At 47.5% G+C, this 57,671-nt stretch carries 58 protein-coding genes and 1 rRNA gene (1 of these 59 running past the window's edge); 53 read left to right on the top strand and 6 right to left on the bottom strand.

Annotation, left to right across the window (positions count from 1 at the left end):
- The 12 genes from hemW to M3630_RS04385 all read left to right on the top strand — a co-directional run.
- Positions 1-1,141 carry the 3' portion of a radical SAM family heme chaperone HemW gene (gene hemW, locus M3630_RS04440; RefSeq protein ID WP_251251356.1) on the top strand. 2 nt of this gene lie to the left of the window's left edge, so 1,141 of the gene's 1,143 nt are visible here — the last part of the coding sequence; its start codon straddles the left edge of the window (only 1 of its three bases is visible, at position 1); the stop codon is at positions 1,139-1,141.
- Positions 1,142-1,294: 153 nt separating this feature from the next.
- Positions 1,295-2,320 carry a heat-inducible transcriptional repressor HrcA gene (hrcA, locus tag M3630_RS04435; protein ID WP_088906868.1) on the top strand — a complete coding sequence of 342 codons (1,026 nt, stop codon included), beginning with the start codon at positions 1,295-1,297 and terminating at the stop codon, positions 2,318-2,320.
- Between the two features lie 59 nt (positions 2,321-2,379).
- Positions 2,380-2,922, top strand: a complete 543-nt coding sequence (grpE, locus tag M3630_RS04430) for a nucleotide exchange factor GrpE (RefSeq protein WP_173611481.1) — start codon at positions 2,380-2,382, stop codon at positions 2,920-2,922.
- Positions 2,923-2,973: 51 nt separating this feature from the next.
- Positions 2,974-4,803 carry a molecular chaperone DnaK gene (gene dnaK / locus M3630_RS04425; RefSeq protein ID WP_173611480.1) on the top strand — a complete coding sequence of 610 codons (1,830 nt, stop codon included), beginning with the start codon at positions 2,974-2,976 and terminating at the stop codon, positions 4,801-4,803.
- Positions 4,804-4,953: 150 nt separating this feature from the next.
- Positions 4,954-6,081, top strand: coding sequence for a molecular chaperone DnaJ (gene dnaJ, locus M3630_RS04420; RefSeq protein WP_173611479.1), 1,128 nt, complete (start codon positions 4,954-4,956; stop codon positions 6,079-6,081).
- A 99-nt stretch (positions 6,082-6,180) separates the two neighbouring features.
- A complete protein-coding gene (gene prmA / locus M3630_RS04415; RefSeq protein ID WP_251251355.1) occupies positions 6,181-7,122 on the top strand; it encodes a 50S ribosomal protein L11 methyltransferase in 942 nt (313 codons plus the stop codon).
- Positions 7,123-7,140: 18 nt separating this feature from the next.
- Entirely contained in the window at positions 7,141-7,893 is a 753-nt protein-coding gene (locus tag M3630_RS04410; protein ID WP_221868950.1) for a 16S rRNA (uracil(1498)-N(3))-methyltransferase, read from the top strand.
- A gap of 107 nt (positions 7,894-8,000) precedes the next feature.
- Complete coding sequence (mtaB, locus tag M3630_RS04405) at positions 8,001-9,359, top strand: tRNA (N(6)-L-threonylcarbamoyladenosine(37)-C(2))-methylthiotransferase MtaB (protein ID WP_173611476.1); 1,359 nt, start codon at positions 8,001-8,003, stop codon at positions 9,357-9,359.
- Complete coding sequence (locus M3630_RS04400; protein WP_106782008.1) at positions 9,356-9,784, top strand: NUDIX hydrolase; 429 nt, start codon at positions 9,356-9,358, stop codon at positions 9,782-9,784. The genes mtaB and M3630_RS04400 overlap by 4 nt, the downstream gene beginning before the upstream one ends.
- Before the next feature lie 4 nt (positions 9,785-9,788).
- Positions 9,789-10,454: a deoxyribose-phosphate aldolase gene (deoC, locus tag M3630_RS04395; RefSeq protein WP_251251354.1), complete on the top strand. Its 666-nt coding sequence runs from the start codon at positions 9,789-9,791 to the stop codon at positions 10,452-10,454.
- 100 nt (positions 10,455-10,554) lie between these two features.
- Positions 10,555-10,950: a CidA/LrgA family protein gene (locus tag M3630_RS04390; protein ID WP_047072553.1), complete on the top strand. Its 396-nt coding sequence runs from the start codon at positions 10,555-10,557 to the stop codon at positions 10,948-10,950.
- The gene (locus M3630_RS04385) at positions 10,943-11,608 is read left to right on the top strand and encodes an LrgB family protein (protein WP_251251353.1); all 666 of its coding nucleotides are present in this window, start codon (positions 10,943-10,945) and stop codon (positions 11,606-11,608) included. The genes M3630_RS04390 and M3630_RS04385 overlap by 8 nt, the downstream gene beginning before the upstream one ends.
- On the opposite strand, the gene M3630_RS04380 is transcribed toward M3630_RS04385, so the two are convergent.
- Positions 11,574-12,557: a Na/Pi cotransporter family protein gene (locus M3630_RS04380; protein ID WP_251251352.1), complete on the bottom strand. Its 984-nt coding sequence runs from the start codon at positions 12,555-12,557 to the stop codon at positions 11,574-11,576. The two genes, M3630_RS04385 and M3630_RS04380, sit on opposite strands and share 35 nt — an antisense overlap.
- 89 nt (positions 12,558-12,646) lie before the next feature.
- Between M3630_RS04380 and M3630_RS04375 the strand changes: the two genes are divergently transcribed.
- Positions 12,647-13,942, top strand: a complete 1,296-nt coding sequence (locus tag M3630_RS04375) for a class I SAM-dependent rRNA methyltransferase (protein ID WP_251251351.1) — start codon at positions 12,647-12,649, stop codon at positions 13,940-13,942.
- Between the two features lie 65 nt (positions 13,943-14,007).
- Here M3630_RS04375 and M3630_RS04370 read toward each other — a convergent pair whose 3' ends face one another.
- Both M3630_RS04370 and M3630_RS04365 read right to left on the bottom strand, forming a co-directional pair.
- Complete coding sequence (locus M3630_RS04370; RefSeq protein WP_251251350.1) at positions 14,008-14,196, bottom strand: DUF4177 domain-containing protein; 189 nt, start codon at positions 14,194-14,196, stop codon at positions 14,008-14,010.
- Between the two features lie 100 nt (positions 14,197-14,296).
- Positions 14,297-14,788: a hypothetical protein gene (locus M3630_RS04365; protein WP_221868954.1), complete on the bottom strand. Its 492-nt coding sequence runs from the start codon at positions 14,786-14,788 to the stop codon at positions 14,297-14,299.
- Between the two features lie 234 nt (positions 14,789-15,022).
- Here M3630_RS04365 and M3630_RS04360 point away from each other — a divergent pair, with 234 nt between their 5' ends.
- The 9 genes from M3630_RS04360 (at position 15,023) to M3630_RS04320 (ending at position 24,934) form a co-directional block, all read left to right on the top strand.
- Complete coding sequence (locus M3630_RS04360; RefSeq protein ID WP_251251652.1) at positions 15,023-16,150, top strand: D-alanine--D-alanine ligase; 1,128 nt, start codon at positions 15,023-15,025, stop codon at positions 16,148-16,150.
- A gap of 220 nt (positions 16,151-16,370) precedes the next feature.
- The gene (locus M3630_RS04355) at positions 16,371-18,176 is read left to right on the top strand and encodes an IucA/IucC family protein (protein ID WP_251251349.1); all 1,806 of its coding nucleotides are present in this window, start codon (positions 16,371-16,373) and stop codon (positions 18,174-18,176) included.
- Between the two features lie 40 nt (positions 18,177-18,216).
- Positions 18,217-20,085 carry an IucA/IucC family protein gene (locus M3630_RS04350; RefSeq protein ID WP_251251348.1) on the top strand — a complete coding sequence of 623 codons (1,869 nt, stop codon included), beginning with the start codon at positions 18,217-18,219 and terminating at the stop codon, positions 20,083-20,085.
- Position 20,086: 1 nt separating this feature from the next.
- Entirely contained in the window at positions 20,087-21,331 is a 1,245-nt protein-coding gene (locus M3630_RS04345; protein ID WP_251251347.1) for an AMP-binding protein, read from the top strand.
- Positions 21,328-21,594: a petrobactin biosynthesis protein AsbD gene (gene asbD, locus M3630_RS04340; protein WP_173611467.1), complete on the top strand. Its 267-nt coding sequence runs from the start codon at positions 21,328-21,330 to the stop codon at positions 21,592-21,594. Before M3630_RS04345 ends, asbD begins: the two co-directional genes overlap by 4 nt.
- A gap of 32 nt (positions 21,595-21,626) precedes the next feature.
- Positions 21,627-22,610: a DUF6005 family protein gene (locus tag M3630_RS04335; protein WP_251251346.1), complete on the top strand. Its 984-nt coding sequence runs from the start codon at positions 21,627-21,629 to the stop codon at positions 22,608-22,610.
- Positions 22,611-22,617: 7 nt separating this feature from the next.
- Positions 22,618-23,454: a sugar phosphate isomerase/epimerase family protein gene (locus tag M3630_RS04330; RefSeq protein WP_173611465.1), complete on the top strand. Its 837-nt coding sequence runs from the start codon at positions 22,618-22,620 to the stop codon at positions 23,452-23,454.
- Between the two features lie 111 nt (positions 23,455-23,565).
- Positions 23,566-24,705 (top strand): TolB-like translocation protein, encoded by a 1,140-nt coding sequence (locus M3630_RS04325; RefSeq protein ID WP_251251345.1) that lies wholly within the window; start codon positions 23,566-23,568, stop codon positions 24,703-24,705.
- Positions 24,692-24,934, top strand: coding sequence for a histidine phosphatase family protein (locus M3630_RS04320; RefSeq protein WP_251251344.1), 243 nt, complete (start codon positions 24,692-24,694; stop codon positions 24,932-24,934). Before M3630_RS04325 ends, M3630_RS04320 begins: the two co-directional genes overlap by 14 nt.
- Before the next feature lie 109 nt (positions 24,935-25,043).
- Here M3630_RS04320 and M3630_RS04315 read toward each other — a convergent pair whose 3' ends face one another.
- A complete protein-coding gene (locus tag M3630_RS04315) occupies positions 25,044-26,426 on the bottom strand; it encodes a UDP-N-acetylmuramoyl-tripeptide--D-alanyl-D-alanine ligase (protein ID WP_251251343.1) in 1,383 nt (460 codons plus the stop codon).
- A gap of 145 nt (positions 26,427-26,571) precedes the next feature.
- Between M3630_RS04315 and M3630_RS04310 the strand changes: the two genes are divergently transcribed.
- From M3630_RS04310 to M3630_RS04190, 25 genes are all read left to right on the top strand, one after another.
- A complete protein-coding gene (locus M3630_RS04310) occupies positions 26,572-26,895 on the top strand; it encodes a histidine triad nucleotide-binding protein (protein WP_221868963.1) in 324 nt (107 codons plus the stop codon).
- Positions 26,896-27,008: 113 nt separating this feature from the next.
- Positions 27,009-27,182, top strand: a complete 174-nt coding sequence (gene rpsU, locus M3630_RS04305; protein WP_007727630.1) for a 30S ribosomal protein S21 — start codon at positions 27,009-27,011, stop codon at positions 27,180-27,182.
- A gap of 17 nt (positions 27,183-27,199) precedes the next feature.
- Complete coding sequence (locus M3630_RS04300) at positions 27,200-27,646, top strand: GatB/YqeY domain-containing protein (RefSeq protein ID WP_007727628.1); 447 nt, start codon at positions 27,200-27,202, stop codon at positions 27,644-27,646.
- Between the two features lie 165 nt (positions 27,647-27,811).
- Positions 27,812-29,155 (top strand): NfeD family protein, encoded by a 1,344-nt coding sequence (locus M3630_RS04295; RefSeq protein ID WP_251251342.1) that lies wholly within the window; start codon positions 27,812-27,814, stop codon positions 29,153-29,155.
- A gap of 7 nt (positions 29,156-29,162) precedes the next feature.
- Positions 29,163-30,167, top strand: a complete 1,005-nt coding sequence (gene floA / locus M3630_RS04290; protein WP_173611460.1) for a flotillin-like protein FloA — start codon at positions 29,163-29,165, stop codon at positions 30,165-30,167.
- 11 nt (positions 30,168-30,178) lie between these two features.
- On the top strand, positions 30,179-30,682 hold the full coding sequence (locus tag M3630_RS04285) for a hypothetical protein (protein WP_251251341.1): 504 nt from the start codon (positions 30,179-30,181) through the stop codon (positions 30,680-30,682).
- A 172-nt stretch (positions 30,683-30,854) separates the two neighbouring features.
- On the top strand, positions 30,855-31,025 hold the full coding sequence (locus tag M3630_RS04280) for a sigma-70 family RNA polymerase sigma factor (RefSeq protein WP_173611458.1): 171 nt from the start codon (positions 30,855-30,857) through the stop codon (positions 31,023-31,025).
- 206 nt (positions 31,026-31,231) lie between these two features.
- Positions 31,232-31,528 (top strand): sporulation protein YqfC, encoded by a 297-nt coding sequence (gene yqfC, locus M3630_RS04275; RefSeq protein WP_007727617.1) that lies wholly within the window; start codon positions 31,232-31,234, stop codon positions 31,526-31,528.
- A gap of 27 nt (positions 31,529-31,555) precedes the next feature.
- Positions 31,556-32,740 carry a sporulation protein YqfD gene (yqfD, locus tag M3630_RS04270; protein WP_221868966.1) on the top strand — a complete coding sequence of 395 codons (1,185 nt, stop codon included), beginning with the start codon at positions 31,556-31,558 and terminating at the stop codon, positions 32,738-32,740.
- A gap of 56 nt (positions 32,741-32,796) precedes the next feature.
- A complete protein-coding gene (locus tag M3630_RS04265; protein WP_173611456.1) occupies positions 32,797-33,768 on the top strand; it encodes a PhoH family protein in 972 nt (323 codons plus the stop codon).
- A 48-nt stretch (positions 33,769-33,816) separates the two neighbouring features.
- Positions 33,817-34,281, top strand: coding sequence for an rRNA maturation RNase YbeY (gene ybeY / locus M3630_RS04260; protein WP_483298455.1), 465 nt, complete (start codon positions 33,817-33,819; stop codon positions 34,279-34,281).
- A gap of 9 nt (positions 34,282-34,290) precedes the next feature.
- Positions 34,291-34,662 carry a diacylglycerol kinase family protein gene (locus M3630_RS04255; RefSeq protein WP_173611454.1) on the top strand — a complete coding sequence of 124 codons (372 nt, stop codon included), beginning with the start codon at positions 34,291-34,293 and terminating at the stop codon, positions 34,660-34,662.
- Positions 34,663-34,785: 123 nt separating this feature from the next.
- Complete coding sequence (locus M3630_RS04250) at positions 34,786-35,184, top strand: cytidine deaminase (protein ID WP_221868968.1); 399 nt, start codon at positions 34,786-34,788, stop codon at positions 35,182-35,184.
- Entirely contained in the window at positions 35,177-36,094 is a 918-nt protein-coding gene (era, locus tag M3630_RS04245) for a GTPase Era (protein ID WP_047072508.1), read from the top strand. The genes M3630_RS04250 and era overlap by 8 nt, the downstream gene beginning before the upstream one ends.
- Before the next feature lie 104 nt (positions 36,095-36,198).
- The gene (locus M3630_RS04240) at positions 36,199-36,354 is read left to right on the top strand and encodes a YqzL family protein (RefSeq protein WP_012685773.1); all 156 of its coding nucleotides are present in this window, start codon (positions 36,199-36,201) and stop codon (positions 36,352-36,354) included.
- A complete protein-coding gene (gene recO, locus M3630_RS04235) occupies positions 36,345-37,118 on the top strand; it encodes a DNA repair protein RecO (protein WP_173611452.1) in 774 nt (257 codons plus the stop codon). The genes M3630_RS04240 and recO overlap by 10 nt, the downstream gene beginning before the upstream one ends.
- Before the next feature lie 315 nt (positions 37,119-37,433).
- A complete protein-coding gene (gene glyQ / locus M3630_RS04230; protein ID WP_012685775.1) occupies positions 37,434-38,360 on the top strand; it encodes a glycine--tRNA ligase subunit alpha in 927 nt (308 codons plus the stop codon).
- Positions 38,353-40,422: a glycine--tRNA ligase subunit beta gene (gene glyS / locus M3630_RS04225; RefSeq protein ID WP_251251339.1), complete on the top strand. Its 2,070-nt coding sequence runs from the start codon at positions 38,353-38,355 to the stop codon at positions 40,420-40,422. The genes glyQ and glyS overlap by 8 nt, the downstream gene beginning before the upstream one ends.
- 122 nt (positions 40,423-40,544) lie before the next feature.
- Positions 40,545-41,189, top strand: coding sequence for a transcriptional regulator CcpN (gene ccpN / locus M3630_RS04220; RefSeq protein ID WP_173604593.1), 645 nt, complete (start codon positions 40,545-40,547; stop codon positions 41,187-41,189).
- 11 nt (positions 41,190-41,200) lie between these two features.
- Complete coding sequence (locus tag M3630_RS04215) at positions 41,201-42,037, top strand: pyruvate, water dikinase regulatory protein (protein WP_251251338.1); 837 nt, start codon at positions 41,201-41,203, stop codon at positions 42,035-42,037.
- Between the two features lie 203 nt (positions 42,038-42,240).
- The gene (dnaG, locus tag M3630_RS04210) at positions 42,241-44,115 is read left to right on the top strand and encodes a DNA primase (RefSeq protein ID WP_173611448.1); all 1,875 of its coding nucleotides are present in this window, start codon (positions 42,241-42,243) and stop codon (positions 44,113-44,115) included.
- A gap of 34 nt (positions 44,116-44,149) precedes the next feature.
- Positions 44,150-45,280, top strand: a complete 1,131-nt coding sequence (rpoD, locus tag M3630_RS04205; protein ID WP_047072497.1) for an RNA polymerase sigma factor RpoD — start codon at positions 44,150-44,152, stop codon at positions 45,278-45,280.
- Between the two features lie 93 nt (positions 45,281-45,373).
- Positions 45,374-46,288 carry a hypothetical protein gene (locus M3630_RS04200; protein ID WP_173611447.1) on the top strand — a complete coding sequence of 305 codons (915 nt, stop codon included), beginning with the start codon at positions 45,374-45,376 and terminating at the stop codon, positions 46,286-46,288.
- Positions 46,289-46,351: 63 nt separating this feature from the next.
- A complete protein-coding gene (locus M3630_RS04195) occupies positions 46,352-46,516 on the top strand; it encodes a hypothetical protein (RefSeq protein WP_016742642.1) in 165 nt (54 codons plus the stop codon).
- A 139-nt stretch (positions 46,517-46,655) separates the two neighbouring features.
- Positions 46,656-47,795 carry an acyl-CoA dehydrogenase gene (locus M3630_RS04190; protein WP_251251337.1) on the top strand — a complete coding sequence of 380 codons (1,140 nt, stop codon included), beginning with the start codon at positions 46,656-46,658 and terminating at the stop codon, positions 47,793-47,795.
- 78 nt (positions 47,796-47,873) lie between these two features.
- On the opposite strand, the gene M3630_RS04185 is transcribed toward M3630_RS04190, so the two are convergent.
- On the bottom strand, positions 47,874-49,154 hold the full coding sequence (locus M3630_RS04185; RefSeq protein ID WP_251251336.1) for a S8 family peptidase: 1,281 nt from the start codon (positions 49,152-49,154) through the stop codon (positions 47,874-47,876).
- Positions 49,155-49,536: 382 nt separating this feature from the next.
- Here M3630_RS04185 and M3630_RS04180 point away from each other — a divergent pair, with 382 nt between their 5' ends.
- From M3630_RS04180 to M3630_RS04160, 5 genes are all read left to right on the top strand, one after another.
- On the top strand, positions 49,537-50,271 hold the full coding sequence (locus M3630_RS04180) for a tRNA (adenine(22)-N(1))-methyltransferase (protein WP_251251335.1): 735 nt from the start codon (positions 49,537-49,539) through the stop codon (positions 50,269-50,271).
- Positions 50,247-51,362 carry a Nif3-like dinuclear metal center hexameric protein gene (locus M3630_RS04175; RefSeq protein ID WP_251251334.1) on the top strand — a complete coding sequence of 372 codons (1,116 nt, stop codon included), beginning with the start codon at positions 50,247-50,249 and terminating at the stop codon, positions 51,360-51,362. Before M3630_RS04180 ends, M3630_RS04175 begins: the two co-directional genes overlap by 25 nt.
- A 56-nt stretch (positions 51,363-51,418) precedes the next feature.
- Entirely contained in the window at positions 51,419-53,419 is a 2,001-nt protein-coding gene (locus M3630_RS04170; protein WP_251251333.1) for an S-layer homology domain-containing protein, read from the top strand.
- Positions 53,416-54,912: a S41 family peptidase gene (locus M3630_RS04165; RefSeq protein ID WP_251251332.1), complete on the top strand. Its 1,497-nt coding sequence runs from the start codon at positions 53,416-53,418 to the stop codon at positions 54,910-54,912. The genes M3630_RS04170 and M3630_RS04165 overlap by 4 nt, the downstream gene beginning before the upstream one ends.
- Before the next feature lie 124 nt (positions 54,913-55,036).
- Positions 55,037-56,521, top strand: coding sequence for an alkaline phosphatase family protein (locus M3630_RS04160; RefSeq protein WP_251251331.1), 1,485 nt, complete (start codon positions 55,037-55,039; stop codon positions 56,519-56,521).
- On the opposite strand, the gene M3630_RS04155 is transcribed toward M3630_RS04160, so the two are convergent.
- On the bottom strand, positions 56,475-57,155 hold the full coding sequence (locus M3630_RS04155) for an endonuclease/exonuclease/phosphatase family protein (RefSeq protein ID WP_251251330.1): 681 nt from the start codon (positions 57,153-57,155) through the stop codon (positions 56,475-56,477). The two genes, M3630_RS04160 and M3630_RS04155, sit on opposite strands and share 47 nt — an antisense overlap.
- 203 nt (positions 57,156-57,358) lie before the next feature.
- Between M3630_RS04155 and M3630_RS04150 the strand changes: the two genes are divergently transcribed.
- Positions 57,359-57,671, top strand: a 16S ribosomal RNA gene (locus M3630_RS04150); the annotation flags it as partial.

Below are 57,671 nucleotides of genomic sequence, written 5' to 3'. Positions count from 1 at the left end.
GATGCCACAATCGGTTTACATTCACATTCCCTTTTGTACGAATAAATGTTACTACTGTGACTTCAACTCATTTGTGACGAACAATCCGCAGCTCATTTGGGATTACTTAGACGCATTGAAAAGCGAAATGGAGATCACCTTCAGTCAGCAGCCGATCGAGCAGGTGAAAACGATTTTTGTCGGCGGAGGGACACCTACGTTTCTCGATCATGCCCAAATGCGCGCGTTTTTGGAAATGGTACAAAAGCAATTGGGCAAGTACTTGGCGGATGATATCGAGTTTTCGATGGAAGCGAATCCAGGAACGACAGACGTGGAAAAGCTGCGGATCATGCGTGAACTGGGTGTCAATCGGCTGAGCTTTGGTGTGCAGTCCTTTGACGACGCGCTCTTAAAACGACTAGGACGAATCCATGACCAGGAAGCCGTGTACCGCAGTATCGACAATGCGAAAATAGTAGGCTTCGACAACTTCAGCATCGACCTGATGTTTGGATTGCCGGATCAGACACTCGACATTTTCCGTCAAACATTGGACAAGGCATTTGGGCTAGGCACCACCCATTTCTCCGCGTACAGTCTCAAGGTGGAGGAGAACACGCTGTTCCACACCCTTTACCAAAAGGATCAGCTGCCACTGCCATCTGAAGAGACGGAGCTCGAGATGTACATGATATTAATAGAAGAGATGGAGCGGCATGGGTACAAGCAGTATGAAATCAGCAATTTTGCAAAACCGGGCTTTGAGAGCAAACATAATAAAACCTATTGGCTCAATCGTGAATACTATGGGTTGGGTGCAGGTGCCCACGGCTATGTGTGCGGTCACCGACACGTGAATGCAGGCCCGCTTGCGATTTACTTGCAGAAGTGCAAGGAAGGGCTGCCGCGTGTAGAACAATTCGAGGTACCGCGCGAGGATGCCATGGAGGAACAGATGATTTTGGGACTGCGGTTGAGAGAAGGAGTTGATCTTTCGGCGTTTGCTTCCCGTTTTGGGGCAACTGTTCATGATGTTTTTGGGACAATAATAAAAGAAGAGGTAGCCAAAGGAATGCTGGAAGAACAGGACGGGTTTTTGAAGCTGACGAAGCAGGGGCTTCCGCTCGGAAATGAGGTATTTGCGCGCTTTCTCCGTTGAGGATAAAGCGAAACTCGCGAAAAATGAGATTTTTTGTCTCTGGAACTAGCTCAAGTTCGTTGACAAATCCTTCTACTATTGATACCTTAGTATATAGATTTAGCACTCGATAAGCATGAGTGCTAACAATCCAACAGGAGGCGAGCGACATCCATGTTATCAGACCGTCAACAAATGATTTTAAATGCGATTGTCGATAATTACATTCATTCTGCCGAACCTGTTGGCTCCCGAACCATTTCCAAACGGGACGACATCGGATTCTCTTCGGCAACGATCCGCAACGAGATGTCTGACTTGGAGGAGCTGGGATACTTAGAACAGCCCCACACATCGGCCGGACGTGTTCCTTCTACAAAAGGATATCGCTTCTACGTCGATAACCTGATTCAGCCTCATCTTTTGGAGGAAGCTGAGTTGGGTAAACTAAAACAGTTGTTTGCCGAACGTATTCTCCACGCAGAACAAGTGGTAGAGTACACCGCCCAAATTCTCTCTCAGTTGACAAACTACACGGCGATTGTCTTGGGTCCAGAGATTTTTGAGCATCGGTTAAAACATATTCAAATCGTTCCTCTCAATGCTGAACAGGCTGTCGCGATTGTGGTGACACATACCGGACGAGTGGAGAACAAGCTGATCGATCTTCCAGAAGGCATAGGAGCCGGGGAAATCGAGAGACTCGTCAATCTGTTGAATGCAAAGCTGACCGACGTGCCGCTATGGCAGCTTCGGCAACGTCTTTATCAAGAGATCTCCGGTGAAATGCAACGTCATACCGAGCAGTATGAAGAAATCCTTCAGCTCCTCAACAACTCGCTGACACAAGAAGAAGAACGGGTATACTTACGCGGTGCGACCAAGATCATGAACCAGCCGGAATTCCGAGACGTGGATAAGGTCAAGGATATTCTCGAGCTATTAGAGCAGCACGATCAATTGATGAATGTGATCGGCATGCAAGGTGATGGTCTCACGGTACGCATCGGCCAGGAAAACCAGCTAGACGCGATTAAGCAATGCAGTATTATTACCACTTCTTATTCGCTTGGAGGCAAGCCGGTAGGAATGGTGGGGATACTTGGTCCGACGCGGATGGAATACGGCAAGGTCATTACTGTGCTCAACCATTTGGCGGAAGGACTATCGCGCATGCTGACTTCGCAGTTTGAGAAATAAATGGAGTGAATGGCTAAACAGTCTTTTGACTGGGGAAATGCCGCCAGGAGGTAGTGACGTTGAGCGAGGAAAAAGTAACGCAAGACCCGACTCTCGAGGAAGAACAAGTAGCAAAGGATGCAGACCAAGCGGAAGCAACCGAGATGAACTGGGAGCAAGAGGCTGCTCACTGGAAGGCTCAGGCTGAGGATCACCAAAACCGCATGCTGCGCGCCATGGCTGATATGGATAACCTCCGCCGCCGTGTTCGCAAAGAGCAGGAAGATCTGGCGAAGTACGCTTCACTTAAAATCGTGGAAGAGCTTCTGCCAGTTCTCGATAACTTCGAGCGAGCACTTGCCGCTGACAAGGAATCCATGACAGTAGACTCTCTTTTAGAGGGGGTAAACATGGTATATCGTCAGATGGTCCAAGTTTTCGATAAAGAAGGCTTGGCTGCAATCGAAGCACAAGGAAAACCATTTGACCCACACATCCACCAGGCGGTTATGCAAACACAAAACCCTGAGTTTGAATCAGGCGTTGTGGTAGCCGAGCTGCAAAAAGGATATATGTTCAAAGACCGCGTCGTTCGTCCGGCGATGGTTCAAGTGAACGAGTAATTTCAAAAAACGTAAATTCACTAGACGTAAAGTGTTAGGAGGACATTTTGTATGAGTCGCGTAATCGGAATTGACTTGGGAACAACCAACTCTTGTGTAGCAGTAATGGAAGGCGGCGAGCCAGTCGTTATTGCCAATGCGGAAGGTAACCGCACCACACCATCCGTAGTAGCATTCAAAAACGGCGAGCGCATCGTTGGGGAAGCGGCAAAACGCCAAGCGATCACCAATCCAGACAATACCGTAATCTCCATCAAGCGCCACATGGGTAGCACCTATAAAGAAACGCTGGAAGGCAACCAGTACACACCTGAACAAATCTCTGCTATGATCCTGCAAAAGCTGAAAGCAGACGCTGAAGCCTACCTTGGTCAATCTGTGACGCAGGCAGTGATTACGGTTCCAGCTTACTTCAATGACAGCCAACGCCAAGCAACAAAAGATGCGGGTAAAATTGCTGGCTTGGAAGTACTGCGTATCGTGAACGAACCAACCGCAGCGGCACTTGCATACGGTATGGAGAAAACAGAAGATCAAACCGTTCTCGTATTCGACTTGGGCGGCGGAACCTTTGACGTATCCATTCTCGAATTGTCCGATGGCTTCTTCGAAGTAAAAGCGACTTCCGGAGATAACAAGCTGGGCGGAGACGACTTCGACGATGTCATCATGAACTACCTGGTGAGCGAATTCAAAAAAGAGCATGGCATCGACCTGTCCAAGGATCGCATGGCTCAACAACGTTTGAAAGATGCTGCGGAAAAAGCGAAGAAAGACCTCTCTGGTGTATTGACTACGACCATTTCCCTGCCGTTCATTACAGCAGATGCAACAGGTCCAAAGCACTTGGAGATGAACCTGACTCGTGCGAAATTCGAAGAGTTGTCTGCTGAGCTGGTTGAGCGTACAATGGGCCCAACTCGTCAAGCACTGAAAGACGCTGGTCTGACTCCAAGCGAACTGGATCGCGTTATCCTGGTGGGTGGTTCTACTCGTATCCCAGCGGTACAAGAAGCAATCAAGAAATTTACAGGAAAAGAACCACATAAAGGCGTAAACCCGGACGAAGTAGTAGCACTGGGAGCAGCTGTTCAAGCGGGCGTACTGACTGGTGACGTGAAAGACGTCGTTCTTCTCGACGTAACGCCACTGTCCCTTGGTATCGAGACATTGGGTGGTGTATTCACCAAGCTGATCGATCGTAACACGACGATCCCAACAAGCAAATCCCAAGTGTTCTCTACAGCTGCGGACAACCAAACATCAGTAGAAATTCACGTTCTCCAAGGGGAGCGTCAAATGGCAGCCGACAACAAATCGCTCGGACGCTTCAACTTGTCTGATATCCCGCCAGCGCCACGCGGCATCCCGCAAATCGAAGTATCCTTCGATATTGACGCGAACGGTATCGTAAACGTACGTGCAAAAGACCTGGGTACAGGTAAAGAACAACGTATCACGATCACTTCTAACTCCGGTCTGTCCGACGACGAGATCGATCGCATGGTAAAAGATGCTGAGTTGAATGCAGAAGCGGACAAACAACGCAAAGAGCAAGTAGAAGTTCGCAACGAAGCAGACCAACTCGTGTTCACTACCGAGAAAACATTGAAAGAAGTAGAAGGCAAGATCGACCAGGCTGAAATCGATCGCGCTAACGCTGCGAAAGATAAAGTGAAAGCTGCTCTGGAGGGTGGCAACATCGAAGAGATCAAGACAGCGAAAGATGAACTGTCCGAGATCATCCAACAAATTTCGGTGAAGCTCTATGAGCAGGCTGCTCAAGCGCAAGCAGCACAAGGCGGCGGCGCTGAAGGTCAAGAGCCAAAGAAAGACAATGTCGTTGATGCTGACTACGAAGTGGTAGACGATAAAAAGTAACACGCTGGAATTGTGAGGGGAGAGATTTCTTCCCTCACTTCCCACGATGTGACCCATGAAAGTCAAAGTCACGGAATGCTGACTTTGACTTTTTTTCAAGTCTGTCACATGCTATGATAACAGTTGACTGTCATGGGAGTGATGTAGGAGATGAAACGTGATTTATACGAGGTTCTGGGCGTAGCAAAGGATGCGGACGCTGATGAAATCAAAAAAGCGTATCGCAAACTGGCACGTCAGTACCATCCCGATGTAAATAAAGAGGCTGACGCGGAAGAAAAGTTCAAAGAAGTTAAGGATGCGTACGACATCCTGTCCGAGCCACAAAAACGTGCGCAATATGACCGTTTTGGTCATCAAGATCCGAATCAGGGCTTCGGTGGCGGAGGTTTTGATGGATCAGGCATGGGCGGCTTCGGAGATATTTTTGATATGTTCTTCGGTGGTGGCGGCAGACGTTCGAATCCAAATGCACCTCGCAAAGGATCTGATCTGCAATTTGGCCTCAGCATTGACTTTATCGACGCGATTTTTGGAAAAGAAACGGACGTGGAAATTCCAAAAGAAGCAGAATGTGATACATGCCTTGGTTCCGGTGCAAAGCCTGGTTCCGGTGTCGATACTTGTAAGACTTGTAATGGTACAGGACAACAAGAAGTGGTGGCGAACACGCCATTCGGTCGAATCGTCAATCGCCGTGTTTGCTCGACTTGCGAAGGCAAAGGGAAAGTTGTCAAAGAAAAATGTTCAACTTGCCGTGGAAGTGGACGTGTCAAGGTACGCCGCAAAATTCATCTCAACATCCCAGCAGGTGTGGATGATGGAGCACAATTGCGCGTAACAGGCGAAGGTGAACCGGGCGCAAACGGTGGACCTCCTGGAGATTTGTACGTCGTTTTGCGCGTAAAGAGTCATGAGTTTTTTGAGCGAGAAGGAAATGATATTTACTGTGAGGTTCCGCTTACTTACGCACAGGCAGCACTTGGAGATGAGATCGAAGTGCCGACTGTCGATGGTCGCGTGAAGTTGAAGATCCCGGCGGGTACCCAAACAGAAACATTCTTCCGCTTGCGTGGAAAAGGTGTTCCGCATTTGCGAGGAAACGGCCGCGGTGATCAGCATGTGAAAGTGCGCGTCATTACGCCGACCAAGCTGAGCGATAAACAAAAGGAATTGTTGCGTGAGCTCGCCGAACTGTCTGGAGAAAAGCCAGGACAGCATGGAGGAGAAGACGAAAGCTTTTTCGAAAAAATGAAACGGGCATTCCGCGGCGAGTAATCCGTCGCGGTTTTGTCCGCTTTTTGCCTAAAGTTTCATGTAGCGAAGTCGATTAAATGAAAAGCCCGAATGGGAGCTTATGTGGGGAGTGGTAGATTCGTGAAATGGTCAGAAATCAGTATCCATACTACAGCGGAGGCTACGGAGGCGGTGTCAAGCCTCTTGTATGAATTGGGTGCAAATGGTGTCGTAATTGAAGACCCGGAGGTGCTCTATCGTGAGTGGGATACCCCTTTTGGCGAAATCTACCAGCTTTCTCCTGATGATTTTCCGGCCGAGGGCGTATTCGTTAAAGCATACCTGCCGGTTGACAGCAGCGAACTGCTAGACGTTGTAGAAGAGCTGAAAGAGCAATTGGCGCAGTTGATCGAGTACGGTTTGGACATCGGCAAGGCATCGATTGCTGTAAACGATGTCCATGAAGATGAATGGGCCCACGCCTGGAAAAAATACTACAAACCGGTTCATGTGTCTGAACGCATGACCATCAAACCAGTATGGGAAGAGTACGAGCCAAAGCATCCAGATGAGATCATTATTGAGATGGACCCAGGCATGGCTTTTGGAACAGGTACACATCCGACGACCATTCTTTGTCTGCGTGCACTTGAGAAGTATCTTGCCAAAGGCGATCAGGTGTATGATGTTGGGACAGGCACAGCTATTTTGAGTATTGCTGCCATCAAGCTCGGAGCAAAAGATGTGCTGGCGATGGATTTGGATGAAGTAGCCGTTCGCTCTGCGCAGGCCAATACCGAACTGAATGGTGTGCACGAGCATATTAACGTGAGACAAAACAACTTGCTTGACGGCATCGAGGAGCAGGTAGAAGTGGTCGTGGCCAACATTTTGGCAGAGGTCATCGTGCGTTTCACCGACGATGTATTCCGCGTGTTGAAGCCAGGTGGAACCTTCATCTCGTCGGGTATTATTGCTGCACGCGAAGCGGATGTGAAAGCGGCGTTGGCGGCTTCAGACCTTGAGGTCGTGGAAACCATTTTCATCGATGACTGGGTAGCAATTGTAGCAAAAAAACGATAGAATAGTGGGGTTGGCGAGATGCAACGATATTTTGTCGAGCCACATTCCTTTACTGAGAATGAGCTAACGATTGTCGGAGACGATGTACACCATATCGTAAATGTAATGCGTGCTCGGGAAGGCGAAGAAATCATTGTTTCTGATGGAGCGGGCAGGTCTGCAAGAGCCAAGCTGGTCTATCTTTCTGCCAAGGAAGTACGGGCAGAAGTAGTGGAAATGCTTCAAGAAGAACGAGAATTGCCGATCCGGGTCACAATTGGTCAGGGGCTTCCAAAAGGCGAGAAGCTGGAGTGGATTTTGCAAAAGGGGACGGAACTTGGGGCGTACTCCTTTTTCCCGTTTTCTTCTGAGCGAACCATTGTAAAGCTAGACGCCAAAAAAGAAGCGAAAAAACTGGAGCGTTGGCGCAAAATTGTCAAGGAGGCTGCTGAACAGTCTCATCGTGCTGTTTTGCCAGAACTTTTATCTCCTGTTTCATTTCGTGAGATACTTGAAGCTGGCCAATCGTATACGCATTGCGCAATTGCCTATGAAAAAGAAGGCAGTACCACGATTCATCACGTGCTAGAAGAGATGACTGCGGGAGATTCACTTCTCGTCCTCGTTGGACCGGAGGGAGGCTTCTCTCCAGAGGAAGTGGCTCAGGCAGAGAGCAAAGGGTTCCTGACGGTTTCCCTCGGCCCGCGTATTTTGCGCACGGAAACAGCAAGCCAGTACGTCTTGGCCTGCGCTTCCTATCAATTTGAACGAAAGGCTTCATCACTTCGCTAAGGATGAGCAGGAACGAAACGGTCATGATCGTTTCGTTGACCGCAAGCGGTCGCATCCACTTTTATGAAAAACGTTGAGACGTTTTTCACGGAAAAGGAGGAATGGCAATGTCTACCGTTGCTTTTCATACATTAGGCTGCAAAGTAAACAGCTATGAGACAGAGGCCATCTGGCAATTGTTCAAGGCAGACGGCTATGAGAGAGTCGACTTTGAACAAGATGATGCAGATGTTTATGTGATTAATACTTGTACGGTTACGAACACCGGAGATAAGAAGAGCCGCCAAGTGATTCGTCGTGCGATTCGCCGGAATCCTGAGGCGATCGTAGCCGTAACTGGCTGCTATGCGCAAACCTCTCCAAGTGAGATTGCGCAAATTCCCGGTGTAGATATCGTAGTTGGTACACAAGGACGCGAGAAGCTGATCGAGTACGTGGATCAAATTCGTGCAGAACGCAAGCCGATCAACGCAGTGGGCAACATTATGAAAGCTCGCGAATTCGAAGAGCTGGATGTTCCTAACTTCACGGATCGCACACGTGCTTCCCTCAAGATTCAAGAAGGCTGCAACAACTTTTGTACGTTTTGTATTATTCCGTGGGCACGCGGTCTGATGCGTTCCCGCAAACCGGAAAGCGTCGTCGAACAGGCCCAAAAGCTGGTGGAAGCGGGCTATCTGGAAATCGTTTTGACTGGGATTCATACAGGTGGTTACGGCGAGGATCTGGAAGACTACAATTTGGCCAAGCTGTTGCTTGACCTTCACCAAGTGGAGGGACTCAAGCGCATCCGCATCAGTTCAATCGAAGCGAGCCAAATCACCGATGAAGTGATCGAGGTCATCAACAACTCCGATCGAGTCGTGCGCCATCTGCATGTACCGCTGCAAGCGGGCGATGATGAAGTGTTGAAGCGCATGCGCCGCAAGTATACCACTGCTGAGTTTTACGAAAGAATGGTCAAAGTACGCGAAGCATTGCCAGGAGCAGCGATTACAACAGACGTTATCGTAGGCTTCCCAGGTGAGACCGAAGAGCAATTCTGGAACGGATACGAGTTTATGAAGAAAATCGGTTTTGCCGAGATGCACGTATTCCCGTATTCTATGCGTACAGGTACACCAGCAGCGCGTATGACGGATCAAATTCCGGAAGAGGAAAAGAACGAGCGCGTAGCGAAGCTCCTGGAGCTTAATCAGGAATTGACCTTGGCATACTCCAAAAAATTCGTAGGAGATGTACTGGAAGTCATTCCGGAGCGTCCGTTTAAAGAAGCACCAGATAGCGGTCTTCTGATGGGCTATTCGGACAACTACCTGAACGTCGTCTTCCCTGGCGATGAGAGCATGATCGGCAAGATTTGCAAGGTCAGACTGGATGAACCAGGCTCGGAATACTGCAAAGGAACTTTTGTTCGCGTAGTGGAAACAGAGGCGCTGCCTTACCTGAAGGAGCGTGCTATATGAGGGAGATATCGGCAGGAGGCGTTGTATACCAGAAGCAAGATACAGAGTACATGCTCCTATTGATTGAAGACCGCTATGGCAAAGTAACACTCGCAAAAGGGAAGCAGGAGATAGGCGAGACTATCGAAGAAACGGCTCTGCGCGAGGTTTTGGAAGAAACAGGCGTAGCAGGACGCTTGGGGTCCAAGCTCGATATGATCACCTACGTGTATACGCATCCGGTAACGGGCGAATCCATCGACAAAGAAGTCCATTATTATTTGGTGGAAGCCTACAACACAGAGATCACTGTGCAGCTAGAAGAAATCAATGATGTTCATTGGCATTCTGCAAAGGAAGCATGGGATTTGCAGCTGCAACGAGGATACCGTAACAATGACAGCATTTTTCGCCTTGCATTCGAACAATTAGGGATAGAGGTGTAGTTCTATGAACATGAACAAATATATCGACCACACGCTATTGAAGCCTGATGCTACACAAGAGATGATTGACAAGCTGTGCGCTGAAGCAAGAGAGCACGACTTCATGTCTGTTTGCGTAAACCCTTATTGGGTAAAACGCTCTGCAGAACTCTTGGCAGGCTCCGATGTGAAAGTGTGCACAGTTATCGGATTCCCTCTGGGAGCGAGCACGATTGAGTCCAAAGCAGCCGAAACCCGCGATGCGATTGCAAGCGGAGCGACTGAGGTAGATATGGTACTGAACGTAGGTGCCTTGAAATCCGGCGACTTGGAAACTGTCAAAAAAGACATCGCTGCTGTGAAGCAAGCTGCTGGCGATATTCTCTTGAAAGTGATTCTGGAAACTTGCCTCTTGACCGAAGAAGAAAAAGTAGTTGCGTGCAAGCTCTCCGTAGAGGCTGGTGCTGATTACGTAAAAACCTCCACAGGATTCTCAACAGGTGGAGCAACGGTTGAAGATATCGCCCTGATGCGTAAAACCGTAGGACCAAATGTAGGCGTAAAAGCGTCTGGTGGCGTTCGTGACGGCGAGACAGCAGTTGCGATGATCGAAGCAGGCGCGAGCCGCATCGGTACAAGCTCCGGTGTTTCCATTGTAACTGGAGCAAAAACAACAGGCAGCGGATACTAATACGAAAGAAAGCCTGGCCGAGGTAAGGCCGGGCTTTTTCCGTCCTGCATGCTGATGTTCCTATAGAGAGAGGATAGGGAGCGGGGAGGAGATTAGCAAAATGAAATTTGTTAAAGGAATCGTCATCCTGTTGGCTTTTTATGGGGTAGGCGTAGCTGCGAGCAAATGGCTGCATATTCCCCTGCCCGGTAACCTGGTGGGAATGCTGCTGTTAACACTGGGACTGTGTATGGGATGGATACGAATGGACTGGGTAGAACAAGCGGGTACTTTTTTAATTAGGCATATGTTGCTCTTTTTCGTACCGATCATCGTCGGAGTTGCTTCCTATTTAAATGTATTCACGCAAAACCCATTGCCAATCATACTGTCGATGGTTCTCGGTCCTTTGCTCGTCATGCTTGTAACTGGCGTGGTTGTGCAATGGTATTTGAAGCATCATAAACAAAAATCAGAATCGTCCTTGCCGCAAGAGGGGAGGACTCTGGATGCTTAGTCAATTTTTCGCCATTTTGGTATCGATAGCAGGGTACAAAGGCGCAACCATGATCAACGCTCGATTCCAACGGTTGCAGCCTCTTTTGGTGGCTGTGATCTTGGTCTGGACCATGTGGTGGGCGTTTAGCGGCGATTGGGATGCGTTTGCTGCCGGAGGATCGTGGATTTCCTTTTGGCTCGGTCCTGCTACGGTGGCACTCGCTATTCCGCTGGCTAAACAGATCAAGGAGTTTGCCCATATTTGGCGCGGTGTTTTGCTTGGTGTATGTGCAGGCTGTGCAGTTGCGATCTTTGTCGTTATGGGGGTTCATTGGTGCTTGGGTTCAGATGAACTCGTATACAAAAGCATGCTCAGTAAATCCGTGACGACCCCGATTGCGTTGGAGCTAAGTCGTTCCATAGGTGGGGAACCTGCACTTGCAGCCTTTTTTACCGCATTAACGGGGATGGCCGGTGTCATGATTGCCCGTCCTGTTCTCAAATGGGGAAAAATTACCGATGATTGGGCAATCGGGATCGCCATCGGTACGAGTGCACATGCCATTGGTACGGCCAGCTTAAACCGCGTTTCTCCTGTTCAAACGGCAGCGTCCAGTGTCGCAATGATCGTGGCGGGTGTTATTACTTCCATCTACTTGATACCATTTTCTTTCTAATAGTGAGGTCAGTAGGACGACGCTTATCGGGGATCAGCCATTGAATAAACCGGGCTATTTGCGGGACGAATGGCAGCGCGACCAGGGAGCAGACGAGATTGAAGATCGTCTGCGAATGGGCGATCTGCATAGAAGGACTATCCGTTAAAAATGCACTAACGAGGGCAAGCTGGGAAAGAAACGGTAAAAAAACAATCGCGCCTGCGACGTTGAAGAGCGTATGGCACCATGCGACCTGCTTGGATGCCGTATTCGTCCCAATAGCAGCAATGACAGCGGTAAAGCAAGTTCCAACATTCGCGCCCAATACGATGGCAAGTGCCGTTTCCATCGAAAGAATTTGATGATTGAGCAGGCCCATCGTGATCACGGTCGTAGCGGAACCGCTATGAATGAGAGCGGTGAAAATAATCCCGGTAATCAAACCGATCCAGATGGAATGGCTGCTCTCCAGAAAAAGCGATCGAAACGTCTCAGACTGCTCCAGAGGCTTCGCCATGACTTTTAATGTATCGATTCCAAGGAAGATCAGTCCGAAGCCGGCGACGACGAGACCAATGCAACGAATATTGCGGCGCGGCATCAGCCAAAGAGCGACTCCGATAAGAAGCATGGGGATGGCAAAAGACTCAAGCTTGAGCGCAACCAGCTCCGTTGTCACAGTCGTGCCCAGATTGGTTCCCAATATGATGCCGACGGTTTGTGTGAACTGAATGATGCCTGCATTCGTCAGCCCAATCGTCAGGACGGTTACCGCACTGGAGCTTTGCAAGACAAAAGTAGCGAGTAGACCAACCCAGAAGCTATGGAGTGGGGTACGAGTAAAGCGCCCCATCCATTCTTCCATTTTTTTGCCGGCAAGGTTTTGAAAGCCGGAGCGCATGGCATACATACCGAAAAGAAAAAACGTGAGCCCAAAGGCAAAAGGGGCGAGGATGGAGACTATCACAAGATACGTTCCTCCCTGTCCATTTTTAGCAAGTTACTATAACGCTATGCCTGTACAAGGGCAAGCATGACAAGAGGAGGAATAACTGCATGGCACGTGTGCTATTGAATCAACATCGGAAAAAGCGGCTAGAAGTTGGACATCCGTGGATTTTTCAATCAGAGGTATTAGAAATTCAAGGGGATGTAGAGCCAGGTGAAATCGTCGAGGTCACGAATCACAAAGGACATTTTTTGGCAAAGGGCTACATCAATCCAGCTTCACAAATGATCGTGCGCATTTTGAGCTACGACCAAAAGGAAGAGATCAACTACGACTTTTTCTTGCGCAAAATCAAGGAAGCGGCAGAATTCCGGACGAGATTTGTAGACAATCCGCGGGCTTGCCGTGTCATTTACGGGGAAGCTGACTTTTTGCCAGGATTGATCGTTGATCGCTACGAAGATACATTGGTTGTCCAAGTCCTCTCATTGGGGATAGAGAAGCGCATCGATTGGATTCGGGATGCATTGGTAGAGGTATTTGCACCGACCGGTATTTATTTGCGCAATGATGTGCCTGTCCGTGAACTGGAAGGGCTGACACAGGGCAAAGAAGTCCTGTATGGAGAGTGTCCGCGTGAGGTTTTGATCGAAGAAAACGGATTGAAATACTATGTGGATATCGTAGAGGGGCAAAAGACAGGCTTTTTCTATGATCAGCGGGAAAACCGTGCCTCCATCGCGCCTTTGATGAAGGGCTGGGGCGAAAAGCACGGCATTACCCTGACGAGCATGGAAGTAGACGGCGAGACAAAGCAGATGCCTGTAGACAAGCGCGGTAAAGCCGTCAAAAATCCGTTTTGGGATGGCGCTGAGGTATTGGAATGCTTTACTCATACCGGTTCCTTTACGCTGAATGCTTGCAAGCACGGTGCGAAAAAAGTGACGGCCCTCGATATTTCCGATCACGCCATCGAAACAGCGAAGCGTAACATTACACTCAATGGCTTTTTGCATCGCGTTGATTTTGTGGTGGCCAATGCATTTGATTACTTGCGTGAAAATGTAGAGGCAGGAAAAAGCTGGGATGTGGTCATTCTTGACCCGCCAGCGTTCGCGAAATCCCGTGGAGCAGTGAAGGGCGCTTGCCGCGGTTACAAAGACATTAACTTAAACGGAATGAAGCTCGTCCGTCCGGGAGGATTTCTCGTTACCGCGTCTTGCTCGTACCATATGTCACCTGAGCTGTTCCTGCAAACGATCCAAGAAGCAGCGGTCGATGCGAAAAAGATATTGCGTCTGATTGAATGGCGAGGCGCGGGCAAGGATCATCCGCAAATCAGTGGGGCTGATGAGGCTCATTACTTGAAATTTGCCATCTTTGAAGTGAGAGATCGTCGATAGAGAAAAAGAAAAACAGCGTCCGCTTAAGAACGGCGCTGTTTTTCTTTTTCGGCTTTCAGTCTGATTTAAGAGGTTGGTTTTTCGAAAATCAATTCGAAGTATTTGGCCATACCGTCGCCCCCGATGCTTGGCGCAAAGATTTGCACCAAACGCCAGCCTTCCTTGGCGTGCTCGTGGACAACGGTCCGATAATCTTCTTTTGGTTGGCGTCGAAAAGAGGACAGCTCAACTCGGACGAATTTGTATTCAAACATGTTCTTTCCCCCCGCTTGTATCGTCTCTCTTTTTATACGCGCGACGTGCGGAAAGAGTTGCACAAAGAATGTGAATCATTTCGAATAAAGAAATAAGTGCTCATGACAATTGCTTGTCATTTTTTACACGCCTGACGAGATCGAGAGCCTGCTTGAACCCCAGTTCTTTGCCTAAAAAGACTTGTCCTTCGGCGGGGGTAGAAGCGCGGGCCTGGCTTAAGTTTTGAAGCTCGTGGGTCAAGAGATGCTCGACTAGATATAGCTGTACCTGACCAATTTCCCGTTCGCTTTTCCGATCACGCTCCTTGAACTTAGCCCGCTGCTGACTTTCCTCCACATACTTGTCGATATCATCCTCTAAAAAATGTGAGGCATTGGAGATGATATGGCGGTAGTCATCCGTCTTAGAGGGAATGGTACGGATGGTGTGACCGAGATGGGCGAGGAGAAATTTGTTCAAGACGATTGGGTCACGGGTGTAGTTGTTATGCAGCAGGGAGTATTCCCCCAAGAATGAACCGCTGTCCTTATCATAGCTGTGCAATAACGTGTAAGAAGAGCAGTACGTGCAGTACAGTAAATAATCTCTCATGGAAATCCCTCCAAAAAATAGCTCCATGACAGGAATTTTATTTATATGGTATGAGAAAAAACGTGAGCAGGTGATACTTGCTTCTCTTGTTTTTGGCGTTTGGTTTGTGTATGCTAAATGACGGGCTCGGCCCGGTAAATAGAGCAGATGTTGGGCTTTTGCATAGCATAAGAGAGAGTAGAAACTGGGTAGACTCTCCGGGTATCGTACGGAGGGGAAAGGAGCATGACACAGATGGGAAATCAAAAGATTCGACTGGGCATTATTTATGGAGGAAAATCCTCAGAGCATGAAGTTTCATTGCGTACGGCCATGTCCATTATGCAGGCTGTAGATGCAAATAAATATGAGGTAACCCCTGTGTACGTTCAATTGGATGGCTCTTGGGTGACTGGAGAAACACTGGCAGGTCAACTGCCGGATAAGATCGAAGCGTTGCGCTTATCAGCAAAAACACCAGCGATTACCGAGGCAGCAGAGACAGGGCAAGAGCTGGCAGTAACAAGCAAGTCGGGGGCGTTGTTTGCCATGAATGAGCAAATGGATGTTGTTTTCCCTGTGGTTCACGGACCATTTGGGGAAGATGGGACGATTCAGGGGCTGCTGGAATTGGCGAATATCCCGTACGTGGGAACCGGAGTAATGGCTTCCGCTGTCGGAATGGATAAATGGATGATGAAGACCGTCTTTGCACAGGCTGGACTTCCGCAAGTGAAATATGTAGGCTTGCTGCGCTCGCAATGGGAAAAAGGCCAGGACGATGTCATGGATCGGATCGAGCGTGAACTCGGCTATCCGTGTTTCGTCAAACCGGCGAATATGGGATCCAGCGTAGGGATTAACAAAGCGAAAAATCGTGAGGAGCTCGAGCACGCATTAGATGTCGCTGCCAAATTCGACCGCAGATTGATTGTGGAAGAGTTCGTTCAAGTCCGTGAGTTGGAGATTGGCGTTTTGGGGAATGAAGAGCTGATGACTTCTGTCGTTGGGGAAGTCATTGCCGCTAAAGAATTTTACGATTACGAAGCCAAGTACAAGGGGGCGGGAACAGAGCTCTCCATTCCTGCCATCGTTCCCGAGCATGTATCCGAACAAATTGCGGAAATAGCCAAGCAGGCATTCCAAGCACTCGATGGCTCTGGCCTTTCCCGCGTAGATTTTTTCTGGGATGAGAAAAACGACAAGCTCTATATCAACGAAGTGAATACGATGCCAGGCTTTACGCCGTTTAGCATGTATCCAATGCTTTTCCAAGCAGCGGGTGTGAGCTACAGCGAGCTGATCGATCGTCTGGTGCAACTCGCTATCGATCGACATGCAGATAAAGGTCGCAACGTTGTAGATGCGGAAGAGTTGGATTAATCATGAGAAAAAAGATGCTGATGAATCGGCATCTTTTTTCTTTTTATGTAGGAGGGAGGAACTAATTTCGGTCAGCGCATCTCTTTGAATTGTATAAGACGAATTTTATTGCTTGAAATGAGAATGATAATCGTTTACATTATACATGGGACGTTTTACCAGTTATGTAAGTTGCAATGCTTGAAATAAAAAAATTGGATCAAGCAAGAGGAGAGGTAACATGTTCGTAGTCAAGCATATCGCAGAGCATGCAACGATGCAGAGCTTTCTCAATTGTTATCTCCGAGAAACAGGTAGGGGCGAGTGGATCAATCGGAAAGACGAGATTACCAAGCAGCTAACGAAAATCATACAGCCGAGTACAACAGGTACGTACCTTCATTGCGAACTCCCGCATCAGGGGATTTCCCTCTATGTCGGTGTCAAATATCATTCGGTGACAGGTAGGCATCTGTTTCATTATCCAGCTTGTTATCGAAGTGGTGACTGTACTCGATTCGTCAAAGCGGACTATTTGACATTAGCGGTTCTTTTGATTAAAGAGCTAACGCTTCAGCATGGGGAAAATGCAGTTCCAGATGAATTGGTCTTGCGTATGATTCAAAGCTGCCAAAGCATTGAGAAGTTTGTTCGGACTCGCCAAAGTAATGCGGAGATTTTATATGGCGTAGAACAAAGCTTCATCGAAGCAGAACAGGCACTTTTGTTCGGTCACTTGTTTCATCCAACCCCGAAGAGTCAGCAAGGAATTCCTGAGGCCAAGCAAGCGTTGTATGCACCGGAGTGTTGCGGGAAGTTTCAACTCCACCTGTTTGCTGCCCATCCGTCGATTGTTCACGAAAAATCTGGACTAACAAAATCCGCTACGCAATTACTGAAGGATGAGTTTCCTTCGATATCTGATGTCGATCCGTCATTTTCAATCGTCCCGATTCATCCGCTTCAAGCAGAATGGTTGCTCGAACAGGTAGCCGTACAGTCCTTGATCGGGAAAGGGTTGATTCTATACCTGGGGCCAGCGGGTGAGGAGTATATGGCGACATCTTCTCTTCGAACGGTTTATCATCCTGAGAAGAAATACATGCTCAAGCTGTCCGTCCCAATCAAAGTTACGAATTCATTACGGATCAACAAGTTAAGTGAGATGGAGATCGGTTTAGAGGCGAAGCAACTTTTTGAAACAGGGATCGGTGAAGTGAGTCGCAAGTATCCAGGCTTTGGCTTTATCTCTGATCCGGCTTACATCACGATCACGTTGGATCAGGCGAAAGAATCCGGATTTGAAGTGATCCTGCGTGATAATCCCTTTATGGGGAGGAATGCAGAGCAAGTCACGCAAATCGCGGCACTCGTTCAAGATCCACTTCCCGGTTACAAGAGTAGGTTGGCAACGATCATTCACCATCTGGCACAAAAAGAAGGGAAGTCACCGGAAGTAGTTAGTTTGGAATGGTTTAAGCGGTATGTAGATATTTCTTTGAAGCCAATGGTATGGCTTTATCTAAAATACGGAATCGGCTTGGAAGCCCATCAACAGAATAGTGTTGTCATGCTTAAAGACGGATACCCCGATCAGTTCTTTTATCGTGATAATCAAGGCTACTATTTCTCAGAATCGATGCAAGAAGTATTAGAGGCAGAATTGCCTGGGGTTGGCAAGGCGAGCAGGAACATTTACAAAGACCATCTAGTAGATGAGCGAATCACTTATTACATGATTTTTAACCATATGTTTGGACTCATTAATGGATTTGGAACGGAAGGATTAATTGACGAACAAATCTTATTGGCAGAGATGCATGAGGTTTTGACGGAGTTTTTACCGATGAATCGAGAAGCGTCGAAGTTTCTGGAGAATCTACTCACGCGCGAACAGCTTCCGTGTAAGGCGAATTTGCTCACGCGCTTCTATGATTTGGATGAATTAACCCAACCGGAAGAGAGATCATCTGTTTTTGTTTACATAGATAATCCTTTAGCAAAAGTAAAACAGACCGAAAAGGCAGGGCTGCATGCTTTTGGATAGCTTACTAGCATCTAGCTTGAAGAGACTTGGAGGATAACGTATGGAGTTAACAATACAAGATTTCTCGATTGAAGAGGCACTTCACTCGACCCAGTATGTGCAGGTGAGAAGAAGGGTGTTTCGACAATGCATCGAGTCTTTGTTATATGAGGGAATTTTGATCCCTGAGACCCTTCAAGAGGGAGACGAAACAATTTACACCCTGCATGGGCTTGATGAGGGTGAACTGCCTGTTCGCTATCTTTGCCGAGGGCGGAAAAGTGCCAGTTTTGGGCTTGTTCGTTTAGGGAAGGACCCCGTTACCCGTGTTGTTTACGATCAAAACGGGGTTGCAAAGCAAGAATCTGAAGCGGTATCCCTCACTCGTTTTTTAGTGGAAGTCTTTCGAATGAATACGGTAGATGAACAAAGACTGAAGCTATTTGCCAATGACTTGGAACAAACGCTGTTAAAGGATACATTGTCCCAATACTATCGGATACAAAATGATATTCGGATGCAGGGCAAATCGTACGATGAGCTGGAAGGTGATCTGATGGATGGTCACCCTTACCATCCTAGCTATAAATCACGTGTTGGCTTTAGCTATGTAGATCATTTTGCCTATGGTCCTGAATTTAAGCAGGAAGTTCATTTTCTTTGGTTAGCAATACATAAGCAATATTCTCAAGTGTCCATTGATCAAGGAAGGAATTTCGATGACCTTCTTTTGGATGAAATAGGGCTAGAGCAAAAAGAAGCCTTTCAACAAATCATCGTCAATCATGGATGCGATCCTGATCAGTATGCCTTCGTGCCTGTCCACCCTTGGCAGTGGCGCAATCATATCGTGCCTGGGTTCCAAGACGATATCCATCGCAAACAGATTATTGTGCTAGGTGCAGGCTCTGATGGTCATCGTCCACAACAATCCATCCGCACATTTGCTAACAAAAGTAATCCGCATAAACCGTATCTGAAACTCTCGATGAACGTAGTGAATACTTCAGCTCCACGTCATCTCACGCCGCACTCACTGGCTAGTGCCCCCATTGTTTCGAGGTGGCTCAAGGGTATTACGGACGCAGATGCGTATTTGCGAGATGTGCAAAAGGTGATCATGCTCCAGGAGTTTGCGGCAGTGGCATACGATCCTCCACCTGCTTCTGAACTAGTGGAAATGGTTACATTCGGGGTAATTGGGTGCATGTGGAGAGAAAGTCTCATCCCTCATCTCGAAGCCGGAGAAGAGGCGGTTCCTTATAACGCATTAGCGGCAGTAGAGGTGGATGGGATGCCATTCATTGACCCTTGGGTTCGTAAGCAAGGGCTAGAAAATTGGCTTGTGCGATTATTGGAAAGCAGTGTATTGCCAGTCGTTCATATTCTTGTGAAACACGGAATTGCAATGGAAACCCACGCGCAGAATATGGTCTTGGTGCATCGGGATGGTGTCCCTACTCGGGTAGCATTGAAGGATTTTCATGAAGATTTGATTTTTTGCCAACCGTTCTTGAGTGAGCCAGACAAATGCCCGAACTTCGCGGAAGTGCACGAATATTACGCAACAAAGCCCGATGATGTGATGTTTCACATGAATGAAACATCAATAGTCAGGGATTTGACATTGGAGACTTTATTTATGATCAATCTGGGGCAACTTGCACGGCTATTAGAGGAGCATTACAGCTATGCCGAAGAGAACTTCTGGGAGATGGCCGTTCAGGTATTGGAGGGTCACCAACAACGATTCCCGGAATTGGCGGAGCGATTTAAGCGATTTGATCTGTTTGTTCCAAGCGTGCAAGTAGAGAAATTGACCAAGAAAAAGCTATATACAACGAACGATAACTATCATTTACATGAAGTTCCCAATCCTTTGTTCGAGGCAAGGAAAAGGCTTCATTCCATGGCTGTGGGAGGTTACTAGCATGTTCATTGTAAATCAAAACGAGATTTCTGTGCATGAATTGGAGAGACATAAGCAAGGGTTCGAAAGCATGGATCATTTTCGGCAGCCAGAAGGAAAGAGGTATGCAGTCTGCTTGGCTGACCCACTTGACGTGATTAGTCTTGTTCAATATTTACGTGAGCATAATGGCTCGGTGTTGTTAATTCATGGGGAAACCCCGATGGAAACAGCCTATCAAATGGCAGTGAAGGCAAGATGTTATGGGCTTGTCTATCAAGAGACGAAGCACTTCATGTCCATCACGGATAAACAACAGAGCGAAAAACCATCGCTCTACCAATATAGCTCAGGTACGACGGGAGACGCGAAGCTAATCGGAAGAAGCTGGGAAGATATCCAAACAGAAATTCATGCTTACAACCAGTTATTCCAAGGTGAGGAGGCGTTAACCCCGATCGTGCTGGCATCTGTGACACATTCGTATGGATTGATATGTGGAGTATTGGCAGCCCTGGAACGGGGAAGTAAGCCTTCGATTGTGACGCACAAAAATCCGAAGTTTGCTTTGCAAGTGATTCAAGATACTCCCCAGCATATTGTTTATGGTCTGCCAGTCTTTTATCACATCTTATCCAGCTTTACGCGAGAGCAGGTACGCTTTCACCGGTTAATGACATCAGGAGCCCCCATGCCAGAAGGCTTGTTTCTAAAGCTGCAAGGCATGAGCGACATCTTGATGCAACAATATGGTTGCTCTGAGGCGGGGTGCGTCAGTATGAGCAAACAGATGCGGTCGCATACAGATCTGGGGGTTCCCCTTTCCCATGTAACCATGACAACAGGCGAAAAGGAAGACCAACCTGATGAAATTAAGATTTGGAATGGACAGAACGAAATAGCGACGCAGGATTTAGGTTTTTGGACAGGAGAAGGACACATTCAATTTGTATCAAGGATGGATGATGTAATAAACGTCTCTGGCTTAAAGGTATTTCCTTTAGAGGTCGAGGATGTCATTTTGAAAATGAATGGGACAAAAGAAGTGGTCGTGTATCGTGGACGTCATCCAGTCATGGGAGAGATTGTGAAGGCGCAAGTTATTACTGAGGGAGGAACGACTCCTGAACAAATCAGGGAATGGTGCCAAGATCGTTTACCAGGCTATAAAGTCCCATTTGACATCCAATGTGTGACGAGCATTCCTAAGACAGCCACCGGAAAAATCAGCCGTCGATTAGTAGAAATGGAGACGATCAGCAAATGACACGAACAGAAAGAATCGAGCAAATTCATACGATCATGACCGAAAAATTAAAATTATCGCATATCGTCAAGCTAGAGGAGTCCATGCGATTGAATGAGGATCTACATATTGATTCGATCATGCTATTGCAACTGATTGTGTATATCGAGGAAGATTTGAAATTGGTCGTACCTGCTCATGAGTTGGATCCACGAATCTTCCAAACGGTCGGATCACTGCTTACTTTTGTTGAACAGCTGGAACCGCAGCATGTATCGAATTAGCGTCTATACAAACATCGAGTGGGGGATACAGAATGGTTAAGGTTCATTGCATTATTTCATGCCTATGCGAAGTGATAAAGCGCCGCACAAAAATTGATTATCGTCCCTATTATTTTGGCATATGGGATGCCGAGTACTCCATTACGGATCAAGGTGTGGTCACCTATTACATTGATAACCATGAGGAGATCATCAAGGGATATGAGCGACTTTTCCGAGCGCAAGTAACGGAATGGTATGATCATTCCCGAGATAAAGCCTCCAATTTGGACATGTTCTTAGAGTTAATTGATAAGCGTACCGAGGATCAGTTTGTCCTTGTTCAGATAGACATGTCGCTGGTTCCAGAACGAGATAATAAATTTGCATTGAAGCCATTCCCGCATTTTTTGATGATTTCAAAGACGGAGAATGAAGATGAGTGGTTTATGTTTGACCCGGATTTTCGTTGGGAGGGCAATGTGAGGAAGGAGACGGTGATCAAAGCCTTCTTGGAAAATCCGTTTGGTGGCGGCTTTATGGTGGATGCGAGTGAAATTAAGGAACCAACCTATGAAATGATCCATGACTATTTCTACGACACACTCAAGCGTGATCATAACCCATTTACCCTTGAGTTGAAGCAATTGATTACAGACATGGCAGAAGGGCGCAATGGATACAACTTGGACATGTTGCTTGCGGCAGTGACTCAGGTAAAAGTGATTGCGATCCGTAAATACAGCTACGAGTATGCATTTCTCTATCTGCAAGATTACCTGCAATACCATCGTGATGAGTTTTTGCGTATCGCCTATAAAGTGGAGGACATCTACCAAGGGTTTACAACAGCTCAGTACTTGTCTGTCAAGATGGCGATGACCAAGAATCTGGCGTTGTTGCCTCCGATTATCGAGGCGTTAGAAGAGATTGATCTGATTGAACTAGAAGTGAAAAAAGAGCTGGAACGTCAGTTTGTACTGTGGACCCAAATGGATAAAAGTCTCGTCACTGTAGATGAAAAAGGGTGGAGGTAAAGATCAAATGAAACTCTCATTGTGCACAATTACTTTTCGCCACCAGTTGATTTCGTTTGAACAGATTGTTCGGTTTGCTCATCGTCATCATTTTGATGGAATAGAGTTATGGGGAACCCACGCTCAACATCTGTACGATCATGATCGATTAGAGATGGAGGAGCAGGTAAGGTCGGTCAGGGATCAGGGCATGAGTATCTCCATGCTTAGCGATTATCTGGATATTGCTACTTCATCTGGATTTCAGCGTACGCTGGAAAAAGCAAAAAGACTCATTTCACTGGCAAATTGGCTACATGTGAAGCAAATCAGGACGTTTGCCGGACAGAAGGCAAGTCAAGAAGTTGGGCCAGAAGAGCGTGCACGCTATGTGCATCATTTGCAAATCTTATGTAAGCTGTGTCAAGAGCACGGGATTCAGCTTTTGGTCGAAACACATCCGAACACGCTTACAGATTCGCTGAGTTCTACACTTGCTTTGTTGCGGGAAGTCAATCATCCTGCACTAAAAGTGAATCTTGATTTTCTTCATGTCTGGGAATCCGGTGCTGATCCGATCGATGCGTACGAGCAATTGAAACCGTGGGTAGCTCATTATCATTTGAAAAATATTTCTTCATCGAATCATCTGCCGGTATTCGCTCCGCATAATGTATATGCCCCTAACGGCGATCGTGAGGGAATGGTACTGCTCGGTGAAGGTGTTGTAGACTATGGGCCAATTTTAGAAAAGATTGCGGATACGGATTATTTTGCATCTATTGAATGGTTTGGTCAGAGTCCGCAGCGTGTATTAGTGGAAGAGATAGAGTGGTTGCGAAAGGCAATGATGGTTAGTGCGTAAGTGAAAAAAGGTCGGAGGCGCAGGGGTGCTTCCGATTTTTTTTATGTAAAAGGAAACCAAGTGCTCCCAGCGAGCGTCTATGTATTGATTACTTATTCGGGAGGACCCTTGATGAAAAAACACCTATTGCTCTCATGTTTGCTGATTTCCTTGCTGGGCATCCTTGTTCCTGGACAAATCAATGCTTCTGCTCCTGCAAAGGCAGACCCTCGCAAACCAGAGCCGGTCGTCATCTATAAAGTCACAGTAGATGGAAAAGTGACAAAAACAGTGACGAACATGCCCTTGATTCACCGGGCGAACATGTCGCCATCGGGGCGGTTTGTATACGGGGAGCGAATCGGATACGGAAAGGCAGACCGAACCATACCGTACTTGTACGATATGCAAACAAAAAAGATGACGCAGCTATCCGGCTATGGCAAATGGTCGCCAAAGCAAGACGTACTCTACGTTCGTGAAAATGGCGGTATCGTAAAGCTCAGTCTGCCAGACGGCAAAAAAACGGTACTCGTCCCGGCAGCAGCTCAGTATCCTGTCCTTGATTTTTCCGTTTCACCGGATGAACAGTACATGGCGTTCACCCGTATGGACATGCTCTCTTCCAATTCCAAAGTAAGCGGCCACTTGTACTTGCAGCACCTGCCAACATTCAAAATGAAAAAGAATGACCAATATGAGTGGAAGGAAGACCTATACGCACCACAAGAGAAGTTTTATTGGATGCCAAATTCCAAAAAGCTGTTTTACCGGACGAAAACAGCCTTCAAAGAGCTTGATTTGCCAACAGGGTTAAAATATGAACACAAAATGACCGACTTTCCTTCTTATTCGAATGATATGAAGTACCGGTATATGCGAACGGAAAAAGAAGAATACATGCTGGATCTGCCAGCGGGGAAAAAATTGATTTTGAAGTCGTCCTTTTATCCTGATAACGATTTGAAACAGATTTTCTGGTCACCGGGAGGGAATCAGTTTGCAGCAGAAGTATATGTACATCCATCAAATTCACAAGACTCGTACGGGGCCATCCGCTTTTGCAAGCAGGTGAAAAATTGCAACGATCCATTCAGTGATCCGAAGAAAGGCTTACCAAACCCGTATTTGAGCTCTGCTGATAACTATCGCATCATTGGCTGGGCAAAGGATGGGAAATCGTACTACGTAGCCGATCTTGCTTCTACTCACTATACTGCTTTCGCGCTTGATAAGCTCGATATTTACAACGAAATCTATGAGCAGCGCTAACCAACAAATCCGGCTAATCTTCAGGTTCGCTTTCGCAGGGGGAGAATCCAATGCAGTAGCGGGGGAAAGAGGAATCGCTGCCTTTCAGGAAGTTTTGGATCACCATCAAGGCAAAAAAGTCGCGATGGACCTCCATGGAAACATCATGACGATCATTATGAATCACTACGATCCATCATACGATTTCTCCTTTTGGAAAAAGACCTCGATGCCCGATATTATCATCTAAGCTTTGAGGAAGATCGATTAATCCAGGTAGAACGTCTGTGGAATGATAATGACAGGCGCTAAAAAAAACCGTCTCCCGTATGATACGAGAGGCGGCTGTTCTCTTTCTATTATTCGTGACCTTCGAGATCAGTAATAAGCGTCCATAAAGACATACCTTTGGAAGCCTTGAACAAAAAGGCATGCTTTTCATCCCGTAACGGCAGCAGAGCAGCCAATGCCTCTGCTTTGGTCGAGAAATGCAGCTTTTTCCCCGAATAAGCATCATGGAGATGACGTGAATCCTCACCGATTGTCACGAGCAGCTCGAAGCGCTCAGCGATGTCTTGAAGCGAGGCTCCGACGCCTGCGTGCATAGCCGCACTTTCTGGACCGAGCTCATACATGTCACCTAACACGACGACTCTCGCGCGCTCAGGGTACAGCTCAGCAAAGGTCCGTACGGCGGCCTCCATGGAGACGGGGCTGGCATTGTACGCATCACTGATGTACACAGTACCATGCTTCCCGTTCATTTGCTCAAACCGCATGGCGGAGAGCTGAACGGTGGACAAGGCGTGAACAATTTGCTCCGTATCCATTCCGAGTCTCTTGGCAATCGCGACAGCAGGCAGTGCATTCAGGACACTGTGGCGGCCATGCAACGGCAGGAATACCTCGAAATGCTCCCCGGAGGCTAAGCATACTTTGAAACGAGTCCCGCTTTCAACCGTTTCGATTTGCTCCGCCCAAATATCCGCCTTTTCATTAACAGAGTAGTACATGATTTCACCCGGATACAGATGGGCTATCATCCGTAGATACTCCGAATCCTTGTTGAGCAGCACGAGACCGTCCAGAGCGGTATGAGGAAGCAGCTCCGCCTTTGCGAGAGCAATTTTTTCACGCGTGCCAAAATACTCAATATGAGACTCTCCGATAAATGTAATCACGCTAATATCTGGCTGAACCAGCGATGCGAGCAGATCGATTTCACCGGCGTGGTTCATCCCGAGCTCCAGTACAGCAGCTTGATGTTTTTCTTCCATCTGCAATAATGACAAAGGTACACCGATGTGGTTGTTAAAGTTTTTATACGTCTTGTATACGGGCGAACGGCTGGCAAGTACGTGTGCCACGATGTCCTTTACGGTTGTTTTCCCGATACTTCCTGTAATGGCGATGCGAGGGAACGAAAAGCTTTTCCGATAAGCGGCAGCCAGCTTTTGAAAGCCACGCAGTGTATCGTTGACGAGAATTAATCCAAAATCGTTTGGCAAGTTCCCAGGAATCTTATCCTGATTCGAAACGAGAGCAGCTACAGCTCCGTGTTCAGCGGCTTGTAACAAAAAATCATGTCCATCCCGTGCGCCGCCTGTCAGCGCTACAAACAAAGATCCCGCAGTCAGCTCGCGGGTATCAAAGTGAACGGATGACAAGGCAAGCCCTGGGGAACCAGCGAGCAAAATCCCTTCTGCGTTGATTGCTGCCTGATCCAGTGCAATTGGTTTCATCTGCACGAACTCCTTTGATCCGTAGTAACCTCGAAGTCATGCTACCATGCGTTAGGTAGCGCCGCAAGACAAAAGTGAGGGAATGTGATACGATCAATTCTTGCATACATAACGATCCACATACAAAAAAAGAAAGGAGTCTCCCATGGAAAAAAGTATTTTTACCAAAATCATGGACGGTGAAATTCCTGCTCGTATCGAGTATGAGGACGAGCACGTCATTGTCATCCACGATATTGCACCAAAAGCACGCGTTCACTTGTTGATTATCCCGCGTAAGCCGATTCCCACGCTCATGGATGTAAGCGCCGAGGATCTGACGCTGATCGGGCATATCCACCATGTAGCGCAACTCTTGGCGAAAAAGCTGGAGCTGCCAGGTTTTCGCCTGATTAACAACTGCGGCAAAGAGGGTGGACAAGAGGTTTTCCACATCCATTATCACCTGTTGTCCGGTTTTTACGAATAAAATTGAAGTAAAGGTTGACCTTCTTTAGTCAATTATCCTATAATGAAGTGTGACAGTCTGTTCGTACGTTCGACTCAGGCGTCCCACGGTTTTAGCGGAGGGAGGGAAGACAAATGGCAGAAATTCGAGTCAAGAAAAACGAGTCTTTGGATAGCGCACTTCGCCGCTTCAAGCGTGAAAGCGCAAAATCCGGGGTGATGGCGGAACTGCGTAAACGTCGCCACTTTGAGAAGCCTAGCATTAAGCGCAAGAAGAAATCCGAAGCAGCTCGCAAACGCAAGTTTTAATTGACGGAGGGCTCATCATGAGTGTAATGGAGCGACTCGATCAAGATATGAAGCAAGCAATGAAGGACAGAGCTGCTCTAAAACTCTCTGTTATTCGCATGGTGAAAGCCGCATTAAAGAACGAAGAGATTAACAAGGGCAGACTTTTGTCTGAAGACGAAGTGCTGACCATCTTGACTCGTGAGTTAAAACAACGCCGTGAATCCCTCCACGAATTTGAGAAGGCAGGCCGCGTGGAACTTGCCTCGAAAACGCGCGAAGAGATCGACGTGCTCTCCGCTTACTTACCCGCTCAGCTTAGCGAAGACGAAATTCGTGATATCGTTCGGGAAGGTATCGCAGCTACAAATGCCTCCTCCAAAAAGGAGATGGGCAAAGTGATGGGTGCGATCATGCCGAAAGTGAAAGGCAGAGCAGACGGAAACCTCGTGCAAAAGATTGTATCTGAGGAACTACCATCGTAGACGAGAGTAACACCTCATATAGATACGAACAGAAAAACTCAACCTGTAAAGGTTGGGTTTTTCTTTTTTTCCAAATGTAAAATAAATATGAAACGATTGCCAACCTTTTTCGTATACCTTATTGCACACACGTTGAAGCTGATAGAAGGAAAGGAGGTACATGCAATGAGTGCAACAAGGCTAGTAAAAAGCCGCGTGCGATTGCTTTTTTCACTTCTTTGCCTGATTATGGGAATGACCATGCTTCTTGCTCCCGTGTCCACAACAGCCAAGACCTATCAAAAAGCTGTCTGGATTCCAGTAGATAGCACCATCGAGCGAGGGCTGGAGAGCTTTTTACACAGAGCATTTGCTGACGCACAGAAGCAGCAGGCAGACCTTGTTATCTTGCATATCAATACGCCAGGTGGAGAAGTTAACGCTGCCGACCAGATTGGGCAGTTGATCCGTCAGGCTCCCATGCATGTGATAGCCTACATTGATAACCAGGCTTTTTCAGCGGGAACTTACATCGCCCTGAATGCAAATGAAATTATTATGACTCCAGGTAGTAGCATGGGGGCAGCCGCACCGATTGACATGGCAGGGAATGCGGCAGACATTAAGTTCATTTCCGGTTGGAGCAATAAAATGAAGGCGGCAGCTGAGCTGAACAATCGCAATCCTGACGTTGCTCGCGCGATGGTGGAAATCGATACAGAATTCCCGGGATTAAAGCCAAAAGGCACGGTGCTTTCTCTTGATGCCCAACAAGCGAAGCAGTTGGGTTATGCAGATGATGTGGTGTCCAATAAGGAAGAACTGCTCAAAAAGCTCGGCATTCAGCCAGATTCCCTCCAGGCGATTGAGCCAACCGGTGGAGAACTGGTAGCAAGATGGGTAACGAGTCCCATTGTGATGAGCCTTTTGCTCATTATTGGTTTGGGAGGAATTGTAGTAGAACTGTTTGCCCCTGGCTTTGGTGTTGCGGGGACGATTTCGCTCTTCGCGTTTAGTCTGTATTTCTTCGGGCATTATGTAGCGGGATTTGCCAACTGGTTGCACATAGGATTGTTTGTCATCGGAATCTTACTGATGCTTCTGGAAATTTTTCTTCCGGGCGGCATTGTCGGTGCGATTGGCTTCCTGAGCATTGTGACTGGTCTCGTGATGGCAGCCTACGACACGAAGCAAGGGCTGGCATCCCTGGGTGTGGCTGCTTTGATCACGGCAATTGTTACGTTCCTGTTAGTGAAGAAATACGGGGTCAAAGGTCTATTCAGCAAGTTTGTCTTGGGTGAGACGCAAAGCAATGAAGAAGGTTACGTAGCTCCGCGCGATCAGCGTGAGCTGGAAGGAAAATCAGGCATCGCCCTGACACCATTGCGCCCGGCAGGGGTCGTCAAGGTGGAAGGAAAACGTGTGGATGCTGTATCGGTTGGTGGTTTCATTGAAGCAGGTACCGCCATCACCGTTGTGCAAGTAGAAGGCACGCGTATCGTCGTTGCCGAACTAGAACAAAAGGAGTGAGCTCTACATGTTTGAAAGTGGTTTGATTCCCCTTATTTTTATGGTGGCAGTAGCCATCGTTGTACTTTCAGTTTTCTTCTCATTCGTACCAGTCATGCTCTGGATTTCTGCACTGGCTTCCGGTGTGAATATCGGGATTATTACCCTCGTCGCAATGCGCTTGCGTCGTGTTATACCATCCCGTATCGTGAATCCGTTGATTAAAGCGCGTAAAGCGGGCTTGCAGCTGGATACAAATCAATTGGAGAGCCATTATCTCGCAGGCGGTAACGTAGACCGTGTAGTAGATGCGCTCGTAGCAGCACAACGCGCAGATATTCCACTTGGCTTCGAACGCGCTGCAGCCATTGATTTGGCTGGTCGTGATGTTTTGGAAGCGGTACAGATGAGTGTTAACCCAAAAGTGATTGAAACACCTGTGGTAGCAGCCATGGCAAAGGACGGTATCGAGCTGCGCACTCGTGCCAAAGTAACGGTTCGTGCCAACATCGATCGATTGGTCGGTGGTGCTGGTGAAGAAACAATTATCGCCCGTGTAGGTGAGGGGATCGTATCGACTATTGGTTCGTCAAAAGGACATAAGGATGTATTGGAAAATCCGGATCTGATCTCCAAGACGGTATTGAACAAAGGTCTGGATGCCGGAACCGCTTTTGAAATTCTCTCGATTGATATTGCGGACGTAGATGTAGGGAAGAACATCGGGGCACAATTGCAAACCGACCAAGCAGAAGCAGATAAACGTATTGCCCAAGCGAAAGCGGAAGAGCGTCGTGCCATGGCGGTAGCCCAAGAGCAGGAAATGATCGCGCGCGTACAAGAAATGAAGGCAAAAGTAGTAGAAGCCGAAGCGCAAGTACCACTCGCTTTGTCCGAAGCATTGAAAAGCGGTAAAATGGGCGTAATGGATTATTACAACATGCAAAACATTGCTGCTGATACACAAATGCGTCAATCTTTCGGGCATGCAGGTGACAAACAAGATCCTGCTACGCCAGACGAGAAAGAATAAGGGCGATTGCCATGGAAGATCTTATGGATCTCGTCGTAGATTTACTGGATTTAGTCGAGTGGATCATCCCGCTCATCGGCAAGTTCTGGTTTGTCATCCTTGGTTACTTAGGATATAAAGCTCTTGGAAAAGCCGGAAAGAAGAAGATGTCTCAAGGCAAGAAGATGCCTCCGCTTACCCCGGCTACAACGTCGGATATCCCGAAGGAAACAGAGGATTATGGCAGGGAGACGGTGCGAGCATCCTCCAAATACGAGCCACTTCAGCAAGAATCGATGGAAGGGATTGGAGTCGAGCAGGAATGGGCATTTTCCAGTCCAGCTCGTGCTTCAACGGGTCCGACCATCACAGTGAAGCAATCGGAATCAATGAAGGTTGCTGATTTAGACCGAGCGAAAACACTCACATCAAAACACGGCAATCCCCGTGATGGCATGAAATGGGCGCTCGTTTTTGGAGAGCCGCGCTCAAAGGCCCCGTACGCTAAGCAGGTTCGGCAAAGAAAGATTTTATAAATAGTAGCTAGTCAAACAGGTGAACTTCGGTTCGCCTGTTTTTCATTGATTGATACGCAATGTTTTCATGTCGAAATATATCGAATAACTTGTCTTGTTTCTCATATCCTTGTTGACTATCCTGAATGTAAAGAAAATTCCTCCAAATAGAAGAAGGGACAGAGGTCAAGCGATGAATCAACAAATTTTTGAGCAAATGGGGCGGTTTCGTCAAAAAGTGATTCGGCTTGCCATCTTCGAAAACAAATCAGTATATGAAACAGCGATCGCATGCGGTTGTTCAGCTGAGAAAGTAAAGCGAGTCATGAAAAAATGGAAGGCGCTTACAAAAGAAAGCAAATAATCAATAGGTTTTGTGGAATGTATTTCAAAGTATGAGTCCTCATCTGCTTGCTAAATCGCGAGCGATGAGGGCTCTTTTTTTGTGACTGTTTTTGATGAATGCCACTTTATGCTCGCGCATACGCATAGATAAGAATGGTTTTGCACCTGCAAACAGATGAGATCGTCATATTCGCCAATATATAGAACGAGAAGGGGGGCTAATCCATGAAGCGTTGGAGCCGCCGTCTGCGCCAGCTGGCCGGAGGGGTGTTGGATCTGCCGCAAGATGTAGTCCTGGAAGTCCCGCGCATCACGATGATCGGTCATTTGCAAATGTATATAGAGAATCATCGAGGAGTCTTGCATTTTAGCGAAAAAGAGCTTCGTCTGTTGTTGACGAACGGTCAAATGATTGTTTCAGGTGAACAGCTTGTCATCCGAGCGATTTTGCCTGAGGAGGTTCTGTTAGAAGGCAGAATCGGTGGTGTGAAATTTTTGGAGACAGGACCACAGAGCTCGTAATCTTGGTATAGGTAGGGGGCGGCACGTATGCGGTATGGAATCAAGGAGTGGGTGGATGGACATGTAACCATTACCGTTCGGGGAAAACGGTTTGAGCGGATGCTGAATATGGCCGTACGGGATGGAATTCGAATCTGGAATATTCGCAGGGTAGGAGAAGAGGTGACTCGCTGCGATATTTTGATTCGGGATTATTTTCGTTTACGTCCGCTTTTAAAAGAGACAGGCTGTCGCAGTCACGTGGAGGCAAGAGACGGGCTGCCTTTCTGGCTGCTGCGTGTACGTAGACGATCTGGATTGGCAATTGGGGCTGCCCTTTTTTTCATTGGATTGTACATGCTCTCCTCCTTTGTCTGGAGTGTTGAAGTAAGCGGGACGAAAATGGTTGATCCGCGACGAGTGATTCAAGCTGCCGAACAAGTGGGGATTAAAGAAGGGGCATGGAAGGTCAAACTAAAAGAACCGTTGGTATTGCAAAAAGAGCTGTTGAGTCTGCTGCCTGAAGCGTCCTGGGTTGGAATTGAGATTCAAGGAACCAAGGTCATGCTTCAAGTGGTTGAAAAAGAGGCTCCCGTAAAGCCGCTTGCAACAGGTCCTCGTCATCTTGTAGCGAAAAAGAGGGCTGTCGTCCATAAAATTCTCCCAGAGGTTGGTCGCAGTCAGGTTGTGAGCAATCAATTGGTAGAAAAAGGCCAAGTTCTCATTTCCGGGATCATTGGCAATGATACCCGACAACAAGCCGTATCAGCGCGAGGCAAGGTGCAAGGGGAAGTGTGGTATATGAGCAACACATCTGTCCCGCTAAAACAAACGATGCACCGTTTGACGGGAGAAAAGCTGCAGCATCAATACCTGCTCGTAGGACCCTATGCGGTATACGTGTGGCCATTTGAAAAACAGTCCTTTGCACAAGCCGAAATGGCAGAACAACGGTATTTGCCCTCGTATGCGGGATATACTTCACCACTTGGCTGGAAGACAGTAACGTACGCGCAAACAGAACCCGTTCAAACAGAAATGAGCGTGGAGGAAGCGACGGAACTGGCTAAAAAATTCGCCAGGGAGGATATCTTGAAAAAAGCTGGAAAAGATGCGTTCATTCAGGACGAAAAAGTTTTGCACGTCACAACAGAGAATGGTAAAGTTTACGTAAGCATTCATTTTTCCGTCATTGAAGATATTGCCATTGAACAGCCTCTCGTTGGGCAGTGAGGGATGGCAAGCAAATGACGCATTGCTGATTACCGTTGCAAGGAGATGGAAGCCTGTTGCACGTACAAGATGAGGTAAGAATCCCGTTTTCAGACGCATCTGAGGCCTTGCTGTTGTTCGGACCACATGACGCGTACCTAACACTGATCGAGCAAAGAAGTTCCGCCAAAATTATGACCCGAGAAGGCGAACTGGTTATTAGCGGGGATAAGCCGGAAGTGGACAAACTGACAGCGTTGATTGAAACTCTGCTACAGTTGATTCGCAGAGGGATTGCCCTGTCCGAGCGAGACATCTCTTATGCGATGTCGTTGATTGAACGGGGAGAAGGTGCCCAACTGCTCGATGTGTATGATGAAGAAGTCGCTCGTACCCAACGTGGCAAAGTAATCAGGGCAAAGACTTTGGGCCAGCGTCACTACTTGTCTGCGATCAAGAAGCATGACATTGTGTTTGGAATTGGACCAGCTGGTACCGGAAAAACGTATTTGGCTGTTGTCACAGCAGTAAATGCGTTGAAAAATGGGCGTGTCAAACGGATCGTTCTTACCAGACCGGCCGTAGAAGCGGGGGAGAGCCTTGGATTTTTGCCAGGAGATTTGCAGGAAAAAGTAGACCCTTACCTGCGTCCGCTCTATGATGCCTTGTACGACATGCTGGGCAACGAACAAGTCGCCAAAATGATGGAACGCGGACTCATAGAGGTTGCACCTTTGGCGTACATGCGTGGTCGTACGCTCGAAGATTCCTTCGTTATTTTGGATGAAGCCCAGAACACGACTCCCGAGCAAATGAAAATGTTTTTGACTAGGCTTGGCTTTGGTTCCAAAATGGTCATTACGGGTGATGTAACCCAGGTGGATTTGCCAAAAGGCAAGAAATCCGGATTGCGAGAAGCACAGCGCATCTTAAGTCCGATTTCAGATGTAGCCTTTATTCATTTCCAAGAGGGAGACGTCGTTCGCCACAGTCTGGTACAAAAAATCATTGCTGCATATGCCAAGGAAGAAGTAGAACACGGCTATTAATAAATGGCGTCACAAAAAGGAGATCGTTTACCTGTGTTATCTGTAGAAATCCTACATGAAGAAATCGATCCGATCGATGAGAATTTGCAAAACCTGCTCGTTCGTTGCCTGGAAGCAGCGGCAAAGCTGGAAGACGTACAAGGAGAAGTAGTTGTCACACTGGTGAACAACGAGCGCATCCACGAGTTGAATCGCGATTATCGTGGCGTTGATCGGCCTACGGATGTTCTGTCCTTTGCGATGAACGAACCGGGTGAAGGAGAAATGGAAATCTTCATCGATGAGGAAGAGGCGAGCGAGTTTCCGAATATGCTTGGAGATATCATTATCTCAGTGCCAAAAGCACATGAGCAGGCCGAAGACTATGGCCATTCACTCGAACGCGAACTCGGATTTCTCACGGTTCATGGTTTTCTTCACCTTCTGGGTTATGATCATGGAACACCAGAAGAAGAGAAGGAAATGTTTTCACGTCAAGAAAAGGTGCTGGAACAAATCGGCTTGACGAGGTAGGAGATTACGTTGAAGGAATGGCGACGATTGATTCGCAGCTTCGCCTACGCTCTGCAAGGAATTTCCTATACCGTACGGACACAGCGAAACATGCAAATCCACGTAGCCGCAGCCATTTTGGTGCTGGCGGCAGCGTGGTGGCTGCAGATACCCCGCAGCGATGTTTTGCTGGTCCTTTTTTCTATCGGTCTGGTCTTCTCCTTGGAGCTGGTAAATACCGCGATTGAAGCAGTCGTTGATTTAGCTTCCCCGGAATGGCACGCCAAGGCAAAGATTGCCAAAGATGTGGGAGCAGGAGCTGTGCTTGTGGCGGCAATCCTGTCCCTCATCATCGGAGTCCTCGTATTTGGACAGCCACTGTTGCAAAAAGTATGGGGATAGTTTTTACTAGTGGTACCGGACGGGTCATTCCAGTTGACCTTTCAGTCTGGTTTCTTCGTGTCTCTTTGGACACATCTTGCTATGAAATGATGTTAAAGATCAATCATATGAGGAATGATGAGAATGGATAAACAATCATTGTTAGCACAAGCAATCGAAGCCAGAAAGCTTGCTTATGTACCGTACTCCAAGTTTCAGGTAGGTGCAGCTCTTTTAGCTGAGAGTGGCAAGGTTTATTTGGGAGGCAATATTGAAAATGCAGCGTACTCGCTGTGCAACTGTGCAGAGCGTACGGCTCTTTTCAAAGCGTATTCGGAAGGTGATCGGACTTACAAGGCTTTAGCTGTCGCTGCCGATACTCCGCAAGCTGTATCACCGTGCGGGGCTTGCCGACAAGTCATCGCGGAGCTGTGCCCGCCGGACATGCCTGTATTTTTGACGAATCTCAAAGGCGACCTTTGGGAAACGACAGTATCTGCCCTGCTTCCAGGCGCATTCACCAAGGAGGATTTACGTGGATAATCGCAAGACCAAGCAATCGTTTAAATCTGGCTTTGTCTCCATTGTGGGACGTCCAAATGTTGGAAAATCAACCCTGTTGAATCATATTGTGGGACATAAAATCGCCATCATGTCGAATAAGCCGCAAACGACACGCAACAAAATTACGGCGGTTCATACGACAGAAGAAGGACAAATTATTTTCTTGGATACACCTGGGATTCACAAGCCCCAATCCAAACTCGGAAACTATATGGTTTCGGTTGCCGAAAATACATTGAACGAAGTAGACCTCGTTTTGTTTGTTGTCGATGCAACAGAAAAACGCGGAGCTGGGGACGACTACATCATCGAGCGGTTGAAGCAGGTCAAAACGCCAGTATTTTTGGTCATCAACAAAATTGACAAGGTGCACCCGGAAGCACTGCTGCCAATTATTGACGATTACCGCAAATTGTATGATTTCAAGCAAATTGTTCCAATCTCTGCTCTGGAAGGTAACAATACAGGATCATTGCAGCAGGCTATTTTGGGTGAAATGGAAGAAGGTCCGATGTATTACCCTGCCGACCAAGTGACAGACCATCCGGAACGCTTTGTAGCAGCCGAGTTGATTCGGGAAAAAGTTCTGCATTTGACCAGAGAAGAAGTACCTCACTCCATTGCGGTCGTCATTGAAGAAATGAAGCGAGGCGAAAATGGCAAGACGCTTTACATTTATGCGGCTATTTACGTTGAGCGGGATTCCCAGCGGGGTATTTTGATCGGGCAAAAAGGCCAGATGCTCAAAGAAATTGGTCAACGCGCGCGCAAGGATATCGAGCGACTGATGGGGGACCAGGTATTTTTGGAGCTCTGGATCAAAGTGAAAAAGGATTGGCGCAACCAAGAACGGATGCTGCGTAACTTCGGTTTCTACGACGAGCAATAATATTCCCAACGCGATGTGTTAATTTTTCCAAGGCATAGAATAACGGGCAAAGGTGATTCTAAAAAGGAAGTGGATAGACCCGATATAGGAAAGGATGATGCTCCTTGCTTCGTGACTTTTCTTGGAGAGTTTTCGCTTCAACCGGTGACATCCATGCTTACCTTCTCTACCGTGATCACCATCAAACGGATGTTTCCAGTGAGGAGACCTCGTTTGATCTCGCCCAGGAAGAATTGGGTGACACGCAGGCATGCTTGTAAAGTGGGAAGGGATTGTCATTCGCAGTGTGGACTATGGCGAGTCCAGTAAAGTGATGACATTGTTTACCCGGGAGAACGGCAAATTAGGCGTGATGGCCCGTGGTGCCAAAAAGACCAAAAGCCGTCTTGCCGCCGTCTCCCAGTTGTTTTCGCATAGTTATTATCTATGCAAGGCAGGACCCGGTACGGGAATGCCTGATCTCTCTCAGGGAGATATGCTGGATTCGTTCCGGGATATGCGGCAAAGCCTGACTGCTACGGCTTATGCCGCATACATAGCAGAGCTTTTGGATCGACTGACGCAGGAAAGGGAGCCGAATCCCTACTTGTTTCAGCTACTCCTTCATACGTTCCGCTATTTGGATGAAGGACGAGATGCTGAGATCCTGTGTCGGATTTTTGAGACCAAGATGCTAATGGTAGCGGGTATCTCCCCGCAGCTCACGGCGTGTGCAAACTGTGGCGAACAGCGCGAGCCCTATGCGATCAGTGTAGGACAGGGCGGCTTGTTGTGCCCAGTTTGCCTGCCTTCCGATCCATACGCTATGGCAGTGACACCCTCGACCTGGAAGCTCTTACGGCTGTTCCAGGTATTTGATTTGGAGCGTCTTGGTGACATTGAAGTAAAACCGGCTACACGCAACCAGCTCAAGCATGTGCTGCGGAGTTTCATGGACGAGTATCTGGATCTCAGGCTGAAAAGTCGAGCATTTCTGGAACAACTGGAGCGTATGGAAAGAATGACACAAACAGATCAGGACTAATTGACATACGAATTTGTTTTCGTTATGATAAGAACCAAACTTGTATACCGAATGTTGCCATGAAGGAAAAGAGTAGTCGGCCACTGGCTGTGAATAGCGAATCGGGGATAGTGGGAGCCCGGTCACCATGCTGATGAAGGGCGTTCTGGAGCAATTTAATTGTAAGGTGGGCGAAGAAGTCATTCGCCAAGTAGGGTGGAACCGCGAGAATCCTCTCGTCCCTACACTGTCGCATCAGGCAGTGTAGAGGCGGGAGGTTTTTTTAGTTTCGACTTAAAGCCTAGTAAATCATTTAGAGGAGGAAAAAGCATGAAAATGACATTTCAAGACATCATTTTGACGCTGCAAAACTTTTGGGCAAAGCAAAACTGTCTCATTGTCCAGCCGTATGACGTTGAAAAAGGGGCAGGTACGCTAAACCCAATGACCTTCCTTCGTTCCATTGGACCTGAGCCATGGAATGTGGCATACGTGGAGCCTTCCCGCCGCCCGGCAGACGGACGTTATGGGGAAAACCCGAACCGTCTGTATCAGCATCACCAGTTCCAAGTAATCATGAAGCCATCTCCGGACAACATTCAGGAGCTGTACCTGGAGAGTTTGCGTGAACTCGGAATCGAGCCACTGGAGCATGATATACGATTTGTAGAGGACAACTGGGAGCACCCAGGGCTTGGCGCGTGGGGTTTAGGCTGGGAAGTTTGGCTGGACGGTATGGAGATCACACAGTTCACGTACTTCCAGCAAGTGGGCGGTCTGGAATGTAAACCAGTAGCAGTCGAGCTGACTTACGGACTGGAGCGTTTGGCCTCCTATATTCAGGAAAAAGAAAATGTATTCGATCTGGAATGGTGCAACGGGTATACGTACGGAGATGTATTCCTGCAACCAGAATACGAGCATTCCAAATACACATTCGAGCTGTCTGATGTCGATATGCTGTTCTCTCTTTACAATACGTATGAGGCTGAAGCAAAAAGACTGATGGCGGAGCGACTGGTTTACCCAGCATATGACTACGTACTGAAATGCTCCCACACCTTCAACTTGCTGGATGCGCGTGGAGCCATCAGTGTGACGGAGCGTACAGGTTACATCGCTCGTGTACGCAATCTGTCTCGTGAAGTAGCACAAACCTATTATAAAGAGCGTGAGCGCCTCGGTTTCCCGCTTTTGCAAAAAGGCAACGCAGACGCTGCGGATCAAGTGAATCAGGTGAAGGGAGAGGATACAAATGAGTAAGCGCGATCTACTCGTAGAGGTTGGTTTGGAAGAAATGCCTGCTCGTTTTGTCGCACAGGCAGCGGCACAATTCAAGGAAAAAGTAGAAAAGTGGCTGACTGCTGAACGCGTGCCGTTTGATCAAATTACGGCATTGGAGACACCTCGTCGTTTTGCCCTTTTGATCAATGGACTTGCAGAAAAGCAACCTGACCGCAATGATGAAGCGAAAGGTCCTGCACGCAAAATCGCACAAGATGAAGCGGGTAACTGGTCTAAGGCAGCACTCGGTTTTGCACGAAGCAACAATGTTGAGCCTGACCAACTGTATTATAAAGAAGTAAACGGGATCGAGTATGTTCATGCTCGCAAATCCGAAGCGGGAAAACCAACTACCGAGCTTTTGCCGCAACTGGCTGAAGTGATCACTGGTATGAGCTTCCCGAAAAACATGCGCTGGGGCGCACGCGATTTGAAATACGTTCGTCCGATTCGTTGGCTGGTTGCTTTGTTCGGTGATGAATTGATCGATCTGGAGATTGCTGGCGTAAAAAGCGGACGCGTTTCTCGTGGACACCGCTTCTTGGGAACAGAGGTTACGTTAAATCACCCAAGCGAATACGTGAGCAAGCTGGCTGAGCAATTTGTCATGGTGAATCCCGACGAGCGCAGAGCAGCCATTGTAGAACAAATTCATCGCTTGGAGAAGGAAAATGGCTGGACAATTCCAATGGACGAAGGGCTTCTGGATGAGGTAGTCCATCTTGTAGAATATCCGACCGCTCTTTACGGTACGTTCGAGCAAGAATTCCTTTCCATTCCACGTGAGGTTTTGGTTACCTCCATGCGTGAGCACCAGCGTTATTTCCCTGTTGAAAACGCACAGGGTCAATTGCTGAATCATTTTGTGACAGTGCGAAATGGAGACAGCCGCGCTCTGGAAAACGTAGCGAAAGGGAATGAAAAAGTTCTTCGCGCACGCTTGTCTGATGCTCGTTTCTTCTATGTAGAGGACCAAAAGCTGTCCATTGAAAGCTGCCTGAAACGCTTGGAGACAATCGTTTACCACGAAGAGCTGGGAACAATCGGTGATAAAGTTCGCCGTGTACGCAAAACCGCTGCGCAAATGGCAAGCAAGCTGGGTGTGAGCGCGGAAGAAACCAAACAAGTAGACCGCATTGCCGAAATCGCAAAATTTGACCTCGTTACCAACATGGTAGGCGAGTTCCCTGAACTGCAAGGGATCATGGGTGAAGATTATGCGCGCAAAGCGGGTGAGTCCGACCTCGTTGCGAGTGGTGTATTTGAGCATTACCTCCCGCGTTTTGCAGGGGACAAAATGCCTGCTTCTGCTCAAGGCGCTATCGTCAGTTTGGCTGACAAGATGGACACGATCGTAGGCTGCTTCTCTATCGGTATTGTGCCTACTGGCTCTCAGGACCCGTATGGTCTGCGCCGTATGGCAGCGGGAATCGTTACGATTTTGGTTGAGCGCGACTGGCAAATTTCTCTTGCTGATCTGTGGAATGCTGCGATGGAAGGCTATGTAGCACAAGGCGTAAACAAGAGAGTGGCAGAAGACGTGAAAAAAGACCTCGTAGACTTCTTCGCACTCCGTCTGAAAAATGTCTTGCAGGATCATGGCGTTCGTTACGATGTCATCGACGCCGTTCTTGCTGCCGACCTGACACTGGTTCCAGAGGTGCTGGCAAAAGCAAAAGCACTGATGGGAGCGGTACAAACAGAAGAATTCAAGCTGATTGTGGAGCAGTTTAACCGGGTGAACAACCTGGCGCAAAAAGCGGAAGCAGACCAGGTCAGTGAAGCTCTGTTCGCTGAAGATGTGGAGCGTGCCTTGTATCAGGCATTCCAAGCTGTTCAGAAGGACGTAGACAGTCTGAAGGATCAAGAGAAGGTGCTCGCAACCTTGTCAACCTTGCGCCAGCCGATCAACGCATTTTTTGATAAAGTAATGGTCATGGCAGAAGATCAGGCAGTTCGTGCGAATCGTCTGGGGCTTCTCTTGCAACTTTCTCGTGTGCTTTATCGATATGCGGATTTTTCCAAAGTTGTATTCGCGTAAACAAAATAAAACCGGTGCCTTCGTCTGAAAATCAGGCGGGGGCACCTTTTTTCCGCGTGAAAGAAGGAATATCCCGTCGAATAGAGTAATACTAGGAAGAGGTAAAGACAGAACCGGGGTGATTGGTCATCGAGCTTACCAAACGACAAGAGCACATCTTACAGATAGTGAAGGATGACGGACCGATAACAGGAGAACATATCGCGGAGCGACTGAATTTGACTCGCGCGACGCTGCGCCCTGATTTATCCATCCTCACAATGTCAGGATATTTAGAAGCCAGACCTCGCGTCGGGTATTTTTATGCCGGCAGACCCGCAAGCTCAGTCATAAGTGAACGGCTTCACAAGCTTCTCGTCAATGACTACAAGGCGGTACCGATTGTGGTTTCCGAATCCGCCTCGGCTTACGACGCTATCGTTACCCTCTTTTTGGAGGATGTTGGCACGTTATTCGTCGTCAATCAAAAAGGATACTTGGCTGGCGTGATCTCTCGAAAAGACCTCCTGCGGGCTTCTTTAGGGAATAAGACGCTGGAGGATGTGCCGGTCAGCATTATCATGTCTAGGATGCCGAATATCATTACATGTGCACCTGATGAGACCTTGTACGCAGCCGCCAAAAAGCTGATTGATTTTCAGATCGATTCTCTGCCTGTCGTGAGGCCGAGCGAGGAAGATCCGAAGCATATGGAGCTGTTGGGGCGCGTCACCAAGACGACGATCGCGAAAGCATTTGTAGAATTGGGTAGCGAACCGAAAGTGTAGGAGGAGAAGCGATGCAAGGTAATCAGCGAGGACAGCTCATCTATGTAGTCTCAGACTCCATCGGCGAAACGGCCGAACTTGTCGTTCGCGCAGGAGCTAGTCAGTTTGATCGTTTTTTGTTTGATGTACAAAAGTATCCGTATATTGAAGACAAGGAATCGATTGACGAAATCATTGCTTCGGCAAAAGAATCGGGGGCAATGATCGTATTTACTCTGGTCATTCCGGAGCTGAATGCGTATATTACAAAACAAGCTGCTCTTCACGGAATTCCGGCTCTTGATGTTATGGGGCCTTTGATGAATACATTGCAGGGCATGTTGAAAGAGCCGCCAACAGGAAAACCGGGCTTGGTACGCCGCCTGGATGAAGAGTATTTCCGCAAAGTAGACGCCATCGAGTTTGCCGTCAAATACGACGATGGTCGGGACCCACGCGGCCTGTTGCGAGCAGATGTGGTTTTGATTGGCGTTTCGCGTACTTCCAAGACGCCTCTTTCCATGTATTTGGCTAACAAACGACTTAAGGTTGCCAATGTTCCGCTTGTCCCGGAGGTAGAGCCACCGGAAGAATTGTTCCAACTGCCAGTAGAGCGGTGTATCGGTCTTACCATCAATCCGGAGCAATTGAACGGCATTCGGACAGAGCGTCTGAAGGCACTGGGATTGACTGCACAAGCAAATTACGCCAATCTCGAGCGGATTGCCGAAGAACTGGCTTATTCCAAACGGATTATTGAGCGCCTCGGATGTACTGTTATCGATGTTTCCAACAAGGCAGTAGAAGAAACGGCAAACATCATTTTGGAGATGATTCGAAAAAACAATCTCCGCAATGAAAGGAAATAGGCCAAAAGAAGGATTTTGGCGTTTTTTGTAGAAAATCAATTAGCCGGGATACTTATCATCCGTGAGTTTCTCAGCGTTTATTGCCCTAAGAAATGTGGAAAAGTAGAAAAGAAGAAAAGAAGTTTGATGCAAAGAAGGAAATTGACGAATTTTGACGAACTAAATATTCTCACGTGCGATTCTCCTTATAAAGGTGGAAAGACATGACTGGTCCCACTTCAGATGAATTTGTAAATCAAGTGCGTGCCGCTGTCGACATCGTAGACGTTGTAGGAGAGTACGTTCAACTGAGAAAAAGCGGTCGTGCATTTCTCGGTCTATGTCCGTTTCACTCTGAAAAGAGCCCTTCCTTCAACGTAAATGCAGAGCGACAGTTTTTTCATTGCTTTGGCTGTGGAGCAGGTGGGGATATCTTTTCCTTTTTAATGAAACTGGAGCAATTGACTTTTCCAGAGGCACTGCACAAATTGGCGGAGCGTGCCGGAATAGCTGTGCCCCAGCCGCAGCAAGTAGAGGATTCACCTGAAAAACGGATGAAGCATGCGATGCAGGAAGCGCATACGTTCGTTTCACGCCTCTACCACTACGTGCTAACGAAAACCCCCTATGGCGCAGAAGCGATGAAGTATCTCGCAAAGCGCGGAATGTCTGAGGCGACAATAGCCGAATACCAAATCGGATTCGCCCCGGATTCCTGGGATTTCGTGACGCAGCAGTTGACAAAGCGGGGATTTTCACAGGAATTGATGGTGGAAGCAGGGCTTTTGGCCAGGAGCGATGCAGGAAAAATCTTTGATCGCTTTCGAGGTCGCATCATGTTTCCGATTCAGGATTCCCAAGGTAACGTCATCGGATTTGGAGGGCGCTTACTGCAAGGATCGAAGCCCAATTCCAACCAAAAGTCTCAACCCAAGTATCTGAATAGCCCGGAAAGCCTTTTGTTCAACAAAAGTGCTACGCTGTTTAATCTTCATCGTGCGCGCCCCATTATTAGAAAGAGAAAAGAGGCGCTGTTGTTTGAAGGATATGTCGATGTCATATCGGCATGGCAGGCGGGTTTTATGCAAGGTATTGCCACTTTGGGAACAGCCTTGACGGAGCAGCAGGCCAGAATTCTTCGTCGCAATACAGAGTCAGTCGTACTTTGTTATGACGGAGATGCTGCAGGACAAGAAGCAACGAGCAAAGCGATTCACGTTTTGCAGCAAGCCGGTTTGATCGTTCGAGTAGCTCCACTTCCACAAGGAGTGGACCCGGATGATTACATCCGACAGCATGGGGCTGAAGCTTTTTCCCAGCAGGTATTGTTACAGGCGATGCCGATTACGGCTTTCCGTCTGAAACATTTGCGCAGTCAGTTCGTAATAAAAGATGAGACGGACAAAGCCCGCTTAATCGCGAAGGCGGTCGAGATCATCAACGAGCTTAGCAGCCCGGTGGAACGGGACATGTACCAACGGCAATTGGCTGAAGAATACTCCCTTACTCTCGGTGATCTCAAATGGGAGTCCAAACGCGCCTACAATCAGCAAAAAAGTGAGCGCCAAAGGGATAAAGTGACGCCAGCATGGAATAATAGTATAAATAATGGCAAAGTTACGCTCGCGAAATCACTGCCACCCGCTTATCACACGGCTGAGCGCATGCTGCTTTACTACATGATGCGGAACGTAGAAATCGCTGCCCGCGTCCAACAAGAGTGCAGCGCCCACTTTCAGGTGGATGAACACGATGCGCTGGCTGCCTACCTGTACGCCTACTATGCAGAGGGAAACCCGGAAGACCCTGGAAAGTTTATACATTATGTGCAAGACGATTTGTTAAAGCAATTAGCCTCGGGATTGGCCATGATGGAGTGCAACAACGACGTATCTGAGTTGGAGATCGGTGACTACATCAAACAAGTGAATAACTACCCGAAGCGTGCCGAGTTGGAACGATTGCGCGATGAGCAGCGGAGCTTACACCTCCAAGCGGCCGCAGCGGACAGCGAGGATGCGCGCAAACAACTTGAACTTCAAGCAGCCGTTACAGGGATGAAGATTCTTGAATTGGAAAATGCTTTAAAAGAAGGGTAGCTTCAGATCATTCCCGGGGAAGGAGGGAAAGTAGATGAACAAGCAAAATATCACTTCCGACATGGAAGCAATGTCCATCGAACAAGTGAAGGAACAGTTGGTCGAATTAGGCAAGAAACGCGGCGTGTTGTCGTATAAAGAAATTACGGATCGCCTGGCAGGTTTTGAGCAGGATTCTGATCAAATGGATGAGTTTTTTGAATATCTTGGTGATCAAGGCATTGAGATTAACAACAATGAGAATGAAGATGACGATGATGAAGTCGATCAAATGATCATCAAGGACGAGGACAACGAAGAATTTGATTTTGACGATCTCTCCGTTCCGCCTGGAATCAAGATCAATGACCCTGTACGGATGTATCTGAAGGAAATTGGTCGAGTTCCTCTGCTCTCCGCAGAAGAGGAGATTAAACTGGCACAGCGAATTGAACAAGGTGATGAGGAAGCCAAAAGACGTTTGGCTGAGGCGAACTTGCGATTGGTTGTATCGATCGCGAAGCGTTATGTAGGACGCGGTATGCTATTCCTCGACTTGATTCAAGAAGGGAACATGGGCCTGATTAAAGCGGTGGAAAAGTTTGACTATCGCAAAGGCTACAAGTTCAGTACGTATGCGACCTGGTGGATTCGCCAAGCGATTACCCGTGCTATTGCAGACCAGGCTAGAACGATCCGGATTCCGGTTCACATGGTGGAAACGATCAATAAATTAATCCGCGTTTCCCGTCAGCTTCTGCAAGAGCTAGGTCGTGAACCTATGCCAGAAGAAATCGCTGAAAAAATGGATCTTACTCCGGAAAAAGTTCGGGAAATCATGAAGATTGCTCAAGAACCAGTATCCCTGGAGACTCCAATTGGGGAAGAAGACGATTCCCACTTAGGTGATTTCATTGAGGATCAGGATGCATTGGAGCCATCTGATGCCGCTGCCTATGAACTTTTGAAAGAACAGTTGGAAGACGTTTTGGATACATTAACAGACCGGGAAGAGAATGTACTGCGTCTGCGTTTTGGGCTAGATGACGGACGTACACGGACGTTAGAAGAAGTAGGCAAAGTGTTTGGCGTAACCCGTGAACGGATTCGTCAGATTGAAGCAAAAGCTCTTCGCAAATTGCGTCATCCGAGTAGAAGTAAACGCTTAAAAGATTTCTTGGAATAACCGATATAAGAAGTATGTGGCCTACGTTAGCCGACGTAGGCTTTTCTTATTCATGAAGGAAAACACTTTTTGTCGTAGTTAGGAGGGGCCGCGTTGGACGACCAGCGCAAGCGCACGATCATCGCCGAAATTGAAAACTGGCGGCGCAACCATTTACTGCCTGAACATTACTGCATCTTCTTGTTAAACCTGTATACAGAAGGGGATCGGCCAAATACACCGGCGTCCGCAGGCGGGAATGAGCGAATGGGAACGGCACCGGGTGTGCTGTCAGGAAAAGTCAATTCAACATCATCTGTCACAAATACATATGCACCTAGAACTGTCTCTCCAGTGACGGGGAAAATGGTAGTGGCATGGCTCCTTGGTGCCTTTGTCATTGCTGGTTTGATCTTACTTGCTTTTCATTTTAACCGTTTTCAAACCCCAATGCAAATTACCATCTTTGCCTGTTTCGCACTCGTTTTCTATATTCTGGGACTCGTATATCGAAGGTCGGCCCCGCCATTGACGCATTTATTCCTGGCTTTGTCTTTTCTGATCTTGATCGCGGGAGGCGTTTATTGTATCCAAAAATTGGATGGTAGCATGCCGTTCGTTCTGTTCTATTTAGGCTTTGTTTGCATGTTACTGTGCATCAGTGCTATTGTTTTTGGTTATGCTTATTTGCTCTATGCAGGGTTACTGGGTTTGGCCATCTTGTATGGCATTACAACCGTTCATCGGGTAGGGATAGACTATACTTGGTGGACATCGGAGTTGTACTGGGTACCGCTTGCGTGCTTGCTCACGGGTATGGGCTTCTTGATGAATAAGGCTAATTCGAAATGGGCGGGAGTATTTGCCGTATGTGGACTTGCCTTTTTCTTTGGTGCAGAGATACAGGCTCTGTATATTCCAGCAGCGAAGCGGGATATGATTCAATTGCTGTTGTTCATCAAGGTGTTCATCGCGTCCATTTTGTTTTTCTTCACGCGTGGATATTGGTATGCGTGGTTGCGGCTGTAAGACTCGTTTTCCTCTCGCTGCTTATTTGTTACAATTTCAGAAGAGCGCAAACGGGGTGAATAGATGAACAACAAGTGGAAAGTATTAATCGGTATTTTGCTGGCGGCTTTTTTTCTGGGTGGAGAAACAGTAGCCAAATTTATGGGTGTACATACATACAGCATCGGATTCATAGCAGCATCTGTATCTTTTTTGGGAGCGATTTTATTAGGAGCACGCCGATCTTAGGCGTGTTTTTTTTTAGAAATTACCACATGAATCCAAAATCGTGGTGTATAATGGTAAGAGTATTCTGAACAAACGCTCAGTCAAAATTGTGTGTTTCTTGATAGTTCTTAACTAAAGCGTTTTCAAGGGGGCAGCGATTATGAACTTCGATTTGACTTCAGAACAACAAATGTTGAAAAAAATGATACGCGAATTTGCTGATGAGGTAGTGGCACCAGGAGCAGATGAACGCGATCAAACTAAACAATTTCCTGTCGAAATATTCAAGCAGATGAGCGAGCTGAACTTGATGGGTCTTCCCTTCCCTGAAAAATACGGGGGTGCGGGAGCTGATTCCACGAGTTTTGCAATCGTTGTAGAAGAGCTAAGTCGTGCATGTGGTTCTACAGGAATCACGTATTCGGCGCATATCTCGTTAGGTGGCGCTCCACTGGCTTTGTTTGGAACGGAAGAGCAAAAGCTGAACTACTTAAGCAAAATCTGTTCCGGCGAGAGCTTTGGCGCATTTGGCTTGACGGAACCGAATGCAGGATCTGACGCAGGTGGAACGAAAACGAATGCGGTCTTGGCTGACGGGGAGTGGACGATTAACGGCTCCAAATGCTTCATAACCAATGCCTCCTATGCTTCATTTCTCGCCTTGACAGCCGTGACTGACAAAGATCAGGGCTCACGTGGTATTACTGCTTTTATCGTTCCGACAGATGCACCGGGTTTTCAAGTACTGGCGAATTATGAAAAGCTCGGATTGCACAGCTCTAATACGACCGAACTCGTTCTTGAAAATGTGAGGGTGCCAGAGGAAAACGTCCTTGGGAAGCGGGGCGAAGGCTTCAAGCAGTTCCTCATTACACTTGATGGTGGGCGAATTGGGATCGGAGCGATGGCAGTAGGAATTGCTCAGGCTGCCTACGACAAGGCACTGCAATACTCGAAGCAGCGTACAGCTTTTGGGAATTCCTTGAGTCATTTTCAAGCGATTCAGCACAAGCTGGCGGATATGGCGATGCAAATAGAGCTGGCGAGAACGATGGTGTATAAAGCAGCGTGGCTGAAGGATCATGGTCGCAAATTTACGAAAGAAGCGGCAATGGCAAAATTGTATGCTTCGGAGATTGCCATGTCTGCTACTCATCAGGCTATTCAGATTCACGGCGGCTATGGGTATATGCGGGAGTATCAGGTAGAACGATTTTTCCGCGATGCCCGACTGTTAGAGATCGGAGAGGGGACTTCAGAGATTCTGCGTAATGTCATCGCAAGAGAAATCGGTTGCTAACCTTTTTGTGTTTGAGAACAAAGAGCATGACTGCCAGTGTTAACTGACAGCCATGGCTCTTTTTTTGTTTTTTACTTTTTATTGATCGCCAGGCTGTACAGTTGGGAATCCAAATCCACTAGCAATATCGTCTCCTAAAGCAGCGTTGGAGCCACCTTTGATGTCATTTCCTTTCGCGCGTTTTTGCAATTCCACGCGAACATTTTGAGAGCTCCAGGATGGATTGGAAGCCCAGATTTTTGCAGCCAAACCTGAAATGTGTGGAGTTGCCATGGAGGTTCCGCTGATAGAATTATAGCCTCCGTTATTCCATGTAGACTGAATAGCGCGTCCTGGTGCTGATACTTCCACATCGCGCTCTTGAATCACGTAGTCTCCCGCCTGCCCGCTCTTGCCACGAGAAGAGAAGTCAGCCACACGGTAGGTACCGTTTTGTTGAACATTCTCTAACGCTGCTACGGCTACTGTATTCACTAATGCTCCAGGGTAGCCAATGCTATTCACTGTCGGTCCGGAGTTACCAGCCGCAGCGACGACTAATACACCTTTTTGGTTTGCATACGTGATGGCACTTTCCATAAGGGTGCTCTTACCGCTAGAGCCAAGAGACATAGAGACGATCGTTTTCACGCCTAATTGAGCGGACTGGTCAGCAGCATAACGAATAGCATAGGCAATGTCATCCTCATAGCCGGAGCCGGAGTCATCCAATACTTTATATGCCCATAGCTTTGCATCTGGCGCTACACCATAAATACCTGCGCCACCACCGCCGTTAGCGAGAACAGTCCCGGCGACGTGTGTTCCATGACCATGCGCATCATTGCAAGCGCCGGTAACAACAGGAGAAGAAGCTTGCGTGAAATCGTTGCATTGCTCTGCGTTAGCGGTTAGGTCCGGATGTTGCGTATACACGCCAGTATCCAGAACTGCAACACGAACATCTGCACCGCCAGTCGTAGAGGAGAGGGACTGGTTCTTATAGATTGCTTTAATTCCCCACGGAACGACTGCCGCAGGAGAGAACTCTGGCTCGCTTGCCTGATCTTCTTCTATATACTCAGCGATCTTTAATTTTTGCAATACTGTAATTTTTACATTGGGATCGCTTTTCAGTTGGTCAAGTTGATCGCTATTTACATCGAGGGTAAAGCCATCTTCGCCAAAATCATGGCGTACTTCCAAAGGTCCAGCAAAATAACCGGTTCTCAGATCCGAATCTGACTGAATTAATATCCGTTCAGTTCCAAATTCATTGAATGAATCGTTACTTGCTGCCCCCACACCTGTGAAGACACTCATCACTAGCGCCGATGAGAGTAATCCCATTCCCCACCACTTGCCGGTTCTTTTTTTCATACTGTTCTCCTCCTTAAAGATATTTTGTTTATGTAGTTCGTGATGTTCATGGCGTTAATATACATATCTGTAAAAAATTTGTAAATATTTATTTATTAAAATAAAGTTCACAATTTAATAAAAATTAAGTTAAATTACATAAAATACCAAAAAACAATACCATATTTAAAAAAATCGCTTGTAATTCCGAACATTACATCCAACGTAACAGTCACCTGAAGCTTCCTGACTGTCACACATAGTTCCCCCTTAGTTGCCATATCTTTTGTTGGGTGCAATAGCGAGGATTTTGTCGTTCTTTCTGAGCATCTGTTAGGGATTTAGCATTTCGCAATTGCTGCCAAATAGGGTAGAATAGAGGCAACGGAAGGTGAGTATACAGATGACATCAGTATCAATATCCAAGCGGCTACAAACGATTGCCCGCTATTGTCCAGAAGGAGCCCGCGTCGCCGACATCGGGTCGGATCATGCGTTGTTGGCTTCTTATTTGCTTGTAAAAGGAATTGCTTCTTTCGTAATCGCAGGCGAATTGAATGAAGGGCCTTTTCAAGCGGCACAAAAACAAATACATACATTGCAGGTAAAAGACCGCGCTTCGGTGCGTAAAGGAAACGGGCTCGCGGTATTACAACCAGGCGAAGCAGATGTGATCTGCATTGCTGGGATGGGCGGACAATTGATCGTTTCCATTTTGGAAGCAGGAAAAGACAAACTGGAAGGCGTGCAACGCCTGATTCTGCAACCAAACGTAGGAGAAGAAGCGGTTCGCCTGTGGATGATAGAGAACGGTTGGCAGTTAATTGCCGAGTCCATTTTGCAGGAAGACGGCGTGATTTATGAGATTCTCGTCGCAGAACGAGGCAATCCTACCTTGCCTTATGAGGGCAAAGATCGTACACAGCAAGAGCTCCTGCGCATTGGTCCATTTCTTTGGATGGAAAAATCAGAGGTATTACAAGAGAAGTGGCTGCATGAGCATGAAAAATGGCAAAAGATCATCGTTCAATTAAAGCGTTCGGACAAGCCGGAAGCAGCAGAACGAATAAAAGAAATCGAAGCAGAAGTAAAATGGATCGATGAGGTGATCGCATGCTTGCGCACGGACAAACAGTAATTCAATATATAGAACGTCTGGCACCTAAATCGTTGGCGATGGAAGGCGACAAGATTGGTCTTCATGTAGGCACCTTGCAAAAAAAGGTAAAAAAAGTGATGATCGCATTAGACGTACTGGAATCTGTGGTGGATGAAGCAATTGCAGAGGGTGTCGACCTGATTGTGGCTCACCACGCCGTCATATATCGACCACTGAAACACCTGAGGACGGATCTCGCCGCAGGACGCGTGTTCGAAAAGCTGATCAAGCATGACATTGCGGTATATACAGCCCATACCAATTTGGATGTTGCGTACGGGGGAATGAACGATTGGCTTGCAGAAGCGGTTGGACTCACTGACGTAGATGTACTGGATGTTCTTTCACGAGAGGCTTGGAAGAAGCTCGTCGTATTCGTACCTGCTACCCATAAGGAAGCAGTGTTTTCTGCACTTGCTGAAGCGGGTGCCGGGCATGTAGGAAACTATAGCCACTGTTCTTTTCAGACAGAAGGCACTGGAACCTTTTTGCCAGGGGAAGGAACGAATCCCCATATCGGTTCGAGAGGTCAACTGGAAAAAGTAGAGGAAGTTCGCATCGAGATGATTGTTCCTGCGTCCAGGCAATCGGCTGTGGTTAAAGCAATGCTTGCTGCCCATCCCTACGAAGAAGTCGCCTATGACATCATTCCACTAGAGCAATCAGGAACTGTGTACGGAATTGGGCGTATCGGCAGTCTGCCTACACCACTGACGCTCCGTGAGTTTGCTTTGCTCGTCAAAGAACGGTTTGCCCTACATGGTCTTCGCGTAGTTGGTGACTTGGATGCGACAGTCAAAAAAGTAGCGGTAGTAGGTGGAGACGGCAGCTCCTTTGTTTCCAAAGCCATTTTTAAAGGCGCGGATGTTTATTTAACAGGAGACATTGGTTATCACACCGCACACGATGCGCAAGCGGAAGGCTTGTCGATCGTAGATGCTGGTCACAATATCGAAAAAATCATGAAGGAAAAGCTGGCAACCATCTTGCTTGAGAAGTTGCAGGCAAATGGTTATGAGACAGAGGTTATTCCTTCGCGCGTGCACACAGATCCGTTCCAGTTTGTTTAAGACGTAGCAGGACCAACCTTTTGTTGCCTGCCAGATGAAGTGTAGGAGGATTTTATGTGCAAAAACTAATCCGGACGATTTCTTGTGGATTACTGACATTAAGCTTACTCTCCCCCGGCGTCGCATCAGCGGCTGGGGGCTTATTGCCATACAATGACATCAGCAAGCACTGGGCGAGAAAAGCAATCATTCAAGGTGTGCAGCTCGGTTTGTTTGAGGTTGGTCCCAATGTTCCGAAGTTTTACCCAAATCGTGACATGACGCGTGCGGAATTTCTTGTCATGGTCGATCGTCTTTATTACGGCGGGCAGTATCAGATCTATCCCCTTACTTTCTTATCCGAGCATTCGGAGTGGGCACGGGCAGAAGGTTTTCAGGAACCGTATTTGCCGTATAAAGATGTTGATCGCCTGACTTGGATGTACAAACCGACGTTGCGCATCTCCACGATCTTGGATAGACTGTACGGTCCAAATGCGATTCAGTATATTTTTCCTGGTGAGATGATGAATCCGAATCAACCAATCACCAACGAAGAAGCTGCCAAGATATTGCAAATGTTCACGATGTCTCCAGATAGTAAAAATGCTTGGGAAGAAGTGAGTTCCTGGGGATGGCTAAAGGGAGAAAAAACGGATCGGGTGAAGCGGGGAGATGCTGCAGTCGCTGCTGATCGCATGGTGGATTATTTCCTTCAGGATGGAATCATGCCTCTGCTGGATTACGACGGGAAAAAGTTCCCCATGGTCCCGGATATCGATGAGGTATTGCCGTTATTCGCAACCTATACAGATCCCAAAACAACAGAAGAACAGATTTATGTAGATGCGGCTGCCGCTATTCGCAGTAGAAATGATAGTGAAGAGACCTTCGAACAGTTACGAATGCTGGCGGATTCCTCCTTCCCTAATCAAGTTGGTGTTCACTATTTATTGAGCTGGAATCCTGAAACACCGATTGAAACCAATCTGGAGGAAGCTTTTCTTGCTATCGATGCTTACTTCGAAGACAAAATCATTCTCCCGGACACACTCGGGCTGTTGAGTGCCAATGTGTATGATATTTCCTTGCAGCTAGGGAACAAGGATCAAAGCCAATACAAAAAAGTGCTCGACCGACTTGGTGCTTATGAACAAAAAGTGAAGCAAGATTCCAAAGAATGGGAATCGCTCGCCATGTATTTGGGGGCAATGGAAATCAGGAGTGGTCAGGGAGACCTGGCGATGGCACGTTACAAGCGATTTGCCGACAGGAGCCCGGAGGCATTGTTGAATACTTCCTATTATTATTTGCAGGAAGGACGCATGCAGGAAGCAGAAGAAGTTCTTGCTACGATGAAACCGAAATCGTCAGACAGCAGAATGAATCAGCTGCACAAAATGTTGCGTCAAGAGTTCGCATCTTTAAAAGATCAGCCAGCTATTATTTCTGATTTGGGATACTCTTTGCGCCTGTTGGATAATGCCGACACCTACCAAGTGAAGGGTGAAGCGGTATTGAGTGGATTGACGTTCTCCTATACGCAGGATGTTAACAAGGAAAAACAAATAAGCAGAATATCCGGCTTTTATCAATCTCCGCAAAAACTAATATCAGACAAGCTGCTCTCCTATACAGATGGGAAAACAAACACGCAATACTCGTATGATACGGATCGGCAGACATGGGACAAGAGCAAAACGGACAAAGTTGACTTCTTGCACGAGTGGGTTGGTGCTGTCAAGGTAGCTGATCGGGCCAAGGAGCTTCATGCACGCTACTACAAACAATCATACGGGAAGTACGACGTCATTACGGAGTGGATTCCGGGCTCTATGCTGGTAGAGAAATCAAAGAAGGTTATGCTCGGACAAGGAAAAGTGAAAGAGGTTCCCTTGTTCATGAACAAGTATTATATTGATCGAGCTAGCGACCAGATTGTCAAACATACATGGCGTTATGAAGAAATTTATGAGGGCGACGAATACGTAGCCTATTCGGGTACCGACCAGTATGACTTTACAAGCAATGTTGAATTCTCGATACCTGATGATGTTCGAAAAGGGGTGGCGCCATGAAACGATTTAGTCAATGGGCAGTAGCAACAGTACTGCTATTCACAACTGTTCTTCCCGTGCAAGCGGCAGAGTATCCTTTCGAGGAAACAGAAGAAGTGTTCCAGCATGTCATAGAAAGCCACTTGAGCAAACCGACAGCCAAACAATTGGTAAAAGGAGCTTTAGAGGTGGTCAGTGAGCAGGCCAAAGAGAAAAAACAGCTTCAGTTCAAATTTTCAGAAGAAGATGACACCTGGGATGAGTTGGAATTGAGGCTCGAAGAATGGCAGAAGAAAGGCGGGTTTGATACGCCGACGATGAACACTTGGGCGATTGATGGAATGCTTTCCACGCTCAATGACCCACACAGCGTATTTTTTACCCAAGATGAATTGCGTCTGTTTCAATCTGACGTTGAAAATCAATTCGTTGGATTTGGCTTTCGTCTGCGGCGTCAAAATGATCATATTATCATCCGTGAAATCGTTCCGAATTCTCCAGCAGCCGCATCTTCTTTGCAACGAGGCGATCAATTGATCAAAGTCAATGAGACCTCGTTGGTCGGAAAGACTTTTGAAGAAGCGTATGCTTATTTGAAGGGCAACGAAGGGACTGAAGCCGTTCTTACAGTATATCGTCCATCTGACAAACGGGAGCACCAGGTAAAGTTGAAGCGTGTCTCCATGACCTTGCCGGAAGCGGAAGGACAGATGTTTACGAAAGGCGCGGTTGGCTATATCAGTCTTGAAACATTCGGATCAGAAGGAGCTATCCAGGTAAGGGATAAGCTTGCTGAACTTTCCCGTGTACAAAAGCCGTTGTCCGGGTTGGTGTTAGACCTGCGGGATAATGGCGGGGGATACTTGTCCACAGCGCGGGATATCGCGAGCCTCTTTATGGAAGAAGGCTTGCTCATGTATACCACGAATCGCAATGGGGTAGAGGTAGAGACGTGGGTACGAAATGGACAGGATATCGGCATTCCTGTGCGAATTTTGGTAAACGGTGGAACAGCTTCTGCATCTGAGCTGTTGTCGGGTGCGCTGCGTGATCATGGCATCGCCAAGCTTGTGGGTACCAAAACATTTGGAAAAGGAAGTGCCCAACAAGTTATTCCGTTATCGGACGGTGATGCACTGAAGCTAACACTGAACGAATATTTTACGCCTAAACATACTGTGGTGAATCACGTAGGCCTTCAACCTGATATGGTTGTGGAGGATTATGGAGCACAAGTGGTTGAAGCCCTCCATTCATTAAAGGTCAATACGTGGGAACTGAGTGACGCAGAAGGCGATACAGTCATCAATGGAATTCCTTTCCCGACGGTGGATCCTCTCTTTAAACAAACGCCTCAAGGGCTGCAAATTCGAGCTGCTGTACTATCGCATTTGCTGGGGGATTCGTCCATTGGGGAAAAAGATTACGTAGCACTAGCTCCGTTTTTGAAGAAGTATCCTGCACTGAAGCTGCAAACGAAAAATGGTGTCAACATCCTCACATTTACTTCGTGAGCATGGTCCCCTGTCGCTATTGGCGAACGGGGGCTTTTTCTTTTTCAGGCGTATACTCGGTCATGCAAATTCGAACACTATCAAGTGCGACTATGACTATTACGACGAGAAGGGTGGCAGCCGAATGAAAAAGGTCATACTTTTCCTGATCGACTCCATGATGCCTGATGTTCTGGAGCGATGCATTGCTGCCAATAAAGCACCGGCACTTCGGTTTTTCATGGAGCATAGCCAGTACATACCAGATTGTGTGACCGTGTTCCCTACAATGACGGCTTCGATAGATTGCTCCCTCATTACGGGGGTTTATCCCGATCAGCACAAAGTGCCGGGGTTAGTTTGGTATGATGCCGAACAGAAAAAAATGGTGAATTATATTAATGGGGCCGCTTCAATCCGAAAAATAGGCATTTCGAGCTGTGCGGGAAACGTCCTTTTTGATTTGAACGAACGTCATCTGAGCAAGGATGTAAAAACTATTCATGAGGTACTGGAAGAAAACAATCTCGTATCCGGTTCCATCAATGTGATCGCCCACCGCGGACATAAGCAGCATAAGGTGAAAATGCCGACCTTGCTGGATACAATTACATCCTTTTCCCTGCGCGAAAAAATGAGTGGTCCAACGATCATGAGTATGGGGACACTGGTGAGCCCGGCGTTATTTCGTACCGTCCCGTGGGATTTCTCCCAATCGGCTTTGGAAGGCTACGGAATTAATGATACGTATGCAATCGATGTTATGATTGAGGTGATTCGCAGCGGTCAGCAGCCACATTTTACGCTGGTCTATCTGCCGGAAAATGATCATAAACTCCATAATTCCCCGGAGGATGCCGTACAGCACTTGGCAGATGTAGACAAGCAGTTGGCTCGTTTGTTGGATAGCTTCGCATCATGGGAGCAAATGCTTGAGAGAAATGTATGCATTCTGATTAGTGATCATGGACAGACCGTCATCGGAGAAAGTGAGGACCACAATATACCGCTGGATCGTCTTTTGGCGAATTTTTCGATCCATGCGCTTGGTACTGATGTGACATCAGAAGTGGAAGTGGTCATTTGCAATAATGAGCGTATGACTTACTTGTATCCAGTGAATGAGACAGATCCGCTTTCTATTGTAAAAGCGGTTAGTGTGGAAGAAAGAATTGATTTGATTGCTTGGAAAGAGGGCGAGAAGGTAAAGGTGCGTCGGGGAGGAACACAACAGGAAATGTGTTTTTGGCGAAACGGGGAGTATCAAGATGCGTACGGTTCTTCTTGGTCAGTTGAAGGGGACGTTTCCGTGTTGGATGTGCAATATGATGGAGAAAGTCTTTCTTTTGATACATACCCGGATGCTTTTTCTCGACTATACGGGGCATTGTTCTCGCAGACCGGTGACGTGGTAGTTGTTACTGCGGCCAAGAGCTATGAATTTTTATCGGAATGTGCTCCCACGCATTTAGGTGGAGGAAGTCACGGATCACTGCATAAGCAAGATTCGCTAATTCCGTTAGTAATTGCAGGTGCTTCAGAGATGTTTCCACTTCCAGCAAGACTCGTAGATGTCAAAGACTTTATTCTCCGTGAGCTGGGGATTCTGTCAAACTCAAATCCACAATGACCGGGACATGATCGGACCAATTGACAGGTAGCAGCTCGTAATGCTCAATATTCCAGTGATGGGAAGCGAAAATATAGTCCAAACGTCGGCGGAAGGCAGGAAGCGTTGGCTTTTTTTCCTGACCTGAGACAGTAGCACAGTCCATCAGGTGTGGAGTAAAGGACACATTACTCGCGTTAAAATCCCCCATTAGGAGGAATGGGGCTTTTGCGTGTTGCTGTATCAATGACGACATGAGCTGTAGCTGGGCCAGTCTGCTTACTTGATTTAAGCTGCAGTGTGTAACGCAAAGCGTAATCGTACGGCCGAATCCTTGGAAGGATGCATACAGGAGGGTGCGTTGTTCTTTTCTGGCAGGTAAAACGATAGCGTCTACATTTTCAAGCGCATATTTCGATAGCAGCGCATTGCCGTAATACCCATCTCCTATCGAGATCGAAGGGGAGAAGGCTAGATGATATTGTAATTGATCAGCGATATAGCTCGCTTGATACCCGTACTTCCCGTTCTGATGAACTTCCTGAAGGCCGATGATATCTGGTTGCAAGTCCTTTAAAGTCAGAGTCATTTCGTTCAGACGTTTTCGCCACCAGAGGTCACGTCCGCTATGAATGTTGTAACTAACCACACGCACCTTATTCACTTCCTTTGTTTTGGCGTCATTTTTTAAACTTATTTAGTTTTCCCTATTGCATTAGGTTTTAGTCTATGCTATATTAAAAAACGTCGCCTCTGCTTGAGGCGCAGATAGAATGAAATGCTCCTTGAAAACCGGAATAGAATTAATCTGTGAAAATAAGCTTGTGTTTTACTTGAAGTCAGATTCATCTTCAAACTTTATTGGAGAGTTTGATCCTGGCTCAGGACGAACGCTGGCGGCGTGCCTAATACATGCAAGTCGAGCGAGTCTCTTCGGAGGCTAGCGGCGGACGGGTGAGTAACACGTAGGCAACCTGCCTCTCAGACTGGGATAACATAGGGAAACTTATGCTAATACCGGATAGGTTTTTGGATCGCATGATCCGAAAAGAAAAGATGGCTTCGGCTATCACTGGGAGATGGGCCTGCGGCGCATTAGCTAGTTGGTGGGGTAACGGCCTACCAAGGCGACGATGCGTAGCCGACCTGAGAGGGTGACCGGCCACACTGG

The sequence above is a fragment of the Brevibacillus sp. MER 51 genome (genome assembly GCF_023714195.1).
In the GTDB taxonomy this organism is placed as follows: domain Bacteria; phylum Bacillota; class Bacilli; order Brevibacillales; family Brevibacillaceae; genus Brevibacillus.
The sequence above is the reverse complement of the archived record's forward strand: the minus strand, read 5'-3'. Positions and strand labels throughout refer to the sequence as shown.

Bases quoted from the DNA above. Each gene is read 5' to 3' on its own strand.
- hrcA (WP_088906868.1), top strand. From the start codon at position 1,295: ATGTTATCAGACCGTCAACAAATGATTTTAAATGCGATTGTCGATAAT.
- dnaK (WP_173611480.1), top strand. From the start codon at position 2,974: ATGAGTCGCGTAATCGGAATTGACTTGGGAACAACCAACTCTTGTGTA.
- dnaJ (WP_173611479.1), top strand. From the start codon at position 4,954: ATGAAACGTGATTTATACGAGGTTCTGGGCGTAGCAAAGGATGCGGAC.
- M3630_RS04410 (WP_221868950.1), top strand. From the start codon at position 7,141: ATGCAACGATATTTTGTCGAGCCACATTCCTTTACTGAGAATGAGCTA.
- mtaB (WP_173611476.1), top strand. From the start codon at position 8,001: ATGTCTACCGTTGCTTTTCATACATTAGGCTGCAAAGTAAACAGCTAT.
- M3630_RS04400 (WP_106782008.1), top strand. From the start codon at position 9,356: ATGAGGGAGATATCGGCAGGAGGCGTTGTATACCAGAAGCAAGATACA.
- deoC (WP_251251354.1), top strand. From the start codon at position 9,789: ATGAACATGAACAAATATATCGACCACACGCTATTGAAGCCTGATGCT.
- M3630_RS04390 (WP_047072553.1), top strand. From the start codon at position 10,555: ATGAAATTTGTTAAAGGAATCGTCATCCTGTTGGCTTTTTATGGGGTA.
- M3630_RS04385 (WP_251251353.1), top strand. From the start codon at position 10,943: ATGCTTAGTCAATTTTTCGCCATTTTGGTATCGATAGCAGGGTACAAA.
- M3630_RS04375 (WP_251251351.1), top strand. From the start codon at position 12,647: ATGGCACGTGTGCTATTGAATCAACATCGGAAAAAGCGGCTAGAAGTT.
- M3630_RS04370 (WP_251251350.1), bottom strand. From the start codon at position 14,196: ATGTTTGAATACAAATTCGTCCGAGTTGAGCTGTCCTCTTTTCGACGC.
- M3630_RS04365 (WP_221868954.1), bottom strand. From the start codon at position 14,788: ATGAGAGATTATTTACTGTACTGCACGTACTGCTCTTCTTACACGTTA.
- M3630_RS04360 (WP_251251652.1), top strand. From the start codon at position 15,023: ATGGGAAATCAAAAGATTCGACTGGGCATTATTTATGGAGGAAAATCC.
- M3630_RS04355 (WP_251251349.1), top strand. From the start codon at position 16,371: ATGTTCGTAGTCAAGCATATCGCAGAGCATGCAACGATGCAGAGCTTT.
- M3630_RS04350 (WP_251251348.1), top strand. From the start codon at position 18,217: ATGGAGTTAACAATACAAGATTTCTCGATTGAAGAGGCACTTCACTCG.
- M3630_RS04345 (WP_251251347.1), top strand. From the start codon at position 20,087: ATGTTCATTGTAAATCAAAACGAGATTTCTGTGCATGAATTGGAGAGA.
- asbD (WP_173611467.1), top strand. From the start codon at position 21,328: ATGACACGAACAGAAAGAATCGAGCAAATTCATACGATCATGACCGAA.
- M3630_RS04335 (WP_251251346.1), top strand. From the start codon at position 21,627: ATGGTTAAGGTTCATTGCATTATTTCATGCCTATGCGAAGTGATAAAG.
- M3630_RS04330 (WP_173611465.1), top strand. From the start codon at position 22,618: ATGAAACTCTCATTGTGCACAATTACTTTTCGCCACCAGTTGATTTCG.
- M3630_RS04325 (WP_251251345.1), top strand. From the start codon at position 23,566: ATGAAAAAACACCTATTGCTCTCATGTTTGCTGATTTCCTTGCTGGGC.
- M3630_RS04320 (WP_251251344.1), top strand. From the start codon at position 24,692: ATGAGCAGCGCTAACCAACAAATCCGGCTAATCTTCAGGTTCGCTTTC.
- M3630_RS04315 (WP_251251343.1), bottom strand. From the start codon at position 26,426: ATGAAACCAATTGCACTGGATCAGGCAGCAATCAACGCAGAAGGGATT.
- M3630_RS04310 (WP_221868963.1), top strand. From the start codon at position 26,572: ATGGAAAAAAGTATTTTTACCAAAATCATGGACGGTGAAATTCCTGCT.
- rpsU (WP_007727630.1), top strand. From the start codon at position 27,009: ATGGCAGAAATTCGAGTCAAGAAAAACGAGTCTTTGGATAGCGCACTT.
- M3630_RS04300 (WP_007727628.1), top strand. From the start codon at position 27,200: ATGAGTGTAATGGAGCGACTCGATCAAGATATGAAGCAAGCAATGAAG.
- M3630_RS04295 (WP_251251342.1), top strand. From the start codon at position 27,812: ATGAGTGCAACAAGGCTAGTAAAAAGCCGCGTGCGATTGCTTTTTTCA.
- floA (WP_173611460.1), top strand. From the start codon at position 29,163: ATGTTTGAAAGTGGTTTGATTCCCCTTATTTTTATGGTGGCAGTAGCC.
- M3630_RS04285 (WP_251251341.1), top strand. From the start codon at position 30,179: ATGGAAGATCTTATGGATCTCGTCGTAGATTTACTGGATTTAGTCGAG.
- M3630_RS04280 (WP_173611458.1), top strand. From the start codon at position 30,855: ATGAATCAACAAATTTTTGAGCAAATGGGGCGGTTTCGTCAAAAAGTG.
- yqfC (WP_007727617.1), top strand. From the start codon at position 31,232: ATGAAGCGTTGGAGCCGCCGTCTGCGCCAGCTGGCCGGAGGGGTGTTG.
- yqfD (WP_221868966.1), top strand. From the start codon at position 31,556: ATGCGGTATGGAATCAAGGAGTGGGTGGATGGACATGTAACCATTACC.
- M3630_RS04250 (WP_221868968.1), top strand. From the start codon at position 34,786: ATGGATAAACAATCATTGTTAGCACAAGCAATCGAAGCCAGAAAGCTT.
- recO (WP_173611452.1), top strand. From the start codon at position 36,345: ATGCTTGTAAAGTGGGAAGGGATTGTCATTCGCAGTGTGGACTATGGC.
- glyQ (WP_012685775.1), top strand. From the start codon at position 37,434: ATGACATTTCAAGACATCATTTTGACGCTGCAAAACTTTTGGGCAAAG.
- glyS (WP_251251339.1), top strand. From the start codon at position 38,353: ATGAGTAAGCGCGATCTACTCGTAGAGGTTGGTTTGGAAGAAATGCCT.
- M3630_RS04215 (WP_251251338.1), top strand. From the start codon at position 41,201: ATGCAAGGTAATCAGCGAGGACAGCTCATCTATGTAGTCTCAGACTCC.
- dnaG (WP_173611448.1), top strand. From the start codon at position 42,241: ATGACTGGTCCCACTTCAGATGAATTTGTAAATCAAGTGCGTGCCGCT.
- rpoD (WP_047072497.1), top strand. From the start codon at position 44,150: ATGAACAAGCAAAATATCACTTCCGACATGGAAGCAATGTCCATCGAA.
- M3630_RS04195 (WP_016742642.1), top strand. From the start codon at position 46,352: ATGAACAACAAGTGGAAAGTATTAATCGGTATTTTGCTGGCGGCTTTT.
- M3630_RS04190 (WP_251251337.1), top strand. From the start codon at position 46,656: ATGAACTTCGATTTGACTTCAGAACAACAAATGTTGAAAAAAATGATA.
- M3630_RS04185 (WP_251251336.1), bottom strand. From the start codon at position 49,154: ATGAAAAAAAGAACCGGCAAGTGGTGGGGAATGGGATTACTCTCATCG.
- M3630_RS04180 (WP_251251335.1), top strand. From the start codon at position 49,537: ATGACATCAGTATCAATATCCAAGCGGCTACAAACGATTGCCCGCTAT.
- M3630_RS04175 (WP_251251334.1), top strand. From the start codon at position 50,247: ATGCTTGCGCACGGACAAACAGTAATTCAATATATAGAACGTCTGGCA.
- M3630_RS04165 (WP_251251332.1), top strand. From the start codon at position 53,416: ATGAAACGATTTAGTCAATGGGCAGTAGCAACAGTACTGCTATTCACA.
- M3630_RS04160 (WP_251251331.1), top strand. From the start codon at position 55,037: ATGAAAAAGGTCATACTTTTCCTGATCGACTCCATGATGCCTGATGTT.